Origin of the sequence: Pedobacter cryoconitis (genome assembly GCF_014207135.1) — a bacterium.
Lineage (GTDB): Bacteria > Bacteroidota > Bacteroidia > Sphingobacteriales > Sphingobacteriaceae > Pedobacter > Pedobacter cryoconitis_D.
Window position 1 is genome coordinate 1 of the sequence record NZ_JACHCC010000003.1, and the last position, 57,671, is coordinate 57,671.

Consider the following 57,671-nt stretch of genomic DNA (forward strand, 5'->3'; position numbering starts at 1 on the left):
AACCAACAACCTAATATGGTGATACAGCTACAAAGATAACCCTTAGCCAGTTTTGAAGGTAAAATAACCAGAGATGTTAACTAACCCCTGGTTATTGTCTGGCATCAATAAATAAATTTATCAACTTCATCAGTAAGAGTCTGCGCTTCGAAACTTAAGACCCTTGCTTAACCAAACTGACCCAAATGTACAAATTTTGCACAAATAAACTGGGCGTACCTGATAAGTATGTCTGTAAAATACTGTTAGTTATGCGATTAACCACCGTCATATTAATAATCAGCCTCATGCAGGTGAGTGCAGCTGTACTTGGACAGAAGATTAAACTGTCCAAATCAAATGCGCCATTAAAGACTGTATTAAAAGAACTTAGACTGCAAAGCGGTTACAATTTTATTTATACCGACAATTTGCTGGCAAAATCTAAACCTGTAAATATAAAGGCTAACAATGTGGATTTTGTAAATGTGCTGGAAGAAATTTTCAGAGCGCAACCAATCGTTTATGTGATTAAAAACAATACAGTCACACTTTCCGAAAGGAAAAAGGCCTTAGAAGCACCTTCATTAATTTCCCGGATCATAGAACGGCTTGAAGCCATTGTTGTCCAGGGCAGTGTAGTCGATGAAAAAGGAGAGCCGCTTCCAGGCGTGTCGATTGTGCTCAAAAGTGGAAAAGTATTAGGTGTTACTGATAACAAGGGGTACTTTGAGATCAAATGTCCCGATGAGAATGCGGTGGTTAATTTTAGCTTTATAGGCTACTTAACCCAAAAGATAGCTGTAAAAGCTATTCTTGCAAAGGCTGTAATTACAATGAAGCCTGCCCTTAGCGAGTTATTGGAAGTGGGTATTGCGGGGAGTAAAACTATAGGTACTAAGGTAGATCTGGCACACCGGGAGCACGAGACTCTTGCCCAGGTGCTGGAAGGCGGTGTACCAGGACTGACGTTAAAACAAGGAAGTGAAACTACTGTAGCGAGTACTCTTAATATAGGTAGTTTAGTGATTGATCTTCAGAGTTTTATTAGAATGGGGGGGGTGGATGGATTCCCCGCGACTAGTGATGGCTTTAGGCAGTATTTGGCTAGTCCTTTAAATGCTGGTACTGTTGAAACAACAACAACAACTAATAATAATATGATTGTACCAGAACTCCGGGGAGCGAGTGGTTTTGCAGGGAATACCGCCGGAATGCTGGTTGTTATTGATGGATTTCCACAAGAAGGCTTTCCTGCCAATTATCCGATGAATAATGTAGTTTCGGTAGAAGTAATCAGAGATCCGGAAGAATGCCTAAAATGGGGCTCCGCCGGAGTAGGTGGGGTTATTTTGATCAAAACTAAGTCAGCAGAGGCAGGTGCGCTCCAGATCAATTACAGCTCCAATTTCTACTTTTCTCCTCCGCCGGATATCAGTGCAGCTAAATTAAGATTGGCCTCCTCAGCCCAGGTGTTAGACTATGATAGGGAAGTCTATGATAAAAATATTATAGACTATGGGAGTCTTAGTTCTTTGCCTGTAGGTTTTAGTCCTGCGAAGCAGCTTTTATATAATTTGAGCCAAAATCTGATTACCGAAGGGGTGTTGAAAACTAAGTGGGATTCTTTATCCAGGATCTCTAACCGGGACCAGTTGAGGTTATTGCAGCAAAGTACGTTTTCGCAAAACCATTCTCTTTCCCTTTCTGGCGGAACAAAGGCTTATCACTTTAATGCCAGCGGGGTGTATGGGGTTACTGGTTCACAAAATATAGGAACGAGCAGTAAGCATATGGGGCTAAACCTAAAGAATGATTTCTTGCTTTTAAAGGACAAATTAAAAATCACCTGGATTGCAAATCTGAGCAGCGACAAAAAAATAAGTACCCCAAGTAGTAATGGAAGTAATCTGCCTCCTGATCAATTGCTGCTCGATAACCAGGGCAGGTATGTATACAATTATACCAGCGTTACTCCTCAACAGAATAGTGCGATGCTCAAGGCTGGTTATTATGATAGTGGTGTAAATCCATTAGAAGACCTTCGCAGCAACAGTAATACGAGTAAAATGCTAGGCATCAATTCTAATTTAAATCTGAACTGGCAACTTGCCCCTGGATTAAATTGGTACACTGGTTTTACATATGTCATGACCGGAATGAATACGGAGAGTTTACAGGGAGCGGCCTCGAGCAATGTACGGAATTTGGTTAACCAGTATGGAAGCGCGGTTACCAATAGTAATGGGGACGTTACGGGTGTTGATTTTTACTTACCGTACGGGGATATTTTTCAGAAAACGAGTTCAAGTACTAATAAATACGATATGCACTCAGGGCTGAACTTTGAGCGCATCTTTGGTGGTATACACCAGCTGAAGGTAAGTATTGATGCAGGGCTGAGTGATCAGCAGGGTAAAAGTGACCCGAATGCTAGTATTTATGGCTATAATCGCCAAACCGGCAAAGGACTTCCTGTGCTTGGAAATGACAGCACGAGGATTATAAATTTTTCGGGAAGTTCTATGAATCCGGGGCAACTTGTAATTCCGGGCCAGTTCAGTAGAACCTATGCGCGTAACGTGAATTTGAACGCGAACCTGTTATACACTTACCTGGGCCGTTATTCGGTTCAGGGCACCTATTATTCTAGCATGGTTCCTAATTTTGGGCATGACCCGGCTTATGCTACCACTTCCAGCTCCTCGGTATCCAGTTCCTGGCAGATCAATAAAGAAGAGTTTTTTAAGATCCCCTGGATCAGTAATTTAAAATTAACCGCTAAAGCCTCAGCAGTGCAGGTGGCCAAATTAGCTGCACAGATCGGTGCTTCGGTGATTCAACAGCCTTTGTGGGGGAATGGGGGGATAACTGTTGCTAGTTTCAATCCTTCACAGATGAACGGTCAAAAGAACCAGAATTATGGTGGCAGGCTGGATGCGGGTTTTTCCAATAACAACATTGAGCTGATGCTGGATTACAGCCTCAATTCAATTTCGAATAAAGGCCAGTGGAATGGCCGTTTATCTTATAACATCGGCCGGGAGAAGTACTTTAATGTTCCCTGGATCAGCAGCCTTCAGGCAGATTTAAGCTTGGTGGACATCAATCCTTATCAGGCGCAGTCCATTGTAATGGGAGCTGGTTCGCTTTCCCCGGGTGGAGGGTTTAACATTCCGGTAACCAGTATTGCCGGAATATTGCCCCCTTCAGTGAAAGACAAAGAAGCTCATGTATTAATAGGCGTTGACAAAGACCGTTTCAGCATAGATATGCGCTATTACAACAAAACCATAGCTGGCCTAGGCAGCGGAACATTGCCTACTGATCCCGCTACCGGACTGAGCTCCCAACTGGTCTACAGTAACATTTTAAACAAAGGATTAGAATTGGCATTACGTGCAAAGGTGATTCAAAATAGTAGTTTTAGTTATACAGTAACCCTTAATGGAGCTTATAATGTTAACCAGGCCCTTGATGTACCCCCTGTTAATTTTTCGTTTACTTCTGCTTATACGACTGCTATTCGCAATGGCTCCAGTATGAGTAGCCTCTGGAGTTTTCCATGGGCAGGGCTGGATGCCGGGGGCAATCCGCAGGTGTACAATACAGCGATGAAAAAGGTGTCTGTGGCAGATCCAGGGTTTGGAAATAATTCTTTTTCGCTGGTAGATAGTGGACCTGGTACAGCTCCCTGGTCCGGAGGGCTGATCCAGGAATGGCAGTATAAAAACTTTTTTGCCAGTATGAGGATGATGTTTTACCTGGGAAATGTGATGCGAAGGTATATGCCGGCGCTTAATGGTAGCAATGACAACAGTATCGCTATCGCAGATCGCTGGAAGAAACCTGGTGATGAAAACACCACTGATGTTGCAGGGGTTGCCCCCTATAACTCAGTACGTGAACTGATCATCCAGTATTCCAGTAACAGCATTATGTCTGCCGGCAATGTGCGTTTGAGCGAGATCCAGTTTGGCTACAGTGCACCAAATGAAGTATTGAAAAATAAATTCATTAAATCGCTGACCCTCTCGGCGCAGGTAAATAACGTAGCGTTATGGACCAAAAATAATTTGCACGTTGATCCGCAAGTCGTAAGCAATATAGGGATAGTGGGTATAACTGTACCCCGGATGTATAGTTTAACAGTTAACATGAGTTTTTAACCATAGAATTTAATAATGATCTATATGAATCGAGCCCCATACTACCTTTCTCTAGCGCTACTGATCATCTGTATGAGTGGCTGCAAGAAATTTCTAAATGTGCGTCCGGATAACATAAACTTAAATGTGAGTACGGTTGAAGATTTTGAGGCGATGCTCAATAGCAGCAGCCTTGCCACACCGGATTACCTAATTTCCGATTTGGTGAGTGATGATGTTTTATTAGGTCAAGGGGTACTTATGAGAGGCGCCGGTCAGTCTTATGTGAACGCTTACCTCTGGGCCAACACGGTGTGGTCTGCTTCAGACAATGATTTAATGTATAATACGAGTTACCAGGATATCTTGCAAATGAATATCATTCTGGATAATATTGGAAACGCAGAGGGTGGAACGGCTCAGCGTAAAGAAATTGTCAATGCGCAGGCCCGGATCAATAGGGCCTATTATTACTTGCAGCTGGTTAATCTCTATGGTCTGGATTATCAGTCTGCCAGTGCAGCCAAAGACCTGGGAGTACCGCTTATCCTGCACCCGGATGCAAATGCCAGGCCGGTAAGAGCCACAGTACAACAGGTCTATGACCAGATCCTTTCAGATCTGAATGTAGCGGTGAGCAGTGTTTCTTTACCCGAATTTGGTGTAGATGTGATTCATCCAGGCAAGGCTTCTGCTTATGCCCTGATGGCCAGAACCTATCTGTATATGGGTAATTACGAAAAAGCACTTGGGGCTGCAGAGTCTGCGCTAAAGATTAAAAGTACATTGCTGGATTATGGAACCCAACAAAAATATATGACTTTAAAAGATCAGCAGAGCAATCCCGAAATTCTTTTGGCAAGGGTTTGTATGGATGTGGATTTTTACAACAATTATTTTTTGACCATTAACGCCAGCAAAGAGCTCCAGGGACTACTGGGCAATAATGACCTAAGGTTCACCAATTGTTTTAATCCCCCAGGTGACTATCAAACTTACATGGATATCGGTGGTACATCTATGCAATTTAATTACAGCATAGGCGTGCCTGAAATGATGCTGATCAAGGCCGAATGTTTGGCCAGAAGCGGAGATGAGGCGGGTGCTCTGGACCTTGTCAATACTTTGCGCAAGTACCGCTACAAGCCAGCTGATTATACACTGCTAAAAACGGATGGGAATAAAGATGCGCTGACTTTGGTATTAGAGGAAAGAAGAAGAGAGTTGTTTTTTAAGGGTGGGGTACGCCTGTTTGATCTGAAAAGGCTGAACCGGGAAGGGAAATTTAAAAAAGATTTGGAGCGGCTGTCCGATATTGATGGAACATCCCTGACCACCTTACCAGCCGGATCCCCAAGGTACTTAATGCCTTTTGCGCCTGTTATTATTGCCAATAATCCTTTGATGATTCAAAATGGAAGATAATATACCAATGAATAAAATAAAAAGTAGAAACATTTGGAGGCCCGGTGTGAATGATACAAATGTTTAATCCGAAATAGAACTTAATCGTAAATAAACGACAAATATGAAAATTAAATTAATTACCAGCGTGTTAATGCTATTGACTCTTGGCAGTTTCGCACAGACACCTGAATCAGAACTTTCAGACTCCCTGGTGGGAAATAAAGAAGTGGTATTGAAGAAATATCTCCCTATGGCCAATGGTCAATTGCTATTCAAGGCTTACGAGATTCCACTGGATGTTTTTGTGGGCAAGATTAACGATTTTAAAGCTGCAATGAATGCACAAATTGATAGCGAAAAAAACCAAACCTTAAAAAACCTGAAAAGAGAAGATGTTGAGTTTTACACTTACAAAAAACTGACGGATTACAGGATGAATTATGGGCTGGACTCTGTAGGGCAGGAAAAATATTTTGATTATGTTTTTAATGGTTTAAATACACCTGATAAGGATAAACGACTCGATTCGTTACTGATAGCATCACACCTTAAATATTTTACTAAGGATGAATATTCCTTTTTTGACAGTTTGAAAAGTAAATATACAGACCCCAATCAGGGCGCCTTATTCAAAACGTCGGCTTCATACCGAGAGTTCTTAGACAGCTACCTTAAAAAGCTAGCAAGCGTTACAAAATGCGATAGCTTAGGAGATAATGAGGATTTAGTTATACTGAAAGTGATTAGTGCACAAATTAATGACCCTTTTATTAGAGAATACCTTCTTTACACAACGACTGGAAAAATTATTATGAATTTGGAAAATAACAAGGCTGAAATAGAGAGAGTATATAATGACTTTATGGGTGTAGTGACAAAAAGTACGTACAAAGCCGATATACAAAAACTATATAGCAATTATACAGCTATGAGTTCTCATACACTGGCGCCAGAATTTGCATATGCTGATGCAGATGGTAGACAGGTGAGTTTAAAAAGCTTGCGTGGAAAATATGTATACATTGATGTTTGGGCTACATGGTGCATCCCGTGTAAAATGGAAATTCCGTTCCTGACTAAAGTTGAGGAGGACTATAAGGGCAAAAACATACACTTTGTGAGTATCTCAGTAGATAAAATGGCAAATCAGGCCAAATGGCATGACTATGTTAAAGATAATAAGCTGCAGGGTATACAGTTACTGGCAGACAAAGATTTTAAATCTGACTTTATGATGAAATTTAATGTCAATTCAATTCCAAGATTTATACTGATTGACCCGAACGGCAAAATTGTATCTGGAGATGCAAAAAGACCTTCGGATCCTAAATTGAGACAAGAACTGGATCAGTTACTTAAGTAATTTTTAATCCAGAGGTTATTGAGTTACATCGGTATGGTGAATCGAATACATCAAAATAAGAAGCCGGATTTGGTTTCAACTACGAGGCTGCTGGTAAATTGAATACTTCGACCACTATAGCTGGAAATACAACCAGCTCGGTAGCTAAATCTTCGGGAAATTCTTTAGAGATTAATCCAAGTATTATGACTGGTGTCCGCATTGGTTTTGCGTTTTAAATAAGTACTTGTTCTCTTTAGGTGGCGGGTGTGGAAATGAGTTCTTTCCAACCTGCCGCCTATTGTATTGTTAAACATTTGATTGAACAAATGAGAGGAAAAAACATTGTAATAGCACCTTGCGGAAATAAATCATTTTTATTCAGAGAAGCCTGGTTAAAGGATGAGTCTGAAAAAGATTTTGATATTTGTCATTTATTTTATCATAACCAGATTGATCATCCCGATTTATATAGGGGTGTTGATTTTTTCTTTCATCTGAAGAATTTCAAATATGCGATGTTGTATGAACTATTGGTCAACATCAGACCAGAATGGTTGAATGAGTATGAGTATTTCTATTTTTTAGATGATGATATCCAGATCACAACCAAAGATATCAATCAAATGTTCATTTTGGCTAAAACGTTTGGAGCGAGCATCTCACAGGCATGTTTGTCATTAGATTCTTATTGCAGCTGGCCAATATTTAAACGACATCAAAATTGTTTTTTAAGATTTGTTGGACAAATAGAAGTAATGGCTCCTTTATTCCATAGAGATGCGCTCAAAATTTGTATTCCTAGTTTTATAGATAACCGTTCCAGTTGGGGGATGGATTCAGTGTGGTCTAAATTATTAGGGTATCCTGAAGATAAGTTAATAATTTTTGATTCGGTGGTTATGAAGCATACACTTCCGGTAGGTGGAGGTGAGTTATACACCAAATTAGGTGTGAATCCTGAAGATGAGTGGCATGGAATCATCAATAAGTACGGTGCAAAACTTCACAATTATAAAGAATATGGAAGATTGAAAAGCTTCCATATAAAAAATAATATCTCTTATCGCTGTTTGAATTTCTTTCATGAAAACTCATCTGCTGTCAGGAGAAATATTAGGGATTATAATATAGGATCGCGTATAAAGAATAGATGGAATATGCTTTTAGATTTAAAGAAACAGCAGTAAAGTAGCTATTCTTTAAGGGGCCTAACAGTTCAGTAGCAATCATAACCTTTAAAACATTACTGTATAAATTATACGATATGAAATATTTTGTGAATGATCCCAATCAGCCGGACGCTAAAATGGCCTTTCTGGACAAATTACTACAGCTGCAGGATGCTTATTATAGCTATGGATCAGAAAAGAGTATTATTAAACAAATACTTTTTGAATTAGGTGAATATACCACTAGCAGCACTGTCGTTTTAATCAGTCATGAAGACAGGAACAAGGATTATATAGTTCAAATTTCTTCAACCATCGAAACTGTCAACTTAGAAAATACCATGATGGCAGAGAACGAGGAGGTAAATGTTTTCGAATTTAAAAGTCTTCACTTACTACAATGCGGAATCAAAATTGACAACAATTTATCATGGACGATTTATTTAATTCATACTTGCAAATTCGATAGTCCGTTAAAAGCCGTAGTTGAATTAACGTTGTCTGTTTTAAAGGGATTGCTTGCAGATCAAGCCCGGCAAATGAAAAAATTAGATGCTTTGATTCCGGGTAAGGACAAAAAGACAATATTTAGCAATTTAACCTATTCACTAGACGGTGCAATTTTTGAACTTACTGAACAGGCTGTGGTCAAAAGAATGTGGATAAAAGATAAAACCAGACGTTTTCTTCCTCTGGAATTTCTTACTGACATAGAGTTGAGTAAAGCATTTTTTGATTTAGGAAGCATTTTTGCTTCAACTATAGAAGAATTGATGGTTACAGGGGAAAAGCAAGAATGTATTTATCCTGATCGTTCTAAGGTAAATTGGTTCAGTGCGAAATTTCAGAAAGTATATTCTGCTCGTTTTGAAGCAAGAATAATCTGTGAGATCGAAGATATCACTGTAGAGAAAAGGTTGAGTGATCAATTGAAACTTAATGCTACTGAAATGGAGCGGATCAATAATTTACTGGAGATTGGATTGGATATTTCGAAGATGTGTGGCTGGGAATATGATTTAAACAATAAAGATCTGATTGTAACCAAGCAGATCCATGATATCACAGGATCAGTGCATCATCAAGGTATTAGTCATAGACAGTTATTGGACTTTTTTGAGGCTAAACAGAAACTTTTCCTGTTACGTACACTCAGAAATAGTTATGATCATCTTAGCTCCTTTGATTTGGAACTGGAACTGGTCACTAGCCATAAACAGAAAAAGTGGATTAGACTTTCAGGTATACCAGTCATAGAATCAGGAAAAGTAAGGTTTTTCCGCGGAATACTAAAAGATATTACCCGTCATAATAATGATCGGCTGGAATTGATAGAAGCGAAAAACCTCGCAGAACAAGTGGCCAGAAAGAGAACAGAAATCCTCTCGATAATGAGTCATGAGATTCGGACACCCTTAAATGGTATCATTGGTATCTGTAACCTTTTAAACCAGATTGCTCTTAAAGATAAGGAAACTGCATCATACATTAAGCAGCTTAGCTTTTCTTCTGATCACCTGTTGCAGCTGGTGAATGATTTTCTGGACCTGGAGAAACTTGATAGCAAAAAGATGGAATTAAATGAAAAAGAAACTAACCTCATAGATCTTGTTCAGCAAATAAAAATGCAATTTCTTCCCCTGATTAAAGCTAAAAAAATCGAGTTAAATGTTCATTGCGATGAAAAAATCCCTTCGATGCTATGGGCAGATGAACTGAGGTTATCCAGAGTGTTAAATAATCTGATTGGAAATTCAATTAAATTCACGGAAAAAGGAGAAATAAATATCACACTTAAAACAGTTGAACAATCAAGAGATTTTGTGAAGATTCTCTTTCGGATTGCAGATACGGGTATTGGGATCCCTGAACATTTTCATAACATTATTTTTGATAAATTCCACCAGGTGGAGCAATCACCCCACCGTCAGCAACAAGGCACAGGGCTGGGATTAAGTATCACGAAAGGACTGTTGAAATTATTTAAGAGCGAAATTGTACTTGCCAGTAAGCCTGGTGAAGGTACAGTATTTGAGTTTGAAATTAATTTCAGGAAAGTTTTAGAGAAAAACTCAATTGACCCCGATGAGGCTGAACCAATTGAGCCGTCATCTTTACCACATTTTAATTTATTAATTGTGGATGACAATCAGATAAATCTGCTCGTCACAAAAAATCAGGTTAAAAATTTTGGTGTTGATGCAGATCTGGCTGAAAATGGCTATATGGCTTTGGAATTGATGATGAATAAAATTTATCATATCGTACTCGTTGATCTTCACATGCCCGGCATGGATGGGTATGAATTGGCTAAATATATCCAAAATAATTACCCGGAAACAAAGATCATCATTTTTACTGCTGATATTCTGGACGAAGTTATCATACGGCTGGAGAATATGGGGGTTTCAAATGTCTTATCGAAACCGTTTAAGCCAAAGGAAATGTACGATATTTTATTGAAGGTGTTAGAAGAATGATAACCAATAGGTATATTATAAGATTAGGAAAACTAATGATAACGGTTAATTACTGATTTTAAATTAGGGTTAAGACTGTTTTTGTGTTTTTTTACATAGGAAGAAGGATTAAGTCCAAAAACCTTTTTAAACTGAGTCCTGAAATGTTTAATGTCATTTATACCCACCTGGAAAGCAACTTCATTGATATTGGCCTCGGTAGTTAATAAGATAAGAGCTGCTTTTCGCAAACGTATATATCTGATAAAAGCATTGATAGATAAACCCGAAATGCTTTTAATTTTTCTGTATAAACCTGAATGACTAAGACCTGTTTCTTGTGCCAAAGCGCTAATAGACAATTCTCTGTCATTAATATGCATTTCAACATATTCAATACATTTATCTAAAAATGAACTAAAATCTGCAGGAACCTTATCTGAATTTTTATGGAGGGTAATGGTATCAAGAAAATATTTCTGAACTTTACTCTTATTTTTTAAAATATTATCTATACGTGCTATTAAAAACTTATTTTCAAATGGTTTTGTAATATAATCGTCGGCACCACACTCTATCCCAATAAGTTTATAGTCGGCTGAAGTAGTAGCTGTTAGCAAGATAACCGGAATGTGCTCCAGCTTATGATTATGTTTGACATTTCTGCAGAAGTCCACACCATTCATGTTTTTCATAACAATGTCTGCTATTACCAGGTCGGGCATAAAGTCATTAATCATTTGTAAACCAATTTCTCCATCTTCTGCTTCTTTAATTGTATACTGGTTTTGAAGTAACCTTTTAAGGTATTTTCTAATTTCCTGATCATCATCTACCACCAGAATTATTTTTTTATCCGTTATGAAACTGGCAGAGGTAAGGTCTGCTTGATCTATGAGTTGCTCCTCCGGATCTTCATGATTTATATCATCAAGGGATAAAATCTGTCTGGTTGGAGGGGTGCTGACGAGCTCTATACTACTATAATGAGCTGATCCTTTTTTCAGTGTAAGGGTGAAAACAGTGTGTTGTTCAGAATCTCTCTGGTAAAAAACAGATCCATGATGTGCAGATATGAATTCTTTTACCAGGTGTAACCCAATACCGAATCCCTCTCCAGCAAATTTATCTTCAGCCTGATAGTATTTTTCAAATATTTTTTCGGGATTATCATTTTTATTTGATATTCCTGGTCCATTATCAATTATCATAACACTTACTTCGTCTGTCGTGTTCACCAATTTAAGTGTTATATCACCATTTATAGGAGTATATTTAAATGCATTGGAAAGAAGATTAAAAATACATATTTCAATTTTTTGATAGTCAACATATAATATCAAATCCTGGTCAGGAGAAATAAAACGATACGTAATGTTTTTTGAACGTGCCATCACATCGAAACATTTAAATATCTCTTCACACATTTCATGAAAATTGATCGGGTAAACCTTTAGTATCTGATTTTCAAGTTTCCTAAACCCCAATAGCTGATCTGTTAAGTTAATTAACCGTTTTGAGTTTCTCAGCATGGTATTCAATTCGGTTTTCGCGTCAAAATGGTCAGAATTTTCCAGAAGATCTTTAAGAGGATTGATAATTAAAGTAAGTGGTGTCCTGAATTCATGTGATATATTGGTGAAAAAATTTAGTTTTTTCTCATTCAGTTCTTTTTCCTTGATAAGCTGTAATTTGGCGAAGCCAACTTCATATGCCTGGCGTATTTGATTAGAACGGTACCTGATAATTGCATAAATTAAGGCGGCTGTACAGATAACATAAAATGTATAAGCCCACCAGGAACGATAGAAAGGAGGGAGTACTATAATCGTTAACAAAGTTTCTGTATTATTGGCAATATTCCCTTGTTCACTTAGTTTTACTTTAAAGTAATAAGTTCCTTCGGTTAAGCGATTATATACAGTGCTTCTGTTTTTACCAGTTGTACTCCAGGTTTTATCCCAGCCTTGTAAATAATAAGCGTATGACCAGCTGGCATGGTTTGAATATTTAGGTGAGACAAAGCTTAACAATACGGTAGCTTTATCATAAGGGATTTTTATCGCGGTGATTTTAGCTGTTGTTTTTTGAGTAACATATTGTAGTTGACTGGCAATAGGCAGGTTATTTATAGAAATATTAGTCAGGTATATATCCCGATGTTTATTGTAATTCTTAAAGTTGTCTGGATTGATGAGATTCAGGCCCATTACACTACCAAATGCCATTTGTCCAGAGCTTAACTTTAATGCCGCATTATACGAAAGCTCGTTGCTGAGTAACCCTCTTTCTGCATTAAGGGTTTTAAACCGTTTGTTTTGAGGATTGAAGATCGAGATTCCCCCCAGGGTGCTTATCCATAAGTTAGCTTGTTTGTCTTCAATAATTTCAAACGTGGTATTACTGGCCAGGCCGGCTGTTTCTGTGTAACTTGTGAAGGTATTGTTATTTGGATCGAATAATTGTAATCCTCCTCCTTCTGTTGCAATCCATAGTTTTTTATGTCCATCGCTCTTAATATTCCGAACTGCAAATTCGGTAGGGAAATATTGATGTTTTTTATGCTTTTGATCAACTTTAATCAGGGCATTGTATGTCCCGGCCCACAATTGGCCATATTCATCTTCAAAAAAACTTATGATGTTAATTAGCTTTGGATCAAAAATTTCAAAGCGGTTTTTATTTGGATTAAAAATGTATACTGCGCCGTTAAGGCAAGTGCCTAACCAGATATTCTTATTTTGTTTATCCTGAAAGAGTTTCCAGGTATTTTTATCTTCTTTCCTTGTCTGCGGATTTATACACCTATAATGTTCAAAAGTATTTTGAGCTCGATTATAGCGCAATACTCCCCCTCCCCAGGTACTTAACCAAATTGCTCCATCTGCAGCAGTTAGAATTGATGTTATAAAATCGCTGGATAGGGTAGGACTTGTTTTTGTTGAATAGTTTCTAAAATGGCCATTTTTCGGATTGAAATTACATAAACCATATCCATTTGAGCCAATCCACAGCGTATGATCTTTATCTTCACTCAGAGACAAGATTGCTTTATTTAGCAGGCCTTTGTCCGCTCCTGTCCAATGTTTGTAACTCCATATTTCTGTTGCTGGAGATTCAACTAAAATTGCTCCGTGGAGCAGTGTACCTATCCAGATTCTACTGTCTGTATCCTGGAAGATTGAAGAGATGAATTTGCCCGTATTTTCTGGATTGGCAGGTAAAACAAATTCTTCCGGCGGATTAAAATCTGTAGTTTTTTTTGTTAAAATACCATCTCCATCAGATGCTATCCACAGCACTTCGTTTTTAACGGAAAGATTAACAATTCTATTTTTACTGACATAAACCTGCTTCAGTTGATGGTTTATAAAACAATATAAACCATCATCGTTGCCTAACCAAAGTCGCCCATGTTGATCTAATGCCAAAGTGTTATTATTGGTAACTTGTTTATTTAACTGGTAAAGTGCGTTTTTCCTGTAATCGTAGCTTAAAAGTCCCACTTCTCTACCAGTTGCCCAGACGCCTGCATTGTTTAACTCAATTATTGCTAACTCGAAGTTGAAGTTGCTACGTTTGAGTAGGCAGCAAGTTAAATGAAATTGATAACCTTACAGAAATTATGTCACGAGAAGGAAAAGCATACTGTTTTTCCATTTCAGAACTTTAAGGGATGATTTTAATCCCCATCAAAACTCTTTTTTATAAAAAAAATAAGCCAGATTTTCCACATAAAGGAACACCTGGGTAAGCATAAAATGACTGTTCCTTATTTGTTCCTTTTGTTTTGTAACATTTTGGTTTACAGTATTTTGTGGTTTTTGTATCGGGAAGTAATTATTGTTTCTGGTATTTTATTTTTGTGTTGATTATCAATGGTTTAATTGATAATTGTCAATTTTTTAAATCTATATGATTAATTAACCGTCTGAATCGTCATTTATTTTTAGATGCTGATTTTGTATGCTCCTTATTATGATCTTTAATATAATGGATTAAATTATTTTTATCACATTCAGATAGGCTATCTATTTTTTTTCCAGCATCCGGATAATCTTTTTTATACATCCCATTATGTTTGGTCTTAAAAATATAATCTCTTAGTTTCAGGCTATCCATTGTGGATAGCTCTGTAAATAGAGGAATATCCTTCCTCATTCTAGGCCCATGATCCCAAATTATATGGCAATTCGTACAGCTTAAATTAGCTACTAATCTGCGACCACCATTAAGGTCAAGGTTACACGTGTCATTAACTGTCCTAGCAACTTGTGATGTTTTATTTCCCTTATTAGCCCCGTCTGCACATGCAAATAAGATACACATTACCAGACTACCTAAACTTAGCCTTATTGAAGATAAAACCATTTGAAGACCTATTTAAAAAAGTACGTAATTTATTAACTGTATTTAGCCCAGGATTAGCATAACGCCCACGTGTCACATTACTTATGTCACCCATGATATAGCGATTTACATCAATTAATTCCTGATTTGAAATAGACGATCCACTATTTCCTTCTAAATGATACATCAACCTTTGTTTTTGACTATGATCCTCTATATCATCCAAACTTAATGTATGAAAAAATTCATGAACGGCCAGATATGGATTTTTTGCCCAGTCGTTATAACTAACAATAGCAGGACCACCTGTTCCATTGGTTAAACCACCTGCTTTATGTGATTTACCATATTTATCAGTAAATGAAAATCGAATATCGTCAACTACGACCAGAACAAAATCATTTCCTGACAACTGGCTTAACATCGTTATTTGAGTCAATTTAACGATATAATTGAAATTGTATCTAATTGTGTAAGTATAGTGCACAAATCTAACCTGATTGACCCCTCTTCGCTTATTTTGAATTACCCCTCAAAATGCTGAATACCTGATGTCTAACAAAATGTTGTATGTTGGCGAGATGGGGTCAATGTAATTGGTTTTATCCACATACTTATAGTGATGGTCGCACTAACCGTATCAGTCAATTAAGCTTTGCCGAGGCAACCGCATTGATTAAAATGCTTACAGGTACAGGACAACAGGATAAGGAAACACCTACAAATAAAATGCGTGGCAAAATTTTAAGTATGGGACATGAAATGTTTTGGAAGTTGCCAAACGGTAAAATAGATATGCCACGCATCAACGCCTTTTGTATCAAAAGCGGTTATCTGCATAAAAAACTAAACGATTACACCGAAAGCGAATTACCAACCCTCGTCACTCAATTTGAAAAAGTGTACAGCGACTACCTTAACAAGGTTTAAATTGTTTCCTAATTTTAATATCTTTAACGCCTCGCCACTATCGGTGGGGCTTTTATTTTTGCTCTTATGAAAAGAATAATATTATTTATGATGCTGGTAGCTTCAATTTCAGTTAAAGCACAAAAAGGAATAGTTTACAGCCCGTTATTTCCCACTTATAAAAATGATATTACTATTTATTCTGACAGCCTATTACAATCCCCAATAAGCTTAGCTATCTACAAATTAGTTAGGGTTAAGCTTATAGATTGGCATAACGGTGTTTGGACTGCTAAATACGATGATTGGGATACCCAAAATGAAAAAATAGCTTTTATTAAAGAAAATAATTTTGTTAAAGAACCAAATTACAGAAGTATTTTAGAGGGTTATAATCCAAAAGCAAAAGCCGAGCATAAAAAATATTTATTAGGTTTAATAAATAAGTATGGCAAATATTGGGGTAATGTTGTTTTTGATGGAGTACCTAAAATTGGCATGACCCAAGAAATGTTTTTGTTGTGTCAAAAATGGCCAGATAAAATCAATAGAACCCAAACGGCAAAAACAATATCCGAGCAATGGGTTTATCATTATGGCCAGTTTGGCACTAAATACTATTACTTTACCAATGGTAAATTAACCACTATACAAGATTAAAAACCGTTCAAAACTTCTTTTGCTTTAGTTGGTATGTGTGTGGATATACCAATTAAAATGACCCCTGACGACCTGAGCAAATTGACCCCTCAGAATTAACCTTAAAAAAAGGTAAAAGTTGTTGTACAGATTGGCTCTTTGAATAGACTGCACAAATCTAACCTGATTGACCCCTCTTCGCTTATTTTGAATTACCCCTCAAAATGCTGAATACCTGATGTCTAACAAAATGTTGTATGTTGGCAAGATGGGGTCAATGTAATTGGTTTTATCCAATATGAAGATACTATTAGCTATATTTCATTTAGGAATTAATATATGGGATCTGTAAAAGTAGGTTTCCTGTTTTTTTCTTTAAAAAGAACTGTGACGGTTGGAAGGATAGTGAGTTCTTTTGGGTTGTCATTATATTTGATATAGCTGTTAAGAGGTACTTTAAACACACTATTCTTTGGATCACTTTTTCGTAGAGAGTCCAATCTAGTAGATATAATAAAAAAAGTAATTTGAAAATTCTGTTCTTTTAGTCCGGACTTAATGATCCAGGAGTCACTGGATCTTTCAATGGCTTCTTTTGCAGTCTTAAAAAAAAGGTCGTCCTGATTGTTTAAGTTGTGTATGGCGATAACTTTTCCTTTTTCTGAAACAGTAAAATTAACGGTGGAAAATCCACATCTCGGATTCTCTTCTAACATTCGAGATACCTTCGGGTCACTAAAGAAATTTACAACGGAACTATCTCTATTGTCGTAATAAAGAACATACTTATGTTGTGCCTTTAAACCAAGGCTAAGAGTTAAAATAAAAAGAAAAATGAGTGTTTTCATAAAAATTGTAGTTGTTTTTATTGCAATTGAATTTAGCATTAATTCTAATTTATTGTAAACATTTTGTACGCTGGTTTAAAGGCACACGTTTTTGGCTTGAAACCATCTGGGAAGCGTTATCCATTGTAATTGACATATTGTTTTCTGTGTTTAATTTCGTAAGTAAACAGTCGAATTCAGAATTAAAGGCTATTGATGGTGTTTTGCCTGTGTCATTATATAAACAGCCAATTACAAGTTTGAAGTAATTTTCTTTTGACATTCTGTTACCGTCATTCAATCCTACAACATAGGCTATTGTTCCGACATATGTTGATAGCATAGTCAAGTGATCCTGGCCATTGGTAGTCTCGGCTACTGTTGCAAAACTATTAAGTCTTTCCAATATCGGTTTTGTATCGTCAGCTACTACTCCGTAGCCAGAAAATGTGCTAACTGAGTTCAAATAGGCATGTACCATTTCATGGATCATAGTAGTAGCAACTAATGCAGGCGATGAGTTTTTTAACATATTTGTATTTAAATAAATATTTGAACTCACAGTACTTCCGTCAAGACCCGTTTGCGTTGCTGCGTATTGAGTTGCTCCAACATCATTCCAAGCAAGATCTGGTTTATCATACCATGTTAAATCAGGATTTACCCCCTGTGGCCCACATTTAATAAATGGTTCCAGAAATGAACAAAGTTGTGGATGACTACTTATATTTAGTAATAATTCATAAACACAAGGGAATTTCTTTCTTAGACTATCTGTTTTTATATCAACATTAACCGCCGTTGAGTTGGGGTCTCCAGCGCCACCACCTCCGCCATTAGTTCCTCCAGAACCGCTACTGCACATTACTGAAATTAAATCCCTAGTTGTGGAAACTAGATTATCACCATCCTATTCTTCTGTAACCCAATAAGTAGAAACGCAAACTTGCTGCTTCTCTGTCATCACTGTTTTTGGCTCACTGGAGGTAATGTTATTTGGTTTAACATCCTTTTTACAAGATAAATGAGATAAACAGATAATAGAAACAATGAGGGCTAAATAGAGACTTTTAATTGGTAAGTTTTTTTTCATAATTGATATTTAAGTTCACTAATGATAAGTGATTAAATAATAACCTTTAATAAACTTACATAAACTGACCTATACCTGTGGTAAACCAGATAATCCTGAGGGTTAAATTATTTATAGTTTTGAGAATGGTATTGATTGGCATTAATTTAAGTAGTATTTTCAACAGTAATAGGTGGCGAAGTAGAACCTTACATAAACTCAAGCCCTGGTTTCTTTTCTATTCTCCATCCATCGTCAAATAGTGAAAAATAGGCTTTAATGGTATCTAGTTGATTTAATTTTCTAGGTATTAATTCAACAAAATGTGTGATATTCTTATATTTAATAGTATACTCAGCAATTGCACTTTTGTTTCCATTCAGCATTTTTTATTTTTCGAATCTGATGCTCACGATCTTTTACAGGTGTTTCAAGTAAAAATGGTTTAGATTTCTCTGTGAATACAATTATTGGTCTATCAAACCCATCAAAATTGATTATGATTTTTTAATAAGATAAATTCAGAACTTTCGATAAATAATAAGTGTTTGTATTCTAGTGAGTTATAGCTAGATTAGTTTATCTAAATCTATCGAAATGGCGAAAAAATTTAATCCTGATTCAATTCCATTTTTGGATATGTACCTTAATTGTAAATTGAAGCCTGGTATACAGGGAGTAGCAGACGGCATTATTCACAATTTAATACTTCCGAACCAACGTCGGTATCAGGAAATTGCGCTATTGGTTAGGGAAGAATTCAACAGACCCAGCATGTACCGATGGCCGCTATTTCCATCAGCCAAAACTGTTATCACCGTGGAAGATAGAATTAAGATGAATAGATCATTGCATGGACTTCCAGCGTCTCCACCTGAACCCGAAGGAAGTCAGTCTAGCTTGGGTTTTCGAACTAAACGACGAATTGGTGGCTTCCCCATGATGAATTTTGAAACACTTGGAGCTTTAATACCTTGGTACTTTATTGCGCTCGTACATTACAGGGAATCTGGTTGTGATTTTTCCAGGCATTTACATAATGGTGATCCTTTAAAGGGCTTTACAAAAAAAGAACCTATGCGCAGACCTTTGGTGTTACACGGCCCCCCTTTTGGTTTTGAAGAAAGTGGTGTGGATGCAATGATATATCAGGGTAAAAAAGATGGGTGGAACGATCATTGGACACTGAGAAATATTCTAATAAGATTGGAAAAGTATAATGGATTCGGTTATGAGATGTTTCATGGAGTTTTTTCTCCATACCTTTGGGGCGGTTCGAAATTTTACACTAAGGGACAGTATGAAGAACTAGCACAAAATGCCTATAAAACAAAATGGAATCCTGATTCCACAAACCACCAAATAGGGACTGCGATATTGCTTAAACGAATGGAACAAATAGGTAAAATCTCTGTACTAAAAAGTTAATTATGAATTCCAGACACTTAGTTTTGATAATATTTCTTGCGGTTATAGCTGCATGTAATGAACAGCCTAAACAAACTGTATCTACTGAGAATAAACAGACGGATAGCAGGAAGAAAAAACTTCAAGATAGCGTTGCAGCTGACAAAAAGCTAGATGATAAGTTTAATCAGACCTTAAAAGCATTCGATAAAACTGTAGATAGTCTCAAACTTGATAAAGGCATTTTTCCTGTATACGATTTCTTGTCTGGTAACATTGGTGATGATGATTATCGTTATGCATTATTTTATTTAAACTTCATGACAGTTGCTAAAGCTAAAGACAAAGCAAAAATTACCAAAATGATTCATTTTCCATTTCAAACCACTAGACAAAAAGTCAAGTATAGTAAAAAATATGGCGACTATGAGGTAGCCGGAGCGGAAAATTGGAAAGGCGGATTACTAAATGAAAAACAATTTGATGCGCAGTATGACAAGATTTTTACTGATGAAATATTAGAAAATATACCAGAAACCAAACCAAAGGAAGTCACAGGGATGGTTCCCGGAAATATAAAACCTACTAATGATTATTATAGTCAATTACAGGCATTTACTGATAAAGGCAGTAACATCTATATGGTTAATATCGAATTACCAGTTAGCAAACGAAAATATGGTTATGTCTTCTTTGCATTTGGAAGGGTCAACGGAGAGTATAAAATCCTAAGTTATTTCTTGCAATAAAGCAAAAATGTAAAGTTTCTTGTTTTTTTTAAAATCATCTGCCGGAGCTTTCTTGTGCCCTTACTTCGATGCTCTATCCCAATATCTTTGTTTACATACAGATGAAAAGTCTGTACTAGGAGCTATTTTATTTTTATTTATCATTTTCAGTTGCCTCATATTAGCATTCCGAAAAGGTATTATTTAGTTAAATAAATTAATGTGTCTTAGAGTTGGTATAATATTCAATTTCCCGGAATACCGTAATTACTGTTCCACTGGTCGTATTTCTTAGAATAAAATAAATTGGATTGCCATACTGATCCACCTGAATTCCGGTTATATCAGTTATCTCAGTCTCGTACTTTAAAGGATTACGATAATCGTTAGTTCTTACAATCAGTTGGTAAACCTGATGCTTTTCATTAGTTCTCTCCTCTATAATTTGCGTAACCTTCATCTTGTCTTCTGGATTCCCAACGAGATATGTGTATTTCGTTTGTTTTATCTGGCCCAGAGCATCAATCCAGGTACTATCAACACCATCTTCCAGTTTGCCTTGATAATAATGATTTGTCACCCACAAATGAGAATTTATCCACTTACGTTCCATGGTTTTCTTAACCTTGTCCTTTTCTTCGTATGGGGAACCTTCAAGAGAGAACACTGTGAATAATTCTATTATTAAAGGAAATTTGGTTAATGAAAGCGGAACGGATTTAGTATAAAATGTCTTTCCTCTATAATAGGCCACTCCTGTAGTAGACTCGGAGACACCTATCCCCCCATTTTTATTGTATAAGAACACTTCTTTCTTTATAAAATCTTCTGGATGAATAGGTTTGTTATTTATCAATTGTTTTTCATTGTAAGATATTATTGTCACTTTTTTTACCGGGCCTCTTAAGCCCTTTGATTTCAAGTCGCTAAAGTCTGTGGGCATCTGCGATTTAGCATCTGTACAACTAAAAAAAACAAATAAAACAATCATAAATTGCACCCATCTAACTACAATTACAAATCCTGTCTTGCAACCCATTTTTAAATATTTTTTATTTGTCACAAAATACACTTTTTAACTATTTATAAACCATCTTTCTGCGACAATTTGGGTAATCCGACAAAAGTGATCACCTATTCCGCTCCAAACTGACCATCTGTTTTCGGGCCAAAGTGGCCGTTTTGACCCATACAAACCAATTTTACCATCCAGGTATGGGGTACATGGATCTTTTGTAAAACCGCAAATTCTGACTCCTAACCAAATCACAAAGTATAAGTAAGGGTGTTGTCATTTGTAAAAATTGGATAGCTTAAAACGGCTTATTTAAGCTGATGGAATTTAGATTTAAGATCGGAAGCTTAATAATGGAATTAAATGGCTCCTGGGGAATCAGGAATTATATTTTGATATTTTAAGAGGTAAGGTTCAAGGAATGAAGAAAAGAGATTGGTAAGATTTAATTATATTTGGTCATGCTTTGATAGCATTCTCTATCCCCCTCGGCAGACAGACTAGTGGCCAGTTTGGCCCGGAATGAGGGGGCACTTTCCCCGAAATATACAATATTGAGAAAAGCAGGCTTTACAAAAGTTGGATTTATCATAGTTAGTAATTCATTTAAAACTAATTTTGAAAATTTCATTAATGGCATTACTTGGAATACTGATATTAAGAGATTTGTTCTAATGGAATCTGATGCATTATTGCATTTGTTGGCATATAAAAACAAAGAAAAGTTAACAATTGGTCAAGTTATTGAGTGTATTGTAAGTTCTGGATTTCAGATAAATGCACAAGATATAATTCAAAGGTTTGCAGATGTATAAAGTGTGGCATTTACAGAGGGAGTGTAAATTGAACTGTCGTACATTTGAATAAACAATGATTACATCTCCTAAACTATCGTCGCATACACAGGCTCGAAGCCTACTGAACTATTCAGTTTTAAGATGTAAAAACGCATGGGAGCGAAACGTGTCAACCGGTATATATTACCAACAGTTCATCGGCCTTATTCCATGCGTTTTTTATTTATTCAAATCTACGACAGTTCAGTTTACAGTCTCAAATTCGGCTACAATTAATCTTGATAACGACTAACCAATTCTAAGTCAAATGATGCCTGTATTCCTTCTGGAATAATATCTTTAATAAAGAATAAGCTATCAAATTTTCTAGGATATTCAAGTTTAATTGAAATTAGCTTTTGATTTTCCGTGAAATATTCTTGTTCAGTATTTTTGAAATTATGAGCTATCAATTGCATAATGATTGAAGCTCCATTTAGTTTCAGATTAGAAATAATAATTTCTTTGATTCCAGTTAAAGAAATCGGTGTTCCATCTTCTGGCCAATTAGGATTCAAAGAATCAAGAATTACATAGAAATTGCTCATAAACAAGTATAAGAAAACTTTTCTATCTTTAAAAGAGTTTCAGATAGCTGAAATTTAGTTTGGCACTCTCAAGGATATAAGTGCTGCGTTTAAATTTATAAGTAGAAACGCCAACATTAAATTTTATGGACTCAAATATTTTTCCAACGCATTTCCCTTTTTAATTTCTTTAATTCATCAACGACCATATATATTAAACTGCATATAATTCATAATAAAAAAATCTTAACTGTTTATCAGTTTGAATATAATGACCAGCCATATTATAGATCAGGTTGAAATTTGGAAATTCCGATTATTCAAGACCAACATTAAAGTCAACTTTGAAATTAAAATCCAGAAGTTTTGTTGGATGAACCTTTAGACCAATTGCAAGCTTTTTCAATGTCAGTATGTTAGGCCCACTTTCGCCATTTTCATACTTAACAATATCGCCTGTGTTTACTCCACTTAATCTGGAAAACTCGCGGAAGCTGAGGTCTCGTTCTTCCCTTAATTTTTTTAAATTCTTACCAAATTCCTTTAATATATCCCTCTCGTTATCGCCAATCATTTTACTTAAATATAGTTAAAAAAAGTCTAATAGTTCTTTTGGTTCAACTTCTAAACCTTTAGCAAGACTAACAACCGTAGATAACGAAATATTCATCATTGACTTTGAATTTAAACATAAGGTTCTAGCAGATTAATAGCTAGGAGATCTTATTCTGGATCTAGAATTTAAATTTTTATTTTAGGAAATAGATTCATTTTTAAAACACTCCAACAATTTCGTAGGTTCGATATCTAATCCTTTAGCAAGTGAAATAATCGTTGTTAAAGAAAGATCAACCCTTCCTTTAGATATTCGTTGAACGTGACTATGTTCTAACTCTGCCCGAATCGCTAGCTTTCTAAGTGAAGGATTTACACCGTTTTTTTTTCCGTATTCAGCTAACAATTCAATTAAATTTTCGGCGAATTTCAACTTTATTTCCTCTTTCCAGTCCATAGGACGAAATTTCCATTAAAATGAGAAACTAAATGCCATATGATCGTATGGCATATTCATATTTATTCTTATATTTGATTAAGTATTTAATTATTAGACAATGATATTAATGCAAAGTGCATTGGTATAAATAAAAGTCTCTCGTAAGAAAACCGCTATTTGACCACGAGAAGGCTAGTGAAAATGCCCTTTCCCAAGGAATTTGCATATATTTGCGTATATATAAATCAATAGGGAGGGGCTTCACTAAGTCTTTTGTGGTCAATTAAGTCTCCGGACTTAAAGGTTCTTAGCGGTACCTCTTGCAAAAGATGTGAAGTCTCTCCCTACTGATTTTTCATCCTTCAGAGACTCATTTAAAATTTTAACCAATTAAAAATGAGTATGAAAAAGCCAATTAAACCCCGCTCTCCCAAAGAGCCAAAAGCAATTGATTCTATCAATGCTAAGTACACTTACAATCAGGTATGTGTATTTCATGAAACCATTCTGCGCATACTTGGAAACAGTGATCTGTCAGCCCTAAAAACAACAGAACTAAAAAGTATTGAACACTTTGCTCTTACCATAGTTCGCATGCTTGATTCGCTGAGAATATCAGATAGTGTAAAAAAACAGTACCAGGCACAGATTGCTAATAACATTGCTGAAGTCCGGAAGATAATTCCAAAAAAAGGAAATGATTTTCAGGCTACAAAGAGTCTTTATGAACTCCTAAATTGGATAAACTGCACAAATTATCGAACGAGGCTGACTATTGAAATGATTCTTGATGACTACTACTATCACTTTCCCTTTTCTCAGAGTAGTATAACCCCGCAAGGCCATTTCATCCAGCAAACGGCATTACGATAATTCTCTCTTTACCAATTCAACCATGATACTGCCATAAACAGTTTCTTAGGTATCATCATTTCGACTTAACAACATGAAAAAAACGATCTCAATAATCGCCATGGCCATGCTTTGCCTTTTTTTTAGCGCGCCATCCCAATCTCAATCTTTTACCCCTGCATTTAAACCCGTCAAAATAGGAGACAGAATCCCTGATGTCACATTAACAAATGTCTACAATTATGAATTTACGAAGACCGATCTTTCTGATTTTAAAGCTAAACTGATCATTCTTGATTTCTGGGCAATCTGTTGTACATCTTGTCAGGCTAATTTTCTGAAAACAGAAGAGCTGCAAAAGATGTATGGAGGAGAGGTTCAATTTATTAAAGTGACCAATCAGACAAAAGCAGAAGTATTGCCTTTTCTGAAAAAAATCCATAAAACAGAGCCATCAGCTATTCCAGTAGTTACCGATGATTCAGCATTGCACCAATTATTCTATCCTATCTATCTACCGCATTATGTATGGTTGGATCAAACTGGTAAAGTCATAGCAATAACAACCGGCGAACAACTCACCGTGGAAAATATCGATCAGTTTTTAAGTAATGATAACATTGGAGATATGTGCACGAAAGTGAATATGGATAATTCTAATCTCTAGCCGGCGCAAAAAAAACAGTAAAATGAAAGATTACATCAGGATATTAAATTTTCAACCTCATAGGTTACCCAAGGGATATATTACTGACCCGAACAGAGGTCTAAACACCTTTTTTAGCCTTCATCCATTAACAGAAGTTAGACAGAAGCTTCACTTGTTACTTCGGGCATGGTTACACCAGGTTAATGTATATGCGGAACCATCTGATATTTCGTCCATGTTGCTTTTCCAGGAGCAACTTATTGAATTCATGGAAGTTTCCTATGTAAAGGGGGTGAAAGATGGTTATTTACCAAAACGAGTAAACCATCCAAAAAAATAATAGCTGTCATTACAAAGCGGGCGGCCTAATGAACGGAGGTTCTGGTAGTGCCGCCTTGCTTTGTTTCATCTGCACAAAACAATCTAAATTAATTAACTAACTCAAATTTATGAAGATTACATGTCCACCACCATGAGGGGCCTATCGATAAACAGGTCCTAAAATTTTCTTAATCAACTAAATCATTCAAAATGAAAAAAACAACGATTTGTATCGTAATGGCATTGCTATGCCCAATTTTTTATGGAGTCGCACAGCAACCTCAGGCTAAAGCAAAACTCAAAATAGGGGACAAAATACCTGAGTCAGTATGGAATCTGAACATGGCAACATTTAACCAGAATCTAGATGGTCAGCACATTACATTGAGTACTTATAAAGGCAAACTGATCATTTTAGATTTTTGGGCAACCTGGTGCGGTGGATGTATCCAAAGTTTCCCGAAAATGGATTCTATTCAAACCATGTTCGGTGATAAAATCCGGCTTTTGCTAATTAATTCGATTGAAACAAAGGATAATGACGAAAAGATCAGGACTGTAGTAAATCGAATGGAAAAAACGATGGGCTCCAGGTTCCATTTACCAATAATCATTGGCGACTCGGTGCTCACCAGGCTTTTCCAGGTTAATAGCTTACCCCACTGTATATGGATTGATAAAAACGGGTACATCATAGGTATTACGGATAGCAAACAAATCACCAGAGAGACTATAAGGTCGATTTTGAAAAACGAAAATTTCCAAATCCAAAACAAAAAAGAGCGAAAGTTCTGACAGGCTTCCTAATTAATATTTAAAACGGTTAAATCTTATACATAAAGAAATGAAATTCAAATACTTTATCATCATAGCCATATTTATAATCCCATCCTTGCATACTTATGCTCAAAAGAGGGTAGAGATTATAGGGTTATTAATAAATGAGAATAATAAACCCATAGGTGGTGGAACAGTCCTGTTTTTAAAAAGTGGTACATCTACGCAATCGGATCACTCCGGTTCTTTTAAATTACAGCTCAGAGTTTCCTTTGATACACTTAGAGTAAGCTGTGTAGGCTATCAAACACTATTAGTGCCGGTAACTACAAATAGTGCATTACCAATTGTTATTTTCTTGAAGACATCAAATACTGAGCTTAAGGAGGTAGTGGTAAGTACAGGGTATCAAAATGTTCCCAAGGAGAGGGCAACAGGCTCCTTTTATAAACTTGACAACAATTTGCTTAATCAACGGGTGAGCCCGGATATTTTAACCAGACTGGATGGTTTGACAAGTAGTTTGTTGATTGATAAAAGAAGACCTGAAGAAACTACCATACAAATCCGGGGATTGAGCACATTAAATTATGAATCCATGTCGCCTTTAATTGTCCTGGATAATTTCCCTTACTCCGGGAATATCAATAATATCAATCCTAATGATATAGAGAGTATAACTGTGCTTAAAGATGCTGCGGCATCATCAATTTGGGGCGCAAGAGCTGGAAATGGTGTGATTGTAATCACCACAAAAAAAGCAAAGCTAGGTCAGCCACTTCAAATTGCTTTTAATGCGAATCTTACTATTTCTGCAAAACCCAATTTATTCTCCGCTAAACAAATGTCGGTCAATTCGGCTATTGATATCGAAAAATTCCTTTATTCAAAAGGTAATTACGACGCATTATTTGACGATAGCACACATCCACCCATCCCGCAGGTAGCAGAAATACTAAGAAATTCTGCAACTACTCAGCAGGCTGAACTTAAAATCAATGAGTTAAGAAATAGCGATATTAGAACTGACATGCAGAAGTATCTGTATAGACCCGCATTTAGTCAGCAATATGCTCTTAGTTTATCTGGTTCGGGAAACAATATTAGGTACCTGTTTTCTGCTGGTTACGATAAGAATAATAGTGAGTTAATTGGAAATGGAAACCAAAGGTTAACCCTGAGAACCGATAACACAATTGCCCTCACTGGTAAATGGCAACTTCAGCTCGGTGCAATATTAACTAGTGCCAATAGCACTTCTAACAGTCCGGGTGGTTACGGAAGTTATTATACTAGTTCTGGCGGAATAATTTCACCGTATACAAAACTTGTCGATAAAAATGGGAATCCAGCATCACTAGACCTGATATATCGGGGACTTTTTACAGATACCGCAGGTCATGGTAAATTATTAGATTGGAAATACCGCCCCTTACAAGAATTAATCAATAATGACAACACTTCCTCACTTACTGATGTTTTAATAAATATAGGAACTGCTTACCGTTTAACTAACTGGCTAAATATTGATTTCAAATACCAATATCAGCAGTCATGGAATAAACAACTCAGAAACAATAACCTAAACTCGTTTTACGCTAGAGATTTAATCAACAGGTTTACGCAGCTATCCGATTCGCAGATTAAATACATTATTCCTAAAGGTGGGATTCTTAATTCCTCTGACATCATCAGTAGAACTCAGGGAATTCGAGGACAATTGAATATAAACCACTCCTGGGGCTTGAAACATAATTTATCGGCTATTGCAGGAACTGAAATAAGAGCGATAAATAATCAGGGAATTGTATTGAGTACCTATGGATACGATAAAGCTAGCTTATCTCAGACAGCAGTTGATTACAACACCGCTTACCCAACCTACAACGATATTAATGGTAATAGTTACGTACCCGGAGGTACCGATCTGAGCGGTGGCGTTAATCGTTTCGTTTCTGTATACGCCAATGCAGCTTATACATATAACGACAGATATAGCTTTTCGGGAAGTGTCCGCAGGGATGCGTCTAATTTATTCGGTATCAATACCAATCAAAAGTGGGTGCCATTATGGTCGGCCGGAGCTTTATGGAGAATAGATAAAGAAGCTTTTTACAAGCTGGACTGGTTATCACAATTGAGCTTACGCCTTACTTATGGCGTAAGCGGAAATCTATCTCCTAATGCCACCGCATTAACTAAAATCAATTATTATGATGCTTCTCTTTCTCCGATAAAGATTCCTTTTATATCTATTATAGCTCCACCTAATCCTTATCTGAGATGGGAACAGGTTAAGACCTGGAATTCCGGTTTAGATTTTACAACCAAAAATGGACGTATATCCGGTTCTGTAGAACTTTACAAAAAGAAATCAATTGACTTAATGAATAGTGTTTTATTTGACCCAACAACTGGTGTCACAGGCGCTGTGCAAAATTCTGCCAGTATCAATTCAAATGGAGTCGATGTGGTGGTTAACACTTTAAATCTGAATAATGAATTCAAATGGAAATCAACTTTACTTTTTAACTATGTCTCCTACAAAGTAGTTAAAAATTTAGATTCCCCTTCGCCAGATGGTCTGATCAGCAATGGAAATATGATTTTCCCCATCCTTGGTTATAATCCTTACGTTATTGTGAGCTATAAATGGGCGGGACTTGATCCAAAGACAGGTGACCCAATGGGATATGTGAATGGCCAAATCAGTAAAGATTATGCGGCAATCGCTAAAAATTCAATAGACCAACAGGTAGTTCACGGATCTGCATTACCTCCGGTTTTTGGAACATTTAGGAACACATTTGAATGGCGAAATTTTAGCCTCGCGTTTAATATCATCTATAAGTTTGGTTATTATTTTAGGCGACCATCACTGAATTACACCGATCTTTTTACTATGGGAAAAGGAAATCCAGAAATTGACAAAAGATGGCAAAAAACAGGTGATGAATTGATCACCAATGTGCCCTCATTGATTTATCCAGCGATACAACTTAGAGACAATTTTTACAATGAATCTGAGATAAACGTGGAGAGGGCTGACCATATTAGATTAGATGATGTTTTTATAGGCTACAATATCACACCAAAACCTTCTCAAGTTTTTAAATCCATCCAAATTTATTTTTATAGTAACCGCTTGAATCTCCTGATCTGGAAAGCAAATAAGGCTGGGCTTGATCCAGATGTACTATATAATGTTAAACCACCTGTTTCTGCCTCAATTGGGGTTAAGGTCAATTTTTAATTCTTAAAGCTATGAATAATCAAACTTTTAATAAGATGGCAGGGATAACCGCTTGCTTATCATTCATTTTAATTCTCGCCATTAATTTTTCATGCAAAAAGTATCTGGAAGAAAAATCGGATAAAAAAATATCTACCCCATCTTCGATTACTGACCTGGAAGGACTCTTAGACAATTATGGAGCGCTAAATGCCCGTTTTCCATCTGCAGGGGAGATTAGTTCAGATAATTACTATTTAAAAGACGGGGATTGGTCTAATCTACCTGAACGCCAACGCAATTTTTATCTTTGGCAGAAATGGGACGACATTGGTGGAGATTGGCTGGCTCCTTATAATAACATTTTCTATGCAAATGTGATATTGGAAGTATTAAAGGACTTAAGTACCGATAATAATGCAAGAACTAAGCAAATAGAAGGAAGCGCTCTATTTATCAGAAGTTATAATCACTTTGTATTGTCTCAGTTATTTGCTGTCCCTTATGACGGGGCTACTGCCTCCCGGGATTTGGGTATCCCAATCAGATTAAAATCTGACCCGAATATATTTCCAACCAGAGTTAGTATTCTGGAAACTTATAACAGTATATTGGCAGATGCCAAGGCCGCATCTGGGTTATTATCACCAGATTTAACCCTGAAATATCATCCAAGCAGGCAAGCGGCTTATGCCTTAATTTCCAGGGTCTATCTGAACATGAGGGAATATGAGAAAGCCGAACTATATGCTGATTCCTGCTTAAGTATATCTAATAAGCTAATTGATTACAATTCTTTAATTGCAAACTCTGCCATTCCATTCGGGCAATTCAATGATGAAGTGATATATGATGCAAGAACTGCCCCGCCTACTGCATTATCTGCCTCAAAGGCGAGGATAGACTCTAATTTAACAGCTTCATATGAGCCGAATGATCTTCGTAAAACGGTCTTTTTTAAAACAAATCCTGATGGAACCAAATCTTTCAAAGGAAACTATACGGGATTAAGCTCAGCGGCATTGTTCTCTGGATTTGCAACAGATGAGATGTATTTGACCAGAGCTGAATGCCGCGCCAGAGCAGGAAATGTTTTAAAAGCAATGGAAGATTTGAATTTCTTACTTAAAACAAGATGGAGAATAGATCCAAAAACTCAAAAAACAACTTATGTTGATCAATTTGCTGCCAATAGTAATGAGGCCCTAAAAATAATTCTTCTGGAAAGACGAAAACAACTATTGTATAGAAATATCCGATGGTCAGATCTTCGGCGGTTAAATAAAGAAGAAAGATTTGCCCGATCAATTTATAGACGTATCAACAACAAAATAGAAGAGCTTTTGCCGAATTCTGCACGTTATACTTTGCAGATTGACAGGCAAGCGGTAAACTTAAGTGGTGTGATTCAAAATCCATAATGGATTAGTAGAAGGTGTATGCAATATACACCTTCTTTTTTCCCGATTAATCCCTCATGCTAATGCTAGAAAGGGTGGGAGTGGCAGCCTGTTCCGATAGCCAAAGATCGGATTTGACTGCGTTAAACTGGGTGGCAACCGGTTGCTGTCCCTGAGGCTTATCAGTAGCCAGATAGACGCCACAGACGTGATTTGCCCCATCACAAGAAAGATTGCTTCTTTGATAGTTGGCTATATTCTGTATGTCTGCCTGGGAAGTGGAGCTGGAAGTATAACGGTAAAAATATTGTAGAACCTTTTTACCAGTAATCGCTTTACTAGTATCAGCTGATTTAAATGCAAACGTAAAGCTAATAGCAATTAATAAAACTAAAGATGCAATAGCACTTAGCCATGCTTTTTTACTTGTTTTCATAATTTTGGTAATTAAGATTTGTTTGAAGAATTTAATAATGATGTTCCAATCCAGTAGGGGGAACCCCTTTTTTGTCATGATCCTCCTTCCTTTTTATTCAATAATTGAACTAACGGTGAATTAAAGTTCGGAATCAACCGAAGGAAAATGTCAGACATTTGAGGTGAAATGACTGGACATTTAGGCTTGAAAAAAGGGGTAAATGTCCGCAGCATTCCGGACAGGTAATGATGCATTATTTTCCAGGAGATTGACGCTTGCGAAGACGGCTAAGGGTTTTTACACTGATCTTATGATATTGGGCAATATGTTGAATTTCTACGCGATTATAAATGTCTGGGTGTAAGTTCTCCAGTTTTTGAACACGGTGGATTGCTGGATATCCAAAGTCTGATATACAGGCTAACCGGAGTTTGTCATAATGACTTCGGATGTTTTCGGTTAACAATTCCACTTCCGGAAATTCAGTTCTAATAGCCGTAAGATCTGCGAAGGCTATGCCTACAAAATGAGTGTCCTCTAATAAGATGATGTAGCTTGGGGACGGCTCCCTGCTAAATAGTCCGGGGGTGGTATATGGAAAATCCTTTTCAAACCAAAGGTTAGTGGTAGTTTCTGTTAAGGTGATCTTGTCGACAGCTAATTCCATTGCAGATCCTTTGTAAATGAATAACCCTGAATCCTGGATCTGTTTATAGTTTAAAACCCTGGTTCCCTTTTTATAGGTTACCTCATATAATTTCTCCAGAACTTTTACCTTAAATCCAGAAGATATTTTTGGGAAATATCTTTCAAATTCTTCGAACAATATCTTATAAGCGGGGTTTGTCATCGTTGTTAAACAGTTTACTTTTATATTACTACGTTGTCACTAATGCCTGGCTATTATCCAATAAAGTGGTTCATTTTGTTCAGGATTTTTAGGGAAAATTCTTAACAATTGCAATAAACAAATATTTTATTGACAATCTTCGTGACACTTTAGACTCAAAATAATGTAACACTTCAGTAAAATGTGCCTTTTAGATATTGTTTAAGTAGATTAATCATGACAAAAATAAATTATTTATTTAGTCACGTAATTGCGATATTTAATATATGTATTACACATTAATGAAAGTATGATGCTTGGTCGTCCCTTCAGAATTGATCGGCTTTAGGCATTGGTTAGGAATCTCAGAAAGGAAAATATTGATAGTTGATTTTATTCGCCTAAATGCCTTGATTAAGGCAGCCTCCGAGCTGCAAGAAGATTGTTATCGTTCCAGGACGTGCCACAACCAGGTCGTTGCGTTGAAAACAATGTGGAACGAGGTTATGATTGATTTGGAGAATAGAATAAGAGAGCAAGATAACCGCGTTAAACTTTCAACTGTTATTAGGATAGCACAAAATAACCTTACCGAATTTGCAGACCATATTTATCGCATTTATCAATTCGGTGGATCTTGTTCGGGTAATTACTGTTTAGAAATTAAAGACCTGCTCAATGATATGGGCACAGAAACCATGAAAATTCTTAAATTTCTTCACGATAATTATGCTGCATATTTTGATGTAAATGCAAATGTGCCGGTTTGGTTGATTTATAATAATAAGGCGGCTATTCCTATACACAACACTATCGTAGATGCGATGGAAGCAGGTCGCATCAATTCAGAGCTGATCTTGATTTTAGATAGTTATCTAGAGGCACTTCATCAACCTGGAGGGGTTAGAATCAGATGTTGGAGACAGTTTTTTTATATGCAAAATTTGGTTACTGAACTCACTCTTTATCTGGAGCAGTCAGCGCCAGCCGAAACGATAAAATTGGTTAAGCTGCTGATAGGGTACGACTTTAATCCTCTTCCGTTTTACGAGTTTTTCCTTGGCTATGCACTTACAATTGTGAGTCCGGATATACCTTACGAGGACCAGGAAATGGAGTGGCTGATTCTGCTTAAAACCATCGATAATATTCGACCTGAGGTAAAAGCTGGTTACAATACTGAAGCCCCTTCGATTCTGGGATCTATTTCCGGTTACATTCAAAGGGAGCTTGACACCATTGCGAAGATGAAAGCTGTAATGGCACCTTATCCTTTAAACGGGAAGGATAAACGTGGATCAAATTACTATTTTTCAGTGTCCACGACAATTGAAGAGCTGTTTTTTCTGATCAGGGTAATGCTTGATGTAAGTTTCATCAAAACGAGGTATAAAGCCAATCTCTACAGCTTTGTTGCCAATCATATCAAAACTAACCGATCGGGTAATCCCTCAGCGCAATATATGCGGAATGTTTTTGGACTCAATAAGGTGGTACCGGTAAGAGTTGTGAAAAAAATCCGCTTTTGGCTTGTCGCAATGATTAGCCATATCGATTCTAATTTTAGCGACCATTTGAAATTATGGTTCTTTGGTTTATTAACCTTGCCTGATATTCTGGAATTTTTGGATATCTGATTTCTTCGCTTACATAGGGGAACGGATCGTTTGCGTAATATTTAGTTAACAATCAGAGTAATATATTATTTATTAGGAATAAATTAACCATCTTCCTGGTATAGTTTTATTTATCACTATCAGTTGTGTTATCCTATATTAATGGTGCTGAAAGAGCCTCATCAACAAATTCCACGGGGACTAAATGCCCTGAGTAAACGAAACGAATATGAAATTGCATATTAGATTTATTTATTTCTTTATAATTATGGGATTGCTACCCCTTTTATCTCATGGCCAGAACCCTGAAGATAAAGTAGGAAGACCACTTTGGAAAAAGAGTGTTGATTCTATCTTTATGAAATCCAGTGAGCCAGAGAAGGTTTTAAAAGATAGTGTTGCTTTATATTCGTTTTGCCTCAATTTGGAAATTATTAAAGATCAAAAACGTAACAAATCTAAAGTAGTTCGATTATCAGTAAATGATAGCATAGTATATAGGTTATTTCCAGCTTATAAGAAACTCTATGCTATCAACTATACCTCGTTACTCAGAAACCAGAAGAAAGTCAATCTGGTGATCCCCATTATTATCTCAAATACCTCACCTAAGGCAGCGAGAAAATATAATAGGCAAGGAGATCTATTGATTGATATAGAATCAACAGAGACAAATTTTCAGAGATCTTTTTCGTCAATAGTGCCAAAAAACAAAGGGTGGCTTGAAGATGGGGTAATTCTACCACCATATATTATTAGAATTTTAAATATTCAGTAAAAAAAATGAGGACCCATCATCTTATTGACAGTACCTACCAATTTAATTAATCTAACAAAATTTAAAATATGAAGTATATCGTAATCAGTTTATTTATTTTATCTTTTTTCGGTTTTCAAAGAGCAAATGCTCAACAGAATAAAATTAAGCAGGATACTGTTTATTATAAATTGGATACCACCTCAGTTCCAATCAAGGACAGAATGTTTATTATGGATCAGGAAGCTAGCCTTAAGGAATATATTTTATTATGTAAATGTGATCCTTGGGGAAATGATCTGGTATTTTATTCAAATATTGATCGTCCAAATGAGACAAAAACCATTTCAAAAGAAATGTTTAACCAAATTAAAACGATCTCAATTACCCGGTTGATTGAAATTTGGACTCAATATGGTAAGGATAGGATTAATAAATACAAAATGTTTTTTATAATTCCGGATGGGAAACGCTATAAGATGACCAATGTCTATTTGTTCGGCCCACGGAAACCACAAAAGCCTATTGAGTGTTATATTATAATACCTCCTCCTGAAAAAAAAGGTGCAAATAATTGATGGCGTTTAAAGAGTTAAACTATAATATTCCTGACTGCTTAAGCCATATCAATTATTTAGAGTCCCATCCGGGACTTTTTTAAACATGATTTATTCCTGAATGGTATTCAGAGGAATATCGAGCTGGCTATTGATCCCTATTGAAGGGAATTTTGTCTTGTATTTTAAAACACGTTCTTAGGGCTGTGTCAATAACCGGCTTGAAATTAATGTTTTATATCCTCGATACTCAAGGTTCCTTCAGCCTCTAAATGGCCATAGCAAAATGATTAAGGAGCTCCTCGACCCTGCGTGAGAGCATTTTCTTATTATAAAGTAGGAATACTTTATATTTTGCGGTTACTGAGAGTTAATGTTGCGTGTCCTATTTGAATTGTTGCTCCTTTTTCCCATAAGTCACTGAAAACTTCCTTAGTAATCGCTATTGCAGGGATTGGATTCTGGACTCTTTTATAGGTTTTGTCATAAAGCTTCTTCTCTCACCTTTTGACAATCTCATTAAAAGCAGGTTCAATACCTTTGCTCAAAAGATCAATAAGTTTTGTGTTTTTTACTTCCAATATTATCTCTGGAGCCTTTTAACAATGTAATTGATGGTTTGGAGTATGGTGGCCATGGTATTTAATTTAGTGTTTTGATGGTAATTGGTTGATATTCTTTATGTTGTGTCCATTTTAATTTCTTTGATTATTGATTGGTGTAGTTATAATAAGCGTTTACCATGTTTATATTGTCATTCGTGTAATTTTTATTCAAATTCGAATTATTTGCAATACACTTACTTAGTAATAAGCATGTTGTGTTTATACAGGCGTAACCTGAAAGGCCTATAAAGAGTAAGGATCTAATAGTAAAATTATTTTTATGAAAAAATTAAGCTTAGACAAAATTGAAAATGTTAATGGTGGTGGATGGGCACGACTATTTGGATGTGGACTTGCAGGATTGGCCGCAGGTGCTGCTGTTGGTATGAACCCTATTATTGGTGGAATGGCAACGGCTTCGTGCTTTTTACTAAATAAGTAAGTGCTAGAATAGTGAAAATTTTAATATTGTTGATTTATAGAGGTGTACCTGAAAGTCCTATAAAGTGTAAGGATCTAATAATAAGCTTGTTTTTATAAAAAAAAAACAAGCTTAGACCTACTTGAAAAAGTTAATGGTTGTGGGGGGGGGTAACCTGGTTGGAGGAATGGCAATTTCTGCTAGTTTTTCAATAAACCTTTAATATCTAAAAAGGGTTAATATTTAAATATTAACCCTTTAATTTAATTATACATAGAATGACTACAGGATTTTTTACTTTATTTCAATTGATAATACTGATCGGTTTATTTGGTGGTAAAAATTCCAAACCTAACTTTTTAAGAATTATTTTAATTGGTGTTTTACAAATAATAATGGGTGTATTATTTCAAGATGGCATTACGAATAATTATATGTATTATATTTTCGGTGGTGGCTATATAGCGTATGGGATTTTTTTAATGTTTTATAATAAAAAGAAAGAATTGCGTGAATTATAAATTAAAAAGCAGTCACCTCTATATTTGCCTGGCACTTCTTAGTATAGCTATTACATTGATTTTCAATATGCTATTGGTTACCAAAAAAGTATACTTTAATACTTATAGTCAATTTGACAATACCAGAGTAGAAGAGATGTTCGATTTTCAACATAAATATATTTGGATCGGTTATCTGCTTATACCGGTTTGGTTATTAATCAAAACGTTTGTTGTAAGCCTAACCTTACAGATTGGTACATTAATACAGGGATTTAAACTTAAATTTTCTCAAACATTACGAGTTGCTTTAATGGCAGAGTTTATTTTTATACTACCTCAGATTATCAAATTATTCTGGTTTTTGGTTGTCCAGAAAGAATATACGCTGATAGATTTACAACAGTTTTATCCTTTGTCGGCTCTCAATTTTTTTAGTTTAAAAAATCTTTCAGTTATTTTTATTTATCCCTTTCAGACCTTTAATATTTTCGAGGTTTTATATTGGATTACCCTTGCAATAGGTATCCGGCTGGAACTGGATAAAAATGTTGACCTGGGTATTAAAGTGGTGTTTTCCGGATACATTCCTGCATTGTTCCTTTGGATACTCGTCATTGCATTTATAACTGTTTCCATATCACCGTTAAACTAAACAAATTTACTTATGAAGACGGGGATGAAAATAATTTTGATAGCTTTTACATGCCTAATAACTGGATTTCTGGTCTATAAAATCATTGATAAAAATGCCAGGAATAAACAAATAGCGCAAAACAAAGAAATCCTACCTGGCTTTAGCTTCTATTCACAGGATTTAAAAACTTTTAATAGCAATGGGGTGGATAAAGATAAATCGCTTTGCATATTTTATTATAACGCCGAATGCGATCATTGTCAATATGAAGCTAAACAATTAAAACACCATATTGATGCCTTTAAGAATGTACAAATACTAATGGTTTCGACTAATAAACCTGGCGATACGCAAAAGTTTGCAAAACAATACCAGTTAGCAGATTACCCATTTATCACATGGGTTTATGATAAAGATTTTAATTTCTATAAATGGTTTGGGAACGCTGTAACCCCCTCTGTCTATATTTATAATAACAAACAGCATCTGGTTAAGCAATATAGTGGAGAAGTAAAGATAGAAGCCATTTTAAGCCATCTTACTAATGATTAAAAGAGCTAAACAAACATTTGTTTTGCAGCAGGACATCAGTGACTGCGGTATTGCCTGTCTGCTTTCAATTACACGTTATCTGGATGGCGACAATAGTTTAGAGCACTTAAGACAATTAAGTGGCACTTCAGCTACTGGGACCACTCTTTTAGGCTTACATCAATGTGCGGATCAAATCGGGCTGGTCACCGAAGCTTTTGAAGCCGAAATTGAAAACCTAAAAGAGTTGAAAGATACAGCTATACTACACCTTACTTTAGAAGATGATTTAGAGCATTATGTCGTTTTTTACAATTTTAGTAATGATAACAATCATTTCCTGATCGGTGATCCTGCTAAAGGGGTTGAACTATGGACTGAGGATAAATTATTGAGGTATTGGAAAAGCAACATTCTATTAACTGTAAAACCAGCAGACAATTTTGTCAAAAGTAAACAGCAAATATTGCTAAAAAGAAACTGGTTTTTATCGTTGGTTACCGATGATATTAATTTGCTATTAATAGCCAGTTTTATTGGCGTTATCGTTTCTACATTGGGATTATCAACGGCTATATACATTCAAAAACTGATTGATGAAATTATACCGAAACACGAAACAAACCGTCTTTTTACTGGTTTGATAATTTTACTGATGTTATTAATTGCCAGAGCGGGAATTAGCTATTTGCGTCAGCACTTTTTACTTTTACAAGCGAAAGATTTCAACGAAAGGATTACGGGAAGTTTTGTTGAAAAACTATTGCAGCTTCCTAAGCTGTTTTTTGATAGCCGAAAAACAGGAGATTTGATTGCCCGTTTAAATGATACTATACGGATACAACATAGTGTGGCATATTTAAGCGGAACATTTATAATTGATTTCCTAGTTGTTATTGTTTCTTCTATCTATCTATTTTTATTTCACTATAGCATTGCCCTTGTAACCTTACTTTCTCTTCCAATAATGGGGATAATTGCCTGGAAATACAATGATATTATAATTGAAAACAATGGTGCCGTAATGTCCGCATACGCTGCCAATGAGAGTAATTATATAGACACTATAGGTGGAATAAGTATTATAAAAGCATCAAATAAAGAGGCATTATTTACAGAAAAAATGAGAGCTCATTTTGGCGCGTTCCAAAGTAAAACATTTGTTTTAGGTAGAACTAGTAATCGTTTTAACCTGATAGTTGAAATTACTGCCAGTGTACTTATTGTCGGAATTATCGGTATGGTTTCTTATTTTACAATACGAAAACAGTTCAAAATTGGTGAAATGATGGCCGTTTTATCCATTGTAATTGGTTTATTGCCTTCAAGTATACGTTTAATGTTAACGAATTTACAGATCCAGGAAGCAAAAGTTGCCTTTAACAGGATGTATGAGCTCACTGCAGCAAATATTGAAGTACATACTTCTTTTACTGAACCCATTGATTGGGATTACAATTTTGAGGAATTAGAAGTAAAGGATCTTAGTTTCCGATTTGCGGGGAGAAGCCGATTAATTAAAAATGGAAACCTTCTTATCGAAAAGGGGAAAATAACCATTTTATTTGGGGAAAGTGGCTCAGGAAAAAGCACTATTATGCAGTTATTACAGCGGTTCTATGAACAAGAATCTGGGAATATAACCATTAATAAAAAATTTCCCCTTGCGGAGATACCGATAAAGGATTGGAGGAATTTAGTTGCTGTTTTACCGCAGGAGGTCAAAATATTTAATATCACTATTGTTGAAAATATTTGCCTGTCTAAAGATAATGTTGATTTTAATGATGTGATTGCACTTTGTCAGAACCTAGGACTACTGGAGTATTTTAATCAATTTCCAAATGGTCTTTTTACAAAAATAGGTGAAGATGGATTAAATATTTCCGGTGGACAGAAACAAATAGTCGGTTTACTTAGGGCACTGTTTAGAAAACCTCAATTGCTGTTACTTGATGAAGCAACGAGCTCTTTAGATCCCAAAACTGAATTGTTCATCCTGGATTTGTTGGTTCAGCTAAAAAGCAAGATGGGTATTCTTTTAATTTCCCATAAAGAGGCCACTGCTTCAATAGCTGACTTTCAATATAAAATTGTTGCTGGAGATATAGATACAGTGAAAAACTTTGCAACAACAATCAGTTAATTTATCTAAGCTCCAATCGAATATGTATACAGCTTTTTTTAAACATCAGTGGATGGGTTTCTGGAGGTCCCGGGGTAAAGGCGGTGTTATTGCCGTCCAATTAGTGATGGGCTTTGTAGTTCTCTATCTGGTTTGCTTTTCAATTCTCGTTGGATATAATATGGAAAGCATAATAAAAGAAGTGTTTCCGGGCAAGGATGTTCTTATGGTTTTTAATGGAATGATACTCTATTATTTTGCTATTGATTTTCTTGTCAGGCTACAATTACAAGAGCTTCCCACTCTTGCAATCGTTCCTTATTTGCATCTCAATATTACGAAAAATAAGCTCATTTCTTTTCTAAACCTAAGTGCACTTTTCTCTATTTTTAATATTATCCCCGTATTGGTCTTCTTCCCTTTTGCTGTTTTAAAAATGAGTACTGATTATGGTTTGTTCTCTTTCATCATGTATTTACTCACTATTCTTTCGTTGGTGATTTTCAATAATTATGCTGCACTTTATTTTAAAAGGCTATCAATTGAGAATTTAAAAATGGCATTGATAGGGTTTTTGTTCTTGTGTACAATTGGTGCATTAGAGTATTTTAAGGTTTTCTCTATCGCTTCATTATCAAACACTGTATTTCTGGCTATCATACTCCATCCCCTGATCGCGCTTTTTTTTGTTTTTATGGCGACTAGCATCTTTGCAGTCAATACACGTTATTTGAGGAGCCACTTATATCTTGAAGAATTAAAATCAGCAGCCGAGCAGAAGACAAGTACTGATTACCCCTTCCTAGATAGATTTGGAGAGGCAGGTGTGTTACTTGCCTTAGAAATCAAATTAATATTACGAAACAAGAGACCCCGCTCAACTGCTTTAAAGTGTCTTCTTTTTCTTTTCTATGGTATTCTCTTTTATAAGCAAGAAGTATTAGACGCTAACCAATTTTGGATATTGCTATTTCCGGCAGTTTTTATGACGGGTAATTTGACGATGATTTATGGACAGTTGATGTTTGGCTGGCAAAGTGCTGAATTTGACGGACTATTAGCCAACAAAATAAATATGAAAGCTTTTTTTAAGGCCAAGTTTTTATTATTTACCATTTCTTCGACAATCCTGACTGTGATAGTCAGTCTTTATGGGCTGATGAGTTGGAAAATTTTGCTTGTTCAATTTGCTGCTTATTTTTACAATATTGGGATTAGCTCAGTCATAGTTTTATACTTTGCAACCATAAGTTATAAAGCTGTTGACTTGAGCAGAGGATCTATCATGAATATGCAAGGAGCTACTTTATCGAGGATGCTGCTGAGTTTTCCCATGCTGCTATCTCCCTATATTATCTATTTTCCATTGTCTCTTATTTTTAATCCTTTTATAGCGTTGTTGGGATTAACGATATTTGGACTAACGGGTTTACTGACACAAGGCTTCTGGATAAAACTGCTGATCAAAGAATTTAATAAAAGAAAATACAAAATTGCAACGGGCTTTAGAGAAAAATAAAAATGCTGGAAATTAAAAACTTAAAAAAAGAATATTCGGGACGTATTGTTGTAGATATTGAACACCTGATCATAAATGCTGGTGAAACTGTGGGTATAATTGGCAATAATGGTGCTGGTAAAACAACACTTTTCAGAATGTTACTTGATTTAATCCGTCCAGATGGTGGGGTAATATTATCTAAGGGCGATGTAATTGTAAGTAATGACCAATGGAAAAACTATACAGCGTCTTATCTTGATGAGGGTTTTCTGATCAACTATCTAACCGCAGAAGAGTATTTTATATTCATTGGATCTCTGCAGCAGCTAGGAGCAAGAGAAGTGTTCGATTATTTAAAGTCGTACGAAGAATTTTTTAATGGAGAAATATTGAGCAAGGGTAAATATATTCGTGATTTCTCAACAGGTAATCAGAATAAAATAGGGATTGTTGCAGCTCTTATGCAAAAGCCTGAGTTGTTGATTCTCGATGAACCATTTGCCAACCTTGACCCTACTACGCAGATCAGGCTAAAAGAACATTTAAAAACATTTAAAATGCGACATTTAACTACTTTAATTTCTAGTCATGACCTCAATCATATTACTGAAGTCTGTGAACGCATTATTCTATTTGAAAAAGGAAGGGTCATTAAAGATATTCAGACCAATGTGGATACCCTGAAAGAGCTGGAGGCTTATTTTTCACTTCAATAAATTTTGAATTTCTTGCTTTGAATAAGATTAAAGCCAGGAATGGCCTATTCAATGGAGTATTTATATAGCTTTTCAGTAATCTGTTTTTTTCTCAACATTCCATTTCCAAAACATTAAAGCAAGGATAGTGAGTACCATTACAAATGCAGTAATTACTGAACCTTCTAAACCAAAATTTCCGCCATTTACTATATTTTGTCCATTCAGTTCCTGATGAAATAGAGATTGCATTTTTAGCCCACTAACTGCAAATCCGAAAACTGAACTCTGAAAAAAATTCCAAGCCCAATGCAAGCCAATCGAAACCCAGATATTATAGTTGGAATAAATGAAAACCTGTGCCAAAAGTATCCCTGCCAAAAATATGTTTAACAGGCCAATTCCAGTAACGTTAGGGCTCATTACATGAAAAAGTGTAAAGATAATAGCAGAGATTAGAATAGCCGGTTTCTCAGCATTTTCAATCAGTAATAAATATCTAAATACAATGCCACGCATGAAGATTTCTTCTGATAATGATACAAATAGAAATAACAGGATACTTTGTAAACAATAGAAAAGCGTATACTGATCTGAAATTGATACGTGTACTTGTTGAAAGGCCAAAATGATGAGAAAAATAATCAGTATAAGGACAAGGCCTAAAAGAAACCCCTGTAATAATCCCATTTTAGATTTGAACATTGATTTAAACGCCGAAAAATATTTTGGACGAAGCATTAAATAATAGGCAAATGTTCCAAGAGATATTAATCCTGCCCCGGTTAATTCTACCTCTATTGGTATAATACCATTAAAGAAGGTCTTCAGATTAACTTTAAAAAAAACGAGCGGTATTATTTGTAAGACTAGTAAAATAAAAACATAAGTCATACACCAAAACCCGATTCTCATCAAGGCGAAAAATAATTTTTCTATCAGATTTTCTTTCATTACGAATTTCTTGTATAGGTATATTACAGTAAGTTAATAAGGTTTGATATTATAATGTTTGTAAATTTATAATATGTAATTTTAATTATGTGTTGATCTGGTTAAGTGAGTGTCTTGTATGTGTTAAATATATGTCTTTTTGATTTGTATTTGGAAGATGAATAGGATTTTAATAAATAAAATAGATCGGGAAATTGTTGATGGGGGATTAAGTAGGGCGGCAGCCTTTTTCTTTGATAAACAGCTAAACCACTGGAATAAATAGACTGACCACTACATGACGAAAAAATACATCTATATCGCGATACTGGTTTTCTTAAGCATGAATAAGATACATGCACAAGTACATGTGAGGGGGCAAGTTAAAGACGCCAATGACAAGCCAGTTGAGCTTATCGAAGTTTTACTTCAGAATAAGGATTCTTTACTCATAAAAAGTGAGCTGACAAATGCAGAGGGTAGGTTCATCATAATCGCTGAAAAGGGACAATACCTGTTATCGATAAAGCAATTAGGCGTCATCTTATACAGTAAAAAGATTGATTTAAATCAGAATCTTGATTTATCTGTCATTCAGGTGAAAGAAGGGCAGCATCAACTTAAAGAGGTTGCTGTCACTTTTAAAAAGAAGATCATTGAACGAAAAATTGATAGGATCATCTTCAACGTTGAAAATAGTATTTCCGCAGCTGGTGGTGATGCAATAGATGCGCTAAAAATCACTCCCTCCATTAAAGTCCAGAATGAAGCAATTACGATGATTGGCAAAAATAAAATGTCAATTATGATAGATGATCGTTTGATTGAGCTTTCAGGTGATGATCTGATTAACTTTTTGAAAACAATAAGGACAGATGATATTAAAAGTATTGAGGTTATTACTAATCCTCCGGCTAAATATGATGCAGAAGGAAATAGTGGGCTAGTGAATATTAAATTGAAAAAGGCCAAGCCGGATAGCTGGAATGCATCACTTAATAGCAGCTATAAACAATCGACTTATGCAACTTTAAGTAACGGAGGTAGTTTCAGTTATCAAAAGAAGAAGCTTTCCTTCTTTACCAATTTAAATTATGTCAATGGCTCAAAGAAAGGTTTGGAACAAGAGGAAATAGCTTACTCCTCCCAAACCTGGAATAATGAATTTAAAAGAAAAGCTTATACAAATATTTTTAGTGGCCGGGTCGGTATCGATTATAAGTTGTCAGAAAACTGGACAATTGGCGCTCAATATTTAGGCAGCCTTAACAAGCCAAGGACAGTTCAGGATGATCACAGCATAATTACCCATAATGGCACTCAAACTATAGATTCTCTGATTAACTCAAAATCGAACGATTTGAAGAAAACAAATTCTAGCTCTGTCAATTTCCATTCTATGGTCAAATTAGATAGTACCGGTAAAAATATCTCGTTTGACCTGGATTATTTTAATTTGGATAATCATATTAACAGGGATTTTCAAACACAGAACAGCTATGCTGATTTTGCTCCAACGCCGGGCGGATATCAATCAGCAACAAACTCAGGATTTCAGGATATAAATATTTATTCCGCTAAAATTGATATCACTGATCCCCTAAAGTGGATTAAATTGAGTTATGGGGGTAAAGTGTATTTCTCTAAAACAAATTATGATAACAAATATTTTGACACATCTACAGGGGTGCCATTATTTCAGACCAATCAAAGCAACACATTTCAATATACAGAAAACACACAGGCATTATATATCTCCGGAAATAAGAAGATTACAGACAAATGGGAAATAAAACTGGGTTTAAGAGTTGAAAATACACAAACGAAAGGGAATTCAATAACCTTAAACCAGATCAATACCAATAATTATATTCAGTTTTTCCCTACCACCTATATCCAGTATACCTCAAATGAAAATAATGCCTTTTCGTTAAATTTTGGGAGGCGATTAGCTAGACCCAGGTACAATGAACTGAACCCCTTTAAAGTTTATTATAATCCTTATAGTTATACTCAGGGCAATCCATTCCTATCGCCATCCTATACTAATAACATAGAATTTCAACACGTATATAAAGACATCCTATTTACGTCTTTATCATTTTCTAAGACCACAAATGGAATCGGAAATCCCCCGTTCTTTAATGAAGAAACTAAAGTACAGTACCTATTAGACCTGAACTACTACACTTCTAATAGCTATGATATAAGTGAAACCTACGTGTTTAACCATTTTAAATGGTGGGAAAGTGAAAACCAGGCAAATTTATTCTATAAAACTACCCACATCACAAAAGATATAAATCTGAAAGGAAATAGGGGATTAAGTGCTTATTTTTCGACCAATAACAGTTTCACGCTTAATAAAAATAAGACGGTGAAAGGTGAAGTTAATTTTTGGTATCAAGCCCCTGGATACGAAGATATTTATAAAACTGAATCTACTTCCAGCCTGGATTTAGGAGTAAAATTCTCGCTTTTGGATAATAGCCTACAATTAGCCTTTATTGCTCAGGATATATTCAAAACGAATATAACCAAATCCAAAACCACCTCAAGTAGTATTGGCTATCGCTTTTCTGACTATAATGACAGCAGGTACTTTAGAATCTCCATGTCTTATAAGTTTGGTAGCCGCAAGCTAAACCTTAAACAAAGAGGCTTTGGTAATGAAGAGGAAAAAAGAAGAGCAGACCAGTAAAATAAAGTTATTGTCTGTGTTGTATTCGTTGTTGGAATAGGGTTGGTATAGCTCTGGGTTATACCAACCCTATTCCAACAACGAACTCACCAATCATACAAAACCCTGTTCTATACTTGAATTTGTCTGTCCTTGTGTTGTTTTGCAATATCTAATTAATTTAAAAATTATTTGACTATATTGTTTTTGTAAAAAATTAGATTATATAGATAAATTAGGCAGTCATGGCGATATTAATAAAAGATGCGAAAAATGTTTTTGTTGGTAGAGTTGGTAACACCGTTAGCTACTCATTGAATGGACAAATTGTAAAACGAACAATTGGTAAAAGCACAAAGAAGGCTACAGTTTCTCAGCTTTCAGCCAGGCAACAAACCACTGTTATTGCTAAATTTTTGAATTCGGTACTCGACTATATCAATATTGGATTTGAGTTTGAGGCGAAGCGTTTTCGTACAAAAAATGCGCATAATCTAGCCACATCATATAATAGACGAAATGCTATTGCTGGAACTTATCCAGATCAGCATATTAATTTTTCAAAAGCTTTATTAAGTAAGGGTAAAATACCAGTAGCAAATAATATCAGTGTGAAGGTTATCGAAAATGGATTAGAATTTTCATGGGATAGGGATAGTTCACCCAGCGGAATGAAACCCGATGACAGGGTGATGTTAATGGCTTATTCACCTGAAAAAAAACGTGCTATATGTATTACTAGTGGAGCTGAACGAAGTGAAGGAGCGGAGATATTAGTTATCACTGAGTTTAAAGCACCTCTAGTGTTGGAAACCTATGTTTCTTTTATCTCAGCAGATTATAAGAAAATTTCCAACAGTCTCTATACTGGCCAGGTTTTGTGGCGTAAGTAAGTATTTGGTTATAAATTATCGTATATAATAATTTAATAGTTTTAATTATTTCAAATGAATAAATAATTTATATATATTGTTAGTAATATGAAGAGATGTTAAATATTAGCTGATTATCATTTGGTGCTAGTAATATATTATGTTGCAAAAAGACGATGACAAACTTGATTTGGTGATTGATCTGATTCATTTAGTCTTAAAAAGGCTTGAACAGGCTGATCCCGCTAAAGATCCGGTCTTTTTGAATATAGTTGAAACAGCAGATATGTTTAAGGTATCTGAAAGAACAATAAGACGTTGGTTGGCTGATGGAGTTATTAAAGGATTTCATATTGGCGGATCAATTCACTTTTCAAAAAATGAATTGATACAAGTTGCAATGGTGAATAGATTAAATAAGAAATAGGAACACCTCTAAATTGGCTCACCCACATTCTTGAAAATGAGCCGCCAGAGATTAAAGGCTTCTCTGAGCAGAATCTAAAATTCATAAAGATATAGTTTTGATAAGATAATTGGAAAACAGTCTGTTTCCGAAATTCCATGTGCAATAATATTTTTGGCAACGATATATTAGTTTACCCCAACAATGGCCATTAATTCAAATATAAGTTAGAATCTTAAAGAATCAAGTTTATAAGATTAAAAAGGATTTTTAACGTTTACGGTTAACAGTAAAAAATATCAATGTTTAATTGAGTGTTTTGTGTCTCATTTTAATTAAATAAATTCTTATGGCAAGAACAGCTGCATTTCATTCGATTAAACAACATGTTTACCATGACAACACTAAGTGTACAGAAGGTAACAACATTGAAAAAGAGAATCTAAGATCAGGAACAGGTGGTAAAACCAAATGTGCACATTGTTCTAAGTTAGACTAGTCTAAGCAACGATTTTCAATTAATTACGAACTGCCCCTTGGAAACGAGGGGCTTTACTATTTTTATAAGAAAAGAACTATTTATAAGTATGGGAATTAAAGATAAAACTAAAAATATCCTACTTTCCTTCATCTCTTTTACACCTTTCCTCTTCTGCAATTTGGGGCATTATTTTTAAGGGGATATCGATTTCATCTGACATTAATAGATGACTCCTATCTTCATTTGGATCATAATAATCCTCATCAGGCTCATCTGGTAAATTTATATCAATATCATTATTTTGAAGGCCAATGATTTTATCTAAAACTTCTTTAGATGAAGTTTCATCGAAACGAATGTAGCGTGAATAAACAAGACCACTTTTACTTTCATGCTCTTCAAGTGTATAACTCGTTTCTTGTAACTCTTCATAGGTAATACCTAGCTGCTGTACAATGTATCTAGCAAGATTTTCCTCATTAGTGCTTTCTAACTCTTTATTAATCATTTTTTTAATGATTTAAGTTAAATACAAGATATAGATTTCTTATGAACTTGAAATTTTAGAAATGGAAACTATATCTGATTTAGCAATGATAACTAGTGTTATAAACCCACGAGGAACGAAGTGGTGTAAACTAATATATCATTGCCATATTTTTTTATTCTTATCAATAATTCAGTCTATAAATCAAACCAAGAACACATTCCAAATTCAGATTGGGACAACCTATTTACTACTTATATTCCGTTCCTATATGGCCTAATTTCTGTCTTTTTAAATCTCTTTTTCTCTTCTATTTCTAACAAAGCCTATGACAATTCCGGACAATCCCGGACAATTCCGGACATGCGGCCCTGTTTGTTAGTTGCTTACGGTTTTATCCTATACATTAGTTCAACGAGTTCGAAGCTACCGGTACGCAAATGACTTGAATTAACAGATTATTTAATTTAAAAATTAAAGTTTATGGCAATTTTAGATCAAGGTCTTATAGGGACTTTCAAAGGAAAAATGGGATCGTTAGTTATCGCCAAATGGAAAAACAAATACGTTGGGAAGAGCAAACCCAAATCGTCTTCAAAAGCACGTACTGAACTACAGCTTGATCAACAGTCGAAGTTTAGATTGGTCGGTAAGTTTATGAGCGGGTTTTCTTCAACCATCTCATTTAGTTATCAAAAGCTGACGGTTGGAACAACTGCAATGAATGAGGCAATGCGGTATAATCTGAACAATTCGATTAGCGGTGTTTATCCCAATTATACATTGAATTTTGCTAACATCCAGTTAAGTGACCCACTGGAAAAACGGGAAATAGATGGTGGTATTAGCCCGGTAATAACGGCTTCGCCGCAGCGGAAGATTAAACTGACCTGGAAAATTGATGACCCTCAAAATTACGAGAAGACAAAGGACACTGATCAGGTGTATGCATTTTTATATCATCCCGAGAAAAAGATCAGTTTTGCTTCGACTCATCCTCAGAGAAGTAAATTGACCCTTGATTTTAGCGTACCTGGTATATTTCTGGGTGAGGTACATGCTTGGCTCTTTTTTGTTTCTGCAGATCGAAAGTTAGTCTCAAAAACAGAATATCTGGGTAAGGTGACGGTAGTCGCTTAAATTATAGATCGCTGGCAGAGTTATGAGATCTGCCGGCGATCTTTTGATCAAATTCAATTATACGTTCACCGTTTTAAAATAGTTTGTTATGAAAACTAAAATTATAAAATTACCCGAACGATCTCTTTCGTCTCTCTTTTCAGATCTCAGATTTTCCCGACTAAAACAGCAACTGTTTTTTCTCTTTCTATTAGTCCTTTGGTGTTTTGCTCCCCCCTGGTTACGTCTTTTTGATGAGACTGCAGGGGGTATAGATCAAAGTATTTGGTTATTGATTTTACTAAGCTTGATTAGTTTTTTACTGATAGTCAGTTTGTGCTGGTGGTTGTTACAAAGATTTTGGGAAACGGCTGGTTTGCCTTCGTTCTCAAAAATGGTTTCACAGTTTAATACGTTATTATTATGGCAACAATTAAGCTTTTACTGGCTGTCTTTTGCTTTGCTTTTACTGGTAGCATCGGTATGCTTAAACGCGATCTGTTAGTAAAAGATAGGAGTAGAGAAAAACTGGTTAATTTGGCGACAAGAGAAATTGGTGTGAGGGAGAAAACTGGTCACAATGATGGAATAAGGGTAGAGGCTTATTTGGCAAGTGTGGGCTTGAAAAAGGGACAACCTTGGTGCGCAGCTTTTGTAAGCTGGATTTATAAAGAAGCTGGTTTTATATATCCCAGATCAGGATGGTCACCGGCTCTTTTTCCTCTATATAGATTAGCCAGATCAGCATTGCCGGGAGATTTACTGGCAATTTATTTCCCTAAATTGAAGCGGATTGCACATGTGGGGATAGTTGAAAAACAAGAAGGAAATTGGTATCTGTCGGTCGAGGGGAATACAAATAGTCAGGGGAGTAGTGAAGGAGATGGAGTGTATAGGAAACGGAGACATGTAAAAGCCATTTACCAGATAGCTGATTGGGTTAAGCCAGAAAGGAGAATACGATGAAGTATTATCATTTTTATGTGCTATTGCTGAGTTTGTCCGCAGGCTGCGGTTTATTCAGTAACACCAGGGCTTCAAAGGAAAAAGCATATCTGCGCCAAGCAAATAAAACTGATCTTGAGATTCTGGAACAGAAAAATTTGATTAAAGATTCAACCGGTTTTATTTTTTATGCAGACTCAGCACGACATGATTACACAATTCAATTTTGGCCGAAAGGGAGGTTTACCTTTACTGCTGAAAATGGCTTTTCTGGAGAGGCGCATAGTATTTTGATTAAGGGAAGCTCTAGGGAGCAAGTGGGTTATTCAAGAATGGTTCGTTTACAAGAAAAGGATCAGGGTAGTGTGAAAGAGAAATTGAGAGTTAGTAATCGGGCTATCCATAAACAGGCGCATATAGTTAAAACTAATTCTGACTGGGGGAAATGGGTTGGAGGGGGCTTAATTTTAATAGCCATTATTGGATTACTATTATATCTTCTTAAAAAAGCGCTGTGAAATCTCACAGTGCTTTTTTATTGGATTTACCCTAGATTTACCTCATACTGTAAAAATACAAAGACTGAAAAGCGTCACTTTAATAACAAAACGATAAACCATATTTATGCAATACTATATTTTCAAAGAGGCTTGTGACACAAAAGAAACCGGTCCTGTTTTTCCACAGATTCAAAAGTGGAAACCTGGATATGATGATGACAAACCAGACTCTTTTTATTCCTATTATATTGCAGCCAAAAGTGGCGGTTTTCCTGATTTTACTCCGAATATGGATTACTTAATACTTCATGGAAGAGCTAAACCTACTGACATTATAAGCTCTGGTATGTCAACTGGTTTTATTATAAGTGAAAAATTAAAGGTGCTATTTGATCAATTTGTACTTCCACCACACCGATTTTACCCGGCAAAAGTATTACACAAAAAAACTGAGCTTAATGGTTACTTTTTCATACATATAATTTCGGATTATACAGATTTCGTAGATTATCCCAAGTCTACTTTCATTACTTCTGGGTTCTCCAATACTGATCCGCAGCCCATAACCATAACCTCAAAGGAGGATTACATTAGTAAGGCTAAACAGTTGCAAGATAATTCTTTTGTGAAAAAACTTCCTTATCGCTCTATAGGCGCAAAAGAGATTTATTTCAATTCAAAGTTTGATAAAGGATTAGACTTTTTTGAAATAGGTCGATTTGATATTAACTTTTATATCAGCCAGACTTTAAGAGATGCTTTGGCTGATAATGGAATTACTGGTTGTGATATTCAACCCACAGATAGGATCGTTTTTTAGATTATAAATATTGTGCTTAAGGATTCGTTGATTCAGGCTTACTGTGATTTACGATGTTTGTTTTTTTTAGTTTTTATCAGGCAGCTTGATTAAATTGCGAATTATTATATACTTGAACAATGTCCAATTTTGAAGTGCTTTTCGATTACATTCAGGAAATATCAGGCAAACTGCTTTCGGAAGATGATAAGCACTTGTTGATGGCACATTTCAAACCCAAAAAACTTAGAAAACGGCAATACTTTTTACAGGAAGGAGACGTATGCAAATATATTGGGTTTATTGTAAAAGGATCCGCCAGAACCTTTACGGTAGATGAAAAGGGGCATGAAAATGTATTGAAATTGTCTGTGGAAAATTGGTGGCTGGCTGATTTTGAAAGCTTTTACCTGTTGACGCCAAGTCGCTTTAATATTGAGGCGCTGGAGGATCTGGAGGTTCTTCAATCAACCAATGCTCAAATTGAGGAGTTTCTTAAGCACATCCCTGCCTTTTCAGCGATGCAGAACATAATCAGTCAAAACAACACCATTGCAACCCAGAAAAGAATGCAGGCCGCTTTTAGCTATACGGCTGAAGAGCGTTACGAAGACCTAATTAGCAATTATCCGCATTTTCTAAAACGGTTCCCGCAAAATGTGATCGCTTCTTATCTGGGTTTATCCCCGGAAACTTTAAGCAGAATAAGGAAAAACTCTTTTAAATAGATCCTTATGAAAGGATGAAATTCGGTATCCAAATAAACCCCATCGATATCACTTTCTGAATGCATAAAAGTTGCTCAACAACGCAAATATGCCGTTGTGATCTTTCTGGGTTTTTGCTTCCTGGGGTTTTTCTGGCTGTCTTAAGTTGTTTTTTTACAATTAGTTATCCGATTTACTTGATTTAGGTCTGGACAATAAGTTGACCTAAGTCAAATGTACTTAATGATTCATGTCAATAAACAGTCCGTTATGGGGCTGCATCTTTGGATATACTTCAGAACGGGAATACACCTGAAGAATAGGAGAAATTAACATATAGAAATCATGAGTAAATTAGAAAACAAAGTAGCGGTAGTTACCGGTGCAGCAAAAGGAATAGGTGCATCTATCGCAAAACACTTCGCGGCAGCAGGCGCAAAAGTAGTGGTGAATTATGCCTCAAGTAAAGAAGACGCAGATAGGGTGGTTAAGGAGATAACCGACAATGGAGGCCTGGCCATTGCCGTACAAGCCGATGTATCGAACGAGGCCGATGTGATCAGGTTGTTTGAAGAAACCCATACGGCTTTCGGTTCGTTGGATATTTTGGTAAACAACGCGGTCCATCAGGGATACTTACCTGTAGAACAGATATCGGTAGCAGCTTTTCATCAGCATTTCAACGTCAATGTTTTAGGGCCTATATTGACTATCCAGGCATCTTTAAAAGCGTTTGGCGATAAAGGCGGCAATATTATCAATATCAGTTCGGGTGCGAGCAAATACCCTCTTCCGGGAGCCTCGTTGTACTCTGCCACTAAAGCGGCATTAGACGCCATGACGATTGCTTTATCAAAAGAACTTGGTGTAAAGAATGTTCGTGTCAATTCTATTTTGCCGGGCGCTACAGATACAGAAGGTGCATCTAGTGCAGGTGTAACCCCTGGTAGTGAATATGAAAAAATGTTTGTTGCCAAAACACCGCTTGGCCGCAGAGGCCAGCCAGAAGATATTGCGAAAGCTGTTCTATTTCTTGCTTCGGATGATGCAGCCTGGATTACTGGAGAGCAAATTGGCGTTTCGGGCGGTATGTATGGTTTTTAAAGTTCTCAGGCAAATATAAAACATAACAAAGCTCCGTAGCCATACGGAGCTTTGTTCCCCTCACCGGGCAGAATTATAAAATTATAGCGCTTTCACAATTGCCAGTGATTTTTCGACATGTTCGATTGGTGAAATGTGATCGGTTTCTGATGAAAAGACCGCTATAATCTTACCGTTTTTACCGATGACATAAGTGGTTCTCGGGATGAAACCATGGTTAAGCTCTATGCCACGAATGTCTTTCATTCCAAGCTTCGATGGATTTATTGTCAAGCCGTATGTAGCTGCAATTTTACCTTCAGAGTCCGACGCTACCGCGAACTTGCCCGCACAGTAATCAGGATCAGCAGAAAATGTATTTAGTCGCTTTATATCGTCTCCGGATACACCGATAATAGTGGCTCCCGCGGCTGTAAATTTATCCTTCATTTCTGCGAAGGAATGAGCTTCTGCATCACAGCCGCCAGTATAAGCAGAAGGATAGAAGTAAACTACAACCGGCCCTTTAGCAAGGGATTTTTTTAATGAAAAATTGAATTCGTTACCAGCCAGACTGGCCTTAGCTGTAAATACAGGTGCTGCATCTCCTTTTTTCAACATCTTCGATTGGGTAAAACCAGGAAGAGCTGTTAGGATTGAAAAGCTGAAAATTAAAAAGGACAGGTAATAATATTTTTTTTTCATAGTAAATGGTTTTAATTTCTTAATGTTTGATATCAAATTTCGCAATAAATTCGATGAATAAATACACAAGTTTCTTGTTAATACTATTGGCTTGTTTTGATTAAGTTTGTTGGTGCTTTACCGAATTTTTGTTTGAACGAACGCGAAAAATGGGGCAGACTTTCGAAGCCGAGATCTAAATAAATGGCCGATGGCTTTTGATGTTTCTGTTCTATCAAATGCTTTGCTGCTTTAAGGCGTTTATCTAACAGCCATTGACGGGGCGGTACGCCGAACGTTTTTGCAAAGTCGCGTTTAAAACCTGCCAGGCTGCGCCCGGTGAGTCGTGCAAATCTTTCAACCGGGACGTTAAAATGAAAATTAGTCATCATAAAGCGCTCCAGATCAATTTTATGAGGTTCTGCAAAATCGAATAAGTATGACCTCAATTGCGGTAGGCTATGTAATAATAGTTTAACGCCTTCTTTAACTTTGAGGATACCCATATCTTCTGTGAGCGTTTCTGCTGTGGCCTGTGCATAAGGAATAATGGATTGAAAATAGCCAAGAAGAAATGGATCGGGGGGAACGGGCACGTTTGATGGGCCAACATATTTAGGACTGGTGTCGATCTGTTCTTCCAGCGCTATTTTGCGTAACAGATCTTCCTGAAGACAAATAACGATACTCTCATAGCCTTGGCCGGGAAGAGGTGTTTTAGTCAGTGTACCCAGTTGATTTTTGCCTACCAGCAGCATTTCGCCTGCTTTGAGCTCCAGGCGCTGGTCAGCTGTTTCTAAATGAAGTTGCCCTGAAACCATCAATACTAGCGTATGATGGTTCCAGAAGCATACTTTATCTTTCCGTTCTGCAGAGAGATAAGAATAGAAGATCACGCCGGGAAGTATTTCAGTTGGATTGGTCATTTATCTCTGTAAGTAAGTACCACCTAAGATGGCGCCTGGTGTAAAAGTAGTATTTAATAATTCTATTTCAGACGTCGTAAATTCAATGTTCATGGCAGCAGTATTTTCCTGTAACCTTGAACGGCGGCTCATGCTTACTAATGGCATAATATAGTCGCCTTGCATATTTACCCAAGCGATGGCAATTTGGGTAGGTGTAACTTGTTTATCATTCGCCAAGGCTTTCAATACTTCCACTTTTTCCAGATTTTTGATGAGGTTATCGCCTTGAAAACGAGAGAAGTGCAGGTGGTGGTCATTGTCCGCAAGCGGCGCTTTCATATTGCCTGTTAACAAACCTTCGGCAGTGTTGGCAAAGGCAGCTACTGCAATCCCCATTTCTTTAGCTGCTGGAAATAATTCGCTTTCCACCTGTCGGTCTGCCAGTGAATAGCCCATTTCCAGTACACTTATCGGATGAATCTGGTTTGCTTCGCGCAGTTGATCAGCCGTGATCTCAGAAACACCAATGTAGCGCACTTTACCTTCTTTGATCAGGTCGGCTATGGTACCAATAATATCTTCTACAGGTACGCTACCGTCCATCCGGCAAGGCTGGTACAGGTCTATGGTTTCAATGCCTAAACGGGTAAGCGAATAATTGATGAAATTCTTAATGGCCACGGGGCGCAGGTCCAGGCCCAGCCATTGCGCATTATGAAAGAGAGCACCAAATTTAACACTGATGAAGGCATCGTCCCTGCGGCCTTTAATGGCTTTACCGACTAACAACTCATTGTGTCCTGCACCATAAAAGTCGCCGGTATTTAAAAAATTGATGCCACTGTCAAGCGCAGACTGTATGGTAGCTATGCTTTCAGTTTCATCTGGCGTTGAACCTCCCCATACGGAAGACATGCGCATACAGCCCAAACCTAGTTTGGACACTAGAGGGCCGTTTTGGCCCAATTGTATTTTTTTGATCGTTGTCATGATACAAAGATCAGCGTTCGATCATTATTGAGCTTATCTATACGGCTCAAATTAGTTGTCCTGATAGCTCATTTTAAATTGCCACTTGTTGTGAATATTAAAATTATCATTGACGGTAAAAAATAAGAGAGGTTGAATCAATGAAACAACCTCTCTTATTTTTAAATCAATCCTGGTTAGAAGGTTACCGTGAGCGTATATGTCTGATAGTTTACACTAGCAGGTACCTCTGTATTTCCGATTAAATTGAAGATGAGCTTTTTTTGGCTTGCGGTCAAATTGTTGGGAATACTGCCTGGCACCAGATTTACCCGAATATAACCAAAGCTGCTGTTGGCAGGTATAATAAGTTTCCCCAGATTAGGGATAGTATAATGATTACCTTCAACTGCTGTACTCTTTGGATCTATCGTATAACTTAACTCCAGATTTGCAGGCCTCTGAGGGCCTACTAACTGGACCTTAACGCTGTCATAGCCAGGAGCAGCTACAGTTCCCTGTGATCTGCTTTTTATAGCGGGCGAAAATTCTACTACCGATGGACCTTTATAAGTTTGATATTCCTTTTTACAGGCCGTAAACATCAGTGAGATCAGCCCTATAACAAATGTATATTTTAAAATATTTTTCATTTCATTTCTTAATTTAGTAACCTGGATTTTGAAGCAGGTTCGGGTTTATATCTAATTGACCTTGTGGAATATAAGAGAGGATACGCACATCTGTTGAGAAAAGGAGTGTTCCATTATCTTTTACAATATTAGCACCACGTCTAACCAAATCAAACCAGCGATCGCCTTCGTAAGCCAGTTCAATTCTTCTTTCATTTAGAATCACATTTAAAAGTGTTGCACCTGTTGCCGTTGTTGGAGCAAGACCAGCCCTGAGACGAATCTTATTCACATCATCCTGTGCTTTTCCATCCTGCCCTGAACGTGAATAAGCTTCTGCTCTGGTCAGGTACATTTCAGATACACGAATCATTCTTACATTATCCAGGCCATATGAACCTCCGGATCCTGGATATTTCTGAACCCAGAAAATTGATTCTCCCGATTTAGTAACTGGCACTAGCATGGCTGTTTTTCTGATATCACCTTTTTCATACGCATTCAAAAGACTGTTGGAAGGAACAACATCACCATAACCACTTGAACTGGTTGATGAATTTCCAAGACGTTGGTAAATACTTTGCAGACTATTCGACCCTAGACTTTCTGAAATATCAAAATTGATTTCGAAAATGGATTCCGGGCTATTCTTTTGATTGAAAATAGAAGAATAACCTGCGACTGTTGCCGTAGCAACAAAGGTTCCCACATTAGCATTGATTGCTTCAGTAGCGTTATTTATTGCAGATTGCCATTCCTCATTATACAGAGCAACTCTGGATCTCAAAGCCTGAGCCGCAGCTTTTCCAATAATTGTTTTAGCGGTTAAACCATTTGGATTAGTCAATATAGCAATAGCTCCGTCAAGATCTTTCTCAATCTGAATATAAACTTCGGAAACCTTACTTCTTGATGGATAAGTCACCTCAGTTACACTAGAAACACCTTTCAATATGATAGGTACACCCAGGTCGAAGCTGCCTGGAGTATGTTTAGGATTATATCCATATTCATTAGCCAGGGTAAAATACAATAAAGCTCTGAGAAATAAGGCCTGACCTTTAATCGTCGCTTTTTGGGCTGGTGTGCCATCACTAGCCTGATCTACATTATCCAATATCAGATTACATTTATTAATGATAGGATAAAATGAAGAGTATTCTACAAAATGCGTACGTAAAGTATTGTTGTATTCACCAACAAAACGGTTGGAGTTGGAGACTGTAATTCTG

55 protein-coding genes (1 of these 55 running past the window's edge) are annotated in these 57,671 nt (G+C 36.2%); 34 read left to right on the forward strand and 21 right to left on the reverse strand.

What is annotated here, in order from left to right:
• Window positions 1-251: 251 nt before the first annotated feature.
• From HDF25_RS05340 to HDF25_RS05350, 3 genes are all read left to right on the forward strand, one after another.
• The gene (locus tag HDF25_RS05340; protein ID WP_184623543.1) at window positions 252-4,148 is read left to right on the forward strand and encodes a SusC/RagA family TonB-linked outer membrane protein; all 3,897 of its coding nucleotides are present in this window, start codon (window positions 252-254) and stop codon (window positions 4,146-4,148) included.
• Window positions 4,149-4,172: 24 nt separating this feature from the next.
• Window positions 4,173-5,552, forward strand: a complete 1,380-nt coding sequence (locus tag HDF25_RS05345; protein ID WP_184623545.1) for a RagB/SusD family nutrient uptake outer membrane protein — start codon at window positions 4,173-4,175, stop codon at window positions 5,550-5,552.
• A gap of 103 nt (window positions 5,553-5,655) precedes the next feature.
• Window positions 5,656-6,897, forward strand: a complete 1,242-nt coding sequence (locus tag HDF25_RS05350) for a TlpA family protein disulfide reductase (protein WP_221450862.1) — start codon at window positions 5,656-5,658, stop codon at window positions 6,895-6,897.
• Between the two features lie 79 nt (window positions 6,898-6,976).
• Here HDF25_RS05350 and HDF25_RS25815 read toward each other — a convergent pair whose 3' ends face one another.
• The gene (locus HDF25_RS25815) at window positions 6,977-7,099 is read right to left on the reverse strand and encodes a hypothetical protein (RefSeq protein WP_260409325.1); all 123 of its coding nucleotides are present in this window, start codon (window positions 7,097-7,099) and stop codon (window positions 6,977-6,979) included.
• Window positions 7,100-7,205: 106 nt separating this feature from the next.
• Between HDF25_RS25815 and HDF25_RS05355 the strand changes: the two genes are divergently transcribed.
• Window positions 7,206-8,066: a hypothetical protein gene (locus tag HDF25_RS05355; RefSeq protein WP_184623547.1), complete on the forward strand. Its 861-nt coding sequence runs from the start codon at window positions 7,206-7,208 to the stop codon at window positions 8,064-8,066.
• A 77-nt stretch (window positions 8,067-8,143) separates the two neighbouring features.
• On the forward strand, window positions 8,144-10,528 hold the full coding sequence (locus HDF25_RS05360) for a PAS domain-containing hybrid sensor histidine kinase/response regulator (protein WP_184623549.1): 2,385 nt from the start codon (window positions 8,144-8,146) through the stop codon (window positions 10,526-10,528).
• Window positions 10,529-10,560: 32 nt separating this feature from the next.
• Here the strand turns inward: HDF25_RS05360 and HDF25_RS05365 are convergent, their stop codons facing one another.
• The 3 genes from HDF25_RS05365 to HDF25_RS05375 form a co-directional block, all read right to left on the reverse strand.
• On the reverse strand, window positions 10,561-13,938 hold the full coding sequence (locus tag HDF25_RS05365; protein WP_184623551.1) for a response regulator: 3,378 nt from the start codon (window positions 13,936-13,938) through the stop codon (window positions 10,561-10,563).
• A gap of 508 nt (window positions 13,939-14,446) precedes the next feature.
• On the reverse strand, window positions 14,447-14,878 hold the full coding sequence (locus HDF25_RS05370; protein ID WP_184623553.1) for a hypothetical protein: 432 nt from the start codon (window positions 14,876-14,878) through the stop codon (window positions 14,447-14,449).
• Window positions 14,844-15,281 (reverse strand): hypothetical protein, encoded by a 438-nt coding sequence (locus tag HDF25_RS05375; protein WP_184623555.1) that lies wholly within the window; start codon window positions 15,279-15,281, stop codon window positions 14,844-14,846. The genes HDF25_RS05370 and HDF25_RS05375 overlap by 35 nt, the downstream gene beginning before the upstream one ends.
• Window positions 15,282-15,427: 146 nt before the next feature.
• Between HDF25_RS05375 and HDF25_RS05380 the strand changes: the two genes are divergently transcribed.
• Together HDF25_RS05380 and HDF25_RS05385 are read left to right on the forward strand one after the other, a co-directional pair.
• Entirely contained in the window at window positions 15,428-15,787 is a 360-nt protein-coding gene (locus HDF25_RS05380; protein WP_184623557.1) for a hypothetical protein, read from the forward strand.
• Between the two features lie 66 nt (window positions 15,788-15,853).
• On the forward strand, window positions 15,854-16,426 hold the full coding sequence (locus HDF25_RS05385) for a hypothetical protein (RefSeq protein ID WP_184623559.1): 573 nt from the start codon (window positions 15,854-15,856) through the stop codon (window positions 16,424-16,426).
• 311 nt (window positions 16,427-16,737) lie between these two features.
• On the opposite strand, the gene HDF25_RS05390 is transcribed toward HDF25_RS05385, so the two are convergent.
• From HDF25_RS05390 to HDF25_RS25720, 4 genes are all read right to left on the reverse strand, one after another.
• Window positions 16,738-17,253: a hypothetical protein gene (locus HDF25_RS05390; RefSeq protein WP_184623561.1), complete on the reverse strand. Its 516-nt coding sequence runs from the start codon at window positions 17,251-17,253 to the stop codon at window positions 16,738-16,740.
• Window positions 17,254-17,302: 49 nt separating this feature from the next.
• Window positions 17,303-18,097 carry a hypothetical protein gene (locus HDF25_RS05395; protein ID WP_184623563.1) on the reverse strand — a complete coding sequence of 265 codons (795 nt, stop codon included), beginning with the start codon at window positions 18,095-18,097 and terminating at the stop codon, window positions 17,303-17,305.
• 45 nt (window positions 18,098-18,142) lie between these two features.
• On the reverse strand, window positions 18,143-18,325 hold the full coding sequence (locus tag HDF25_RS05400) for a hypothetical protein (protein WP_184623565.1): 183 nt from the start codon (window positions 18,323-18,325) through the stop codon (window positions 18,143-18,145).
• Between the two features lie 188 nt (window positions 18,326-18,513).
• Complete coding sequence (locus HDF25_RS25720) at window positions 18,514-18,690, reverse strand: hypothetical protein (protein WP_221450863.1); 177 nt, start codon at window positions 18,688-18,690, stop codon at window positions 18,514-18,516.
• A gap of 211 nt (window positions 18,691-18,901) precedes the next feature.
• Between HDF25_RS25720 and HDF25_RS05405 the strand changes: the two genes are divergently transcribed.
• Complete coding sequence (locus HDF25_RS05405) at window positions 18,902-19,732, forward strand: hypothetical protein (RefSeq protein WP_184623567.1); 831 nt, start codon at window positions 18,902-18,904, stop codon at window positions 19,730-19,732.
• Window positions 19,733-19,734: 2 nt separating this feature from the next.
• The gene (locus HDF25_RS05410; RefSeq protein WP_184623569.1) at window positions 19,735-20,460 is read left to right on the forward strand and encodes a hypothetical protein; all 726 of its coding nucleotides are present in this window, start codon (window positions 19,735-19,737) and stop codon (window positions 20,458-20,460) included.
• Between the two features lie 196 nt (window positions 20,461-20,656).
• On the opposite strand, the gene HDF25_RS05415 is transcribed toward HDF25_RS05410, so the two are convergent.
• Window positions 20,657-21,502 (reverse strand): hypothetical protein, encoded by an 846-nt coding sequence (locus HDF25_RS05415; RefSeq protein WP_184623571.1) that lies wholly within the window; start codon window positions 21,500-21,502, stop codon window positions 20,657-20,659.
• A 506-nt stretch (window positions 21,503-22,008) separates the two neighbouring features.
• Between HDF25_RS05415 and HDF25_RS05420 the strand changes: the two genes are divergently transcribed.
• Entirely contained in the window at window positions 22,009-22,269 is a 261-nt protein-coding gene (locus HDF25_RS05420) for a hypothetical protein (protein WP_184623573.1), read from the forward strand.
• Between the two features lie 254 nt (window positions 22,270-22,523).
• Here the strand turns inward: HDF25_RS05420 and HDF25_RS05425 are convergent, their stop codons facing one another.
• From HDF25_RS05425 to HDF25_RS05435, 3 genes are all read right to left on the reverse strand, one after another.
• Window positions 22,524-22,838, reverse strand: a complete 315-nt coding sequence (locus HDF25_RS05425; protein ID WP_184623575.1) for a hypothetical protein — start codon at window positions 22,836-22,838, stop codon at window positions 22,524-22,526.
• 295 nt (window positions 22,839-23,133) lie between these two features.
• Complete coding sequence (locus tag HDF25_RS05430; protein WP_184623577.1) at window positions 23,134-23,391, reverse strand: helix-turn-helix domain-containing protein; 258 nt, start codon at window positions 23,389-23,391, stop codon at window positions 23,134-23,136.
• 180 nt (window positions 23,392-23,571) lie between these two features.
• Entirely contained in the window at window positions 23,572-23,829 is a 258-nt protein-coding gene (locus HDF25_RS05435; protein WP_184623579.1) for a helix-turn-helix domain-containing protein, read from the reverse strand.
• A gap of 384 nt (window positions 23,830-24,213) precedes the next feature.
• Here HDF25_RS05435 and HDF25_RS05440 point away from each other — a divergent pair, with 384 nt between their 5' ends.
• From HDF25_RS05440 to HDF25_RS05465, 5 genes are all read left to right on the forward strand, one after another.
• A complete protein-coding gene (locus HDF25_RS05440) occupies window positions 24,214-24,684 on the forward strand; it encodes a hypothetical protein (RefSeq protein ID WP_184623581.1) in 471 nt (156 codons plus the stop codon).
• Window positions 24,685-24,757: 73 nt separating this feature from the next.
• On the forward strand, window positions 24,758-25,330 hold the full coding sequence (locus HDF25_RS05445) for a TlpA family protein disulfide reductase (protein ID WP_184623584.1): 573 nt from the start codon (window positions 24,758-24,760) through the stop codon (window positions 25,328-25,330).
• Window positions 25,331-25,843: 513 nt separating this feature from the next.
• Window positions 25,844-26,428, forward strand: coding sequence for a TlpA family protein disulfide reductase (locus HDF25_RS05455; protein ID WP_184623588.1), 585 nt, complete (start codon window positions 25,844-25,846; stop codon window positions 26,426-26,428).
• Window positions 26,429-26,477: 49 nt separating this feature from the next.
• On the forward strand, window positions 26,478-29,663 hold the full coding sequence (locus HDF25_RS05460) for a SusC/RagA family TonB-linked outer membrane protein (protein WP_184623590.1): 3,186 nt from the start codon (window positions 26,478-26,480) through the stop codon (window positions 29,661-29,663).
• Window positions 29,664-29,674: 11 nt separating this feature from the next.
• Entirely contained in the window at window positions 29,675-31,063 is a 1,389-nt protein-coding gene (locus HDF25_RS05465; RefSeq protein WP_184623592.1) for a RagB/SusD family nutrient uptake outer membrane protein, read from the forward strand.
• 46 nt (window positions 31,064-31,109) lie between these two features.
• Here HDF25_RS05465 and HDF25_RS05470 read toward each other — a convergent pair whose 3' ends face one another.
• Together HDF25_RS05470 and HDF25_RS05475 are read right to left on the reverse strand one after the other, a co-directional pair.
• Complete coding sequence (locus tag HDF25_RS05470; RefSeq protein WP_184623594.1) at window positions 31,110-31,556, reverse strand: hypothetical protein; 447 nt, start codon at window positions 31,554-31,556, stop codon at window positions 31,110-31,112.
• A 157-nt stretch (window positions 31,557-31,713) separates the two neighbouring features.
• The gene (locus tag HDF25_RS05475; protein WP_184623596.1) at window positions 31,714-32,310 is read right to left on the reverse strand and encodes a Crp/Fnr family transcriptional regulator; all 597 of its coding nucleotides are present in this window, start codon (window positions 32,308-32,310) and stop codon (window positions 31,714-31,716) included.
• A 359-nt stretch (window positions 32,311-32,669) separates the two neighbouring features.
• Between HDF25_RS05475 and HDF25_RS05480 the strand changes: the two genes are divergently transcribed.
• The 10 genes from HDF25_RS05480 (at window position 32,670) to HDF25_RS05525 (ending at window position 42,255) form a co-directional block, all read left to right on the forward strand.
• A complete protein-coding gene (locus tag HDF25_RS05480; protein WP_184623598.1) occupies window positions 32,670-33,926 on the forward strand; it encodes a hypothetical protein in 1,257 nt (418 codons plus the stop codon).
• Window positions 33,927-34,134: 208 nt separating this feature from the next.
• On the forward strand, window positions 34,135-34,683 hold the full coding sequence (locus tag HDF25_RS05485; RefSeq protein ID WP_184623600.1) for a hypothetical protein: 549 nt from the start codon (window positions 34,135-34,137) through the stop codon (window positions 34,681-34,683).
• 68 nt (window positions 34,684-34,751) lie between these two features.
• Entirely contained in the window at window positions 34,752-35,240 is a 489-nt protein-coding gene (locus tag HDF25_RS05490; RefSeq protein ID WP_184623602.1) for a hypothetical protein, read from the forward strand.
• Between the two features lie 864 nt (window positions 35,241-36,104).
• On the forward strand, window positions 36,105-36,266 hold the full coding sequence (locus HDF25_RS05495) for a hypothetical protein (protein WP_184623604.1): 162 nt from the start codon (window positions 36,105-36,107) through the stop codon (window positions 36,264-36,266).
• A gap of 257 nt (window positions 36,267-36,523) precedes the next feature.
• The gene (locus HDF25_RS05500; protein WP_184623606.1) at window positions 36,524-36,766 is read left to right on the forward strand and encodes a hypothetical protein; all 243 of its coding nucleotides are present in this window, start codon (window positions 36,524-36,526) and stop codon (window positions 36,764-36,766) included.
• Window positions 36,756-37,400 carry a hypothetical protein gene (locus tag HDF25_RS05505; RefSeq protein WP_184623608.1) on the forward strand — a complete coding sequence of 215 codons (645 nt, stop codon included), beginning with the start codon at window positions 36,756-36,758 and terminating at the stop codon, window positions 37,398-37,400. Before HDF25_RS05500 ends, HDF25_RS05505 begins: the two co-directional genes overlap by 11 nt.
• 24 nt (window positions 37,401-37,424) lie before the next feature.
• Window positions 37,425-37,934, forward strand: coding sequence for a peroxiredoxin family protein (locus HDF25_RS05510; protein ID WP_184623610.1), 510 nt, complete (start codon window positions 37,425-37,427; stop codon window positions 37,932-37,934).
• A complete protein-coding gene (locus HDF25_RS05515; RefSeq protein WP_184623612.1) occupies window positions 37,927-40,059 on the forward strand; it encodes a peptidase domain-containing ABC transporter in 2,133 nt (710 codons plus the stop codon). The genes HDF25_RS05510 and HDF25_RS05515 overlap by 8 nt, the downstream gene beginning before the upstream one ends.
• A gap of 22 nt (window positions 40,060-40,081) precedes the next feature.
• Window positions 40,082-41,557: a DUF5687 family protein gene (locus HDF25_RS05520; protein ID WP_184623614.1), complete on the forward strand. Its 1,476-nt coding sequence runs from the start codon at window positions 40,082-40,084 to the stop codon at window positions 41,555-41,557.
• Between the two features lie 2 nt (window positions 41,558-41,559).
• On the forward strand, window positions 41,560-42,255 hold the full coding sequence (locus HDF25_RS05525) for an ATP-binding cassette domain-containing protein (RefSeq protein ID WP_184623616.1): 696 nt from the start codon (window positions 41,560-41,562) through the stop codon (window positions 42,253-42,255).
• A 72-nt stretch (window positions 42,256-42,327) separates the two neighbouring features.
• Here the strand turns inward: HDF25_RS05525 and HDF25_RS05530 are convergent, their stop codons facing one another.
• Window positions 42,328-43,188 carry a CPBP family intramembrane glutamic endopeptidase gene (locus HDF25_RS05530; RefSeq protein ID WP_184623618.1) on the reverse strand — a complete coding sequence of 287 codons (861 nt, stop codon included), beginning with the start codon at window positions 43,186-43,188 and terminating at the stop codon, window positions 42,328-42,330.
• Window positions 43,189-43,465: 277 nt separating this feature from the next.
• On the opposite strand from HDF25_RS05530, the gene HDF25_RS05535 reads away from it, so the two are divergent.
• The 3 genes from HDF25_RS05535 to HDF25_RS05545 all read left to right on the forward strand — a co-directional run bounded on the left by HDF25_RS05535 (window position 43,466) and on the right by HDF25_RS05545 (window position 47,146).
• Complete coding sequence (locus HDF25_RS05535) at window positions 43,466-45,868, forward strand: outer membrane beta-barrel family protein (RefSeq protein ID WP_184623620.1); 2,403 nt, start codon at window positions 43,466-43,468, stop codon at window positions 45,866-45,868.
• Between the two features lie 224 nt (window positions 45,869-46,092).
• Entirely contained in the window at window positions 46,093-46,740 is a 648-nt protein-coding gene (locus tag HDF25_RS05540) for a DUF6266 family protein (RefSeq protein WP_184623622.1), read from the forward strand.
• Window positions 46,741-46,879: 139 nt separating this feature from the next.
• A complete protein-coding gene (locus HDF25_RS05545) occupies window positions 46,880-47,146 on the forward strand; it encodes a helix-turn-helix domain-containing protein (protein ID WP_184623624.1) in 267 nt (88 codons plus the stop codon).
• Between the two features lie 596 nt (window positions 47,147-47,742).
• Here HDF25_RS05545 and HDF25_RS05550 read toward each other — a convergent pair.
• Window positions 47,743-48,114, reverse strand: coding sequence for a hypothetical protein (locus HDF25_RS05550; protein ID WP_184623626.1), 372 nt, complete (start codon window positions 48,112-48,114; stop codon window positions 47,743-47,745).
• Window positions 48,115-48,576: 462 nt separating this feature from the next.
• On the opposite strand from HDF25_RS05550, the gene HDF25_RS05555 reads away from it, so the two are divergent.
• The 6 genes from HDF25_RS05555 to HDF25_RS05580 all read left to right on the forward strand — a co-directional run bounded on the left by HDF25_RS05555 (window position 48,577) and on the right by HDF25_RS05580 (window position 53,267).
• Window positions 48,577-49,233 (forward strand): DUF6266 family protein, encoded by a 657-nt coding sequence (locus tag HDF25_RS05555; protein WP_184623628.1) that lies wholly within the window; start codon window positions 48,577-48,579, stop codon window positions 49,231-49,233.
• 402 nt (window positions 49,234-49,635) lie between these two features.
• Window positions 49,636-50,178, forward strand: coding sequence for a C40 family peptidase (locus tag HDF25_RS05560; RefSeq protein ID WP_260409326.1), 543 nt, complete (start codon window positions 49,636-49,638; stop codon window positions 50,176-50,178).
• Complete coding sequence (locus HDF25_RS05565; protein ID WP_184623630.1) at window positions 50,175-50,675, forward strand: hypothetical protein; 501 nt, start codon at window positions 50,175-50,177, stop codon at window positions 50,673-50,675. The genes HDF25_RS05560 and HDF25_RS05565 overlap by 4 nt, the downstream gene beginning before the upstream one ends.
• Before the next feature lie 106 nt (window positions 50,676-50,781).
• Window positions 50,782-51,477, forward strand: a complete 696-nt coding sequence (locus tag HDF25_RS05570; RefSeq protein ID WP_184623632.1) for an imm11 family protein — start codon at window positions 50,782-50,784, stop codon at window positions 51,475-51,477.
• A 119-nt stretch (window positions 51,478-51,596) separates the two neighbouring features.
• Window positions 51,597-52,184: a Crp/Fnr family transcriptional regulator gene (locus tag HDF25_RS05575; RefSeq protein WP_184623634.1), complete on the forward strand. Its 588-nt coding sequence runs from the start codon at window positions 51,597-51,599 to the stop codon at window positions 52,182-52,184.
• Between the two features lie 324 nt (window positions 52,185-52,508).
• Window positions 52,509-53,267: an SDR family NAD(P)-dependent oxidoreductase gene (locus tag HDF25_RS05580; RefSeq protein ID WP_184623636.1), complete on the forward strand. Its 759-nt coding sequence runs from the start codon at window positions 52,509-52,511 to the stop codon at window positions 53,265-53,267.
• A gap of 81 nt (window positions 53,268-53,348) precedes the next feature.
• Here HDF25_RS05580 and HDF25_RS05585 read toward each other — a convergent pair whose 3' ends face one another.
• The 5 genes from HDF25_RS05585 to HDF25_RS05605 form a co-directional block, all read right to left on the reverse strand.
• Window positions 53,349-53,867, reverse strand: a complete 519-nt coding sequence (locus tag HDF25_RS05585; RefSeq protein ID WP_221450864.1) for a peroxiredoxin — start codon at window positions 53,865-53,867, stop codon at window positions 53,349-53,351.
• A 167-nt stretch (window positions 53,868-54,034) separates the two neighbouring features.
• The gene (locus HDF25_RS05590; RefSeq protein WP_184623639.1) at window positions 54,035-54,856 is read right to left on the reverse strand and encodes a helix-turn-helix domain-containing protein; all 822 of its coding nucleotides are present in this window, start codon (window positions 54,854-54,856) and stop codon (window positions 54,035-54,037) included.
• Window positions 54,857-55,828, reverse strand: coding sequence for an aldo/keto reductase (locus HDF25_RS05595; RefSeq protein ID WP_184623642.1), 972 nt, complete (start codon window positions 55,826-55,828; stop codon window positions 54,857-54,859).
• A gap of 176 nt (window positions 55,829-56,004) precedes the next feature.
• Window positions 56,005-56,460, reverse strand: a complete 456-nt coding sequence (locus HDF25_RS05600) for a hypothetical protein (RefSeq protein ID WP_184623644.1) — start codon at window positions 56,458-56,460, stop codon at window positions 56,005-56,007.
• 13 nt (window positions 56,461-56,473) lie between these two features.
• Window positions 56,474-57,671, reverse strand: partial view of a RagB/SusD family nutrient uptake outer membrane protein gene (locus HDF25_RS05605; RefSeq protein ID WP_184623646.1) — the 3' portion only. The gene runs 224 nt beyond the window's last position; the window shows 1,198 of its 1,422 coding nt (coding positions 225-1,422); its start codon lies off the right edge, out of view — the gene reads right to left on this strand; the stop codon is at window positions 56,474-56,476.

What these genes read in the sequence shown, in the direction of transcription:
- HDF25_RS05340 (WP_184623543.1), top strand. Translation starts at nt 252, where the DNA reads ATGCGATTAACCACCGTCATATTAATAATCAGCCTCATGCAGGTGAGT.
- HDF25_RS05345 (WP_184623545.1), top strand. Translation starts at nt 4,173, where the DNA reads ATGAATCGAGCCCCATACTACCTTTCTCTAGCGCTACTGATCATCTGT.
- HDF25_RS05350 (WP_221450862.1), top strand. Translation starts at nt 5,656, where the DNA reads ATGAAAATTAAATTAATTACCAGCGTGTTAATGCTATTGACTCTTGGC.
- HDF25_RS25815 (WP_260409325.1), bottom strand. Translation starts at nt 7,099, where the DNA reads ATGCGGACACCAGTCATAATACTTGGATTAATCTCTAAAGAATTTCCC.
- HDF25_RS05355 (WP_184623547.1), top strand. Translation starts at nt 7,206, where the DNA reads ATGAGAGGAAAAAACATTGTAATAGCACCTTGCGGAAATAAATCATTT.
- HDF25_RS05360 (WP_184623549.1), top strand. Translation starts at nt 8,144, where the DNA reads ATGAAATATTTTGTGAATGATCCCAATCAGCCGGACGCTAAAATGGCC.
- HDF25_RS05370 (WP_184623553.1), bottom strand. Translation starts at nt 14,878, where the DNA reads ATGGTTTTATCTTCAATAAGGCTAAGTTTAGGTAGTCTGGTAATGTGT.
- HDF25_RS05375 (WP_184623555.1), bottom strand. Translation starts at nt 15,281, where the DNA reads ATGTTAAGCCAGTTGTCAGGAAATGATTTTGTTCTGGTCGTAGTTGAC.
- HDF25_RS05380 (WP_184623557.1), top strand. Translation starts at nt 15,428, where the DNA reads ATGTTGGCGAGATGGGGTCAATGTAATTGGTTTTATCCACATACTTAT.
- HDF25_RS05385 (WP_184623559.1), top strand. Translation starts at nt 15,854, where the DNA reads ATGAAAAGAATAATATTATTTATGATGCTGGTAGCTTCAATTTCAGTT.
- HDF25_RS05390 (WP_184623561.1), bottom strand. Translation starts at nt 17,253, where the DNA reads ATGAAAACACTCATTTTTCTTTTTATTTTAACTCTTAGCCTTGGTTTA.
- HDF25_RS05395 (WP_184623563.1), bottom strand. Translation starts at nt 18,097, where the DNA reads ATGTGCAGTAGCGGTTCTGGAGGAACTAATGGCGGAGGTGGTGGCGCT.
- HDF25_RS05400 (WP_184623565.1), bottom strand. Translation starts at nt 18,325, where the DNA reads ATGAAAAAAAACTTACCAATTAAAAGTCTCTATTTAGCCCTCATTGTT.
- HDF25_RS25720 (WP_221450863.1), bottom strand. Translation starts at nt 18,690, where the DNA reads ATGCTGAATGGAAACAAAAGTGCAATTGCTGAGTATACTATTAAATAT.
- HDF25_RS05405 (WP_184623567.1), top strand. Translation starts at nt 18,902, where the DNA reads ATGGCGAAAAAATTTAATCCTGATTCAATTCCATTTTTGGATATGTAC.
- HDF25_RS05410 (WP_184623569.1), top strand. Translation starts at nt 19,735, where the DNA reads ATGAATTCCAGACACTTAGTTTTGATAATATTTCTTGCGGTTATAGCT.
- HDF25_RS05425 (WP_184623575.1), bottom strand. Translation starts at nt 22,838, where the DNA reads ATGAGCAATTTCTATGTAATTCTTGATTCTTTGAATCCTAATTGGCCA.
- HDF25_RS05430 (WP_184623577.1), bottom strand. Translation starts at nt 23,391, where the DNA reads ATGATTGGCGATAACGAGAGGGATATATTAAAGGAATTTGGTAAGAAT.
- HDF25_RS05435 (WP_184623579.1), bottom strand. Translation starts at nt 23,829, where the DNA reads ATGGACTGGAAAGAGGAAATAAAGTTGAAATTCGCCGAAAATTTAATT.
- HDF25_RS05440 (WP_184623581.1), top strand. Translation starts at nt 24,214, where the DNA reads ATGAAAAAGCCAATTAAACCCCGCTCTCCCAAAGAGCCAAAAGCAATT.
- HDF25_RS05445 (WP_184623584.1), top strand. Translation starts at nt 24,758, where the DNA reads ATGAAAAAAACGATCTCAATAATCGCCATGGCCATGCTTTGCCTTTTT.
- HDF25_RS05455 (WP_184623588.1), top strand. Translation starts at nt 25,844, where the DNA reads ATGAAAAAAACAACGATTTGTATCGTAATGGCATTGCTATGCCCAATT.
- HDF25_RS05460 (WP_184623590.1), top strand. Translation starts at nt 26,478, where the DNA reads ATGAAATTCAAATACTTTATCATCATAGCCATATTTATAATCCCATCC.
- HDF25_RS05465 (WP_184623592.1), top strand. Translation starts at nt 29,675, where the DNA reads ATGAATAATCAAACTTTTAATAAGATGGCAGGGATAACCGCTTGCTTA.
- HDF25_RS05470 (WP_184623594.1), bottom strand. Translation starts at nt 31,556, where the DNA reads ATGACAAAAAAGGGGTTCCCCCTACTGGATTGGAACATCATTATTAAA.
- HDF25_RS05475 (WP_184623596.1), bottom strand. Translation starts at nt 32,310, where the DNA reads ATGACAAACCCCGCTTATAAGATATTGTTCGAAGAATTTGAAAGATAT.
- HDF25_RS05485 (WP_184623600.1), top strand. Translation starts at nt 34,135, where the DNA reads ATGAAATTGCATATTAGATTTATTTATTTCTTTATAATTATGGGATTG.
- HDF25_RS05490 (WP_184623602.1), top strand. Translation starts at nt 34,752, where the DNA reads ATGAAGTATATCGTAATCAGTTTATTTATTTTATCTTTTTTCGGTTTT.
- HDF25_RS05495 (WP_184623604.1), top strand. Translation starts at nt 36,105, where the DNA reads ATGAAAAAATTAAGCTTAGACAAAATTGAAAATGTTAATGGTGGTGGA.
- HDF25_RS05500 (WP_184623606.1), top strand. Translation starts at nt 36,524, where the DNA reads ATGACTACAGGATTTTTTACTTTATTTCAATTGATAATACTGATCGGT.
- HDF25_RS05510 (WP_184623610.1), top strand. Translation starts at nt 37,425, where the DNA reads ATGAAAATAATTTTGATAGCTTTTACATGCCTAATAACTGGATTTCTG.
- HDF25_RS05515 (WP_184623612.1), top strand. Translation starts at nt 37,927, where the DNA reads ATGATTAAAAGAGCTAAACAAACATTTGTTTTGCAGCAGGACATCAGT.
- HDF25_RS05520 (WP_184623614.1), top strand. Translation starts at nt 40,082, where the DNA reads ATGTATACAGCTTTTTTTAAACATCAGTGGATGGGTTTCTGGAGGTCC.
- HDF25_RS05525 (WP_184623616.1), top strand. Translation starts at nt 41,560, where the DNA reads ATGCTGGAAATTAAAAACTTAAAAAAAGAATATTCGGGACGTATTGTT.
- HDF25_RS05530 (WP_184623618.1), bottom strand. Translation starts at nt 43,188, where the DNA reads ATGAAAGAAAATCTGATAGAAAAATTATTTTTCGCCTTGATGAGAATC.
- HDF25_RS05535 (WP_184623620.1), top strand. Translation starts at nt 43,466, where the DNA reads ATGACGAAAAAATACATCTATATCGCGATACTGGTTTTCTTAAGCATG.
- HDF25_RS05540 (WP_184623622.1), top strand. Translation starts at nt 46,093, where the DNA reads ATGGCGATATTAATAAAAGATGCGAAAAATGTTTTTGTTGGTAGAGTT.
- HDF25_RS05545 (WP_184623624.1), top strand. Translation starts at nt 46,880, where the DNA reads ATGTTGCAAAAAGACGATGACAAACTTGATTTGGTGATTGATCTGATT.
- HDF25_RS05550 (WP_184623626.1), bottom strand. Translation starts at nt 48,114, where the DNA reads ATGATTAATAAAGAGTTAGAAAGCACTAATGAGGAAAATCTTGCTAGA.
- HDF25_RS05555 (WP_184623628.1), top strand. Translation starts at nt 48,577, where the DNA reads ATGGCAATTTTAGATCAAGGTCTTATAGGGACTTTCAAAGGAAAAATG.
- HDF25_RS05560 (WP_260409326.1), top strand. Translation starts at nt 49,636, where the DNA reads ATGGCAACAATTAAGCTTTTACTGGCTGTCTTTTGCTTTGCTTTTACT.
- HDF25_RS05565 (WP_184623630.1), top strand. Translation starts at nt 50,175, where the DNA reads ATGAAGTATTATCATTTTTATGTGCTATTGCTGAGTTTGTCCGCAGGC.
- HDF25_RS05570 (WP_184623632.1), top strand. Translation starts at nt 50,782, where the DNA reads ATGCAATACTATATTTTCAAAGAGGCTTGTGACACAAAAGAAACCGGT.
- HDF25_RS05575 (WP_184623634.1), top strand. Translation starts at nt 51,597, where the DNA reads ATGTCCAATTTTGAAGTGCTTTTCGATTACATTCAGGAAATATCAGGC.
- HDF25_RS05580 (WP_184623636.1), top strand. Translation starts at nt 52,509, where the DNA reads ATGAGTAAATTAGAAAACAAAGTAGCGGTAGTTACCGGTGCAGCAAAA.
- HDF25_RS05585 (WP_221450864.1), bottom strand. Translation starts at nt 53,867, where the DNA reads ATGTTGAAAAAAGGAGATGCAGCACCTGTATTTACAGCTAAGGCCAGT.
- HDF25_RS05590 (WP_184623639.1), bottom strand. Translation starts at nt 54,856, where the DNA reads ATGACCAATCCAACTGAAATACTTCCCGGCGTGATCTTCTATTCTTAT.
- HDF25_RS05595 (WP_184623642.1), bottom strand. Translation starts at nt 55,828, where the DNA reads ATGACAACGATCAAAAAAATACAATTGGGCCAAAACGGCCCTCTAGTG.
- HDF25_RS05600 (WP_184623644.1), bottom strand. Translation starts at nt 56,460, where the DNA reads ATGAAAAATATTTTAAAATATACATTTGTTATAGGGCTGATCTCACTG.